General features: G+C 61.7%; 58 protein-coding genes (2 of these 58 running past the window's edge). 27 read left to right on the top strand and 31 right to left on the bottom strand.

Translation table 11 applies throughout. From position 1 onward, the window contains the following. On the top strand, positions 1–3,009 hold the 3' portion of the coding sequence (locus tag GJ699_RS02900) for a response regulator (RefSeq protein ID WP_195763445.1). It extends 1,764 nt beyond the left edge of the window; the window shows 3,009 of its 4,773 coding nt (coding positions 1,765–4,773); the start codon falls outside the window, past its left edge; it ends in the stop codon at positions 3,007–3,009. Here the strand turns inward: GJ699_RS02900 and GJ699_RS02895 are convergent. Continuing rightward, entirely contained in the window at positions 2,985–4,145 is a 1,161-nt protein-coding gene (locus tag GJ699_RS02895) for a putative peptide maturation dehydrogenase (RefSeq protein ID WP_154372896.1), read from the bottom strand. The two genes, GJ699_RS02900 and GJ699_RS02895, sit on opposite strands and share 25 nt — an antisense overlap. 171 nt (positions 4,146–4,316) lie before the next feature. Here GJ699_RS02895 and GJ699_RS02890 point away from each other — a divergent pair, with 171 nt between their 5' ends. Then, the gene (locus GJ699_RS02890) at positions 4,317–4,574 is read left to right on the top strand and encodes an NHLP-related RiPP peptide (protein ID WP_195763444.1); all 258 of its coding nucleotides are present in this window, start codon (positions 4,317–4,319) and stop codon (positions 4,572–4,574) included. Between the two features lie 13 nt (positions 4,575–4,587). Here GJ699_RS02890 and GJ699_RS02885 read toward each other — a convergent pair whose 3' ends face one another. After that, positions 4,588–6,735, bottom strand: coding sequence for a gluconolaconase (locus tag GJ699_RS02885; RefSeq protein WP_371867438.1), 2,148 nt, complete (start codon positions 6,733–6,735; stop codon positions 4,588–4,590). A gap of 261 nt (positions 6,736–6,996) precedes the next feature. Beyond that, positions 6,997–9,252 (bottom strand): carboxy terminal-processing peptidase, encoded by a 2,256-nt coding sequence (locus GJ699_RS02880; RefSeq protein WP_154372892.1) that lies wholly within the window; start codon positions 9,250–9,252, stop codon positions 6,997–6,999. Between the two features lie 385 nt (positions 9,253–9,637). Between GJ699_RS02880 and GJ699_RS02875 the strand changes: the two genes are divergently transcribed. From GJ699_RS02875 to GJ699_RS02860, 4 genes are all read left to right on the top strand, one after another. Beyond that, a complete protein-coding gene (locus GJ699_RS02875) occupies positions 9,638–11,668 on the top strand; it encodes a methyl-accepting chemotaxis protein (protein ID WP_154372890.1) in 2,031 nt (676 codons plus the stop codon). Positions 11,669–11,737: 69 nt separating this feature from the next. Next, the gene (locus GJ699_RS02870) at positions 11,738–12,100 is read left to right on the top strand and encodes a DUF2946 family protein (RefSeq protein ID WP_154372889.1); all 363 of its coding nucleotides are present in this window, start codon (positions 11,738–11,740) and stop codon (positions 12,098–12,100) included. A 67-nt stretch (positions 12,101–12,167) separates the two neighbouring features. After that, positions 12,168–12,770: an SCO family protein gene (locus GJ699_RS02865; protein WP_154372887.1), complete on the top strand. Its 603-nt coding sequence runs from the start codon at positions 12,168–12,170 to the stop codon at positions 12,768–12,770. After that, positions 12,767–13,195 (top strand): copper chaperone PCu(A)C, encoded by a 429-nt coding sequence (locus GJ699_RS02860; protein WP_154372886.1) that lies wholly within the window; start codon positions 12,767–12,769, stop codon positions 13,193–13,195. Before GJ699_RS02865 ends, GJ699_RS02860 begins: the two co-directional genes overlap by 4 nt. Here GJ699_RS02860 and GJ699_RS02855 read toward each other — a convergent pair. Beyond that, positions 13,179–13,712 carry a hypothetical protein gene (locus GJ699_RS02855; RefSeq protein WP_154372884.1) on the bottom strand — a complete coding sequence of 178 codons (534 nt, stop codon included), beginning with the start codon at positions 13,710–13,712 and terminating at the stop codon, positions 13,179–13,181. The two genes, GJ699_RS02860 and GJ699_RS02855, sit on opposite strands and share 17 nt — an antisense overlap. A 111-nt stretch (positions 13,713–13,823) precedes the next feature. On the opposite strand from GJ699_RS02855, the gene GJ699_RS02850 reads away from it, so the two are divergent. Next, positions 13,824–14,444 (top strand): isochorismatase family protein, encoded by a 621-nt coding sequence (locus GJ699_RS02850; RefSeq protein WP_154372882.1) that lies wholly within the window; start codon positions 13,824–13,826, stop codon positions 14,442–14,444. 93 nt (positions 14,445–14,537) lie between these two features. On the opposite strand, the gene GJ699_RS02845 is transcribed toward GJ699_RS02850, so the two are convergent. Beyond that, on the bottom strand, positions 14,538–16,769 hold the full coding sequence (locus tag GJ699_RS02845; protein ID WP_154372880.1) for an NADP-dependent isocitrate dehydrogenase: 2,232 nt from the start codon (positions 16,767–16,769) through the stop codon (positions 14,538–14,540). A gap of 255 nt (positions 16,770–17,024) precedes the next feature. Between GJ699_RS02845 and GJ699_RS02840 the strand changes: the two genes are divergently transcribed. Beyond that, positions 17,025–18,368, top strand: coding sequence for an MFS transporter (locus GJ699_RS02840; RefSeq protein WP_154372878.1), 1,344 nt, complete (start codon positions 17,025–17,027; stop codon positions 18,366–18,368). Here GJ699_RS02840 and GJ699_RS02835 read toward each other — a convergent pair. Genes GJ699_RS02835 through GJ699_RS02825 form a run of 3 tightly spaced genes read right to left on the bottom strand, consistent with a single transcriptional unit; the run spans position 18,365 to position 21,056 of the window. Next, entirely contained in the window at positions 18,365–19,294 is a 930-nt protein-coding gene (locus tag GJ699_RS02835; RefSeq protein ID WP_154372876.1) for an alpha/beta fold hydrolase, read from the bottom strand. The two genes, GJ699_RS02840 and GJ699_RS02835, sit on opposite strands and share 4 nt — an antisense overlap. A gap of 42 nt (positions 19,295–19,336) precedes the next feature. After that, entirely contained in the window at positions 19,337–20,482 is a 1,146-nt protein-coding gene (locus tag GJ699_RS02830) for a metallopeptidase domain-containing protein (protein ID WP_154372874.1), read from the bottom strand. Between the two features lie 13 nt (positions 20,483–20,495). Next, positions 20,496–21,056, bottom strand: a complete 561-nt coding sequence (locus GJ699_RS02825) for a thymidine kinase (RefSeq protein ID WP_154372872.1) — start codon at positions 21,054–21,056, stop codon at positions 20,496–20,498. Between the two features lie 69 nt (positions 21,057–21,125). Between GJ699_RS02825 and GJ699_RS02820 the strand changes: the two genes are divergently transcribed. From GJ699_RS02820 to GJ699_RS02810, 3 genes are read left to right on the top strand one after another with little or no spacing between them, the layout of a single operon-like run. Continuing rightward, positions 21,126–22,490: a pyridoxal-phosphate dependent enzyme gene (locus GJ699_RS02820; RefSeq protein WP_154372870.1), complete on the top strand. Its 1,365-nt coding sequence runs from the start codon at positions 21,126–21,128 to the stop codon at positions 22,488–22,490. Further along, complete coding sequence (locus GJ699_RS02815; RefSeq protein WP_154372869.1) at positions 22,487–23,674, top strand: trans-sulfuration enzyme family protein; 1,188 nt, start codon at positions 22,487–22,489, stop codon at positions 23,672–23,674. The genes GJ699_RS02820 and GJ699_RS02815 overlap by 4 nt, the downstream gene beginning before the upstream one ends. Positions 23,675–23,691: 17 nt before the next feature. Further along, positions 23,692–24,078 (top strand): HNH endonuclease family protein, encoded by a 387-nt coding sequence (locus GJ699_RS02810; protein ID WP_154372867.1) that lies wholly within the window; start codon positions 23,692–23,694, stop codon positions 24,076–24,078. Here the strand turns inward: GJ699_RS02810 and GJ699_RS02805 are convergent, their stop codons facing one another. Further along, entirely contained in the window at positions 24,079–26,256 is a 2,178-nt protein-coding gene (locus GJ699_RS02805; RefSeq protein WP_229261904.1) for a penicillin acylase family protein, read from the bottom strand. A 68-nt stretch (positions 26,257–26,324) separates the two neighbouring features. Further along, positions 26,325–27,173, bottom strand: a complete 849-nt coding sequence (locus tag GJ699_RS02800; protein ID WP_154372863.1) for a hypothetical protein — start codon at positions 27,171–27,173, stop codon at positions 26,325–26,327. Positions 27,174–27,391: 218 nt separating this feature from the next. On the opposite strand from GJ699_RS02800, the gene GJ699_RS02795 reads away from it, so the two are divergent. Then, positions 27,392–27,682 carry a hypothetical protein gene (locus GJ699_RS02795; protein ID WP_154372861.1) on the top strand — a complete coding sequence of 97 codons (291 nt, stop codon included), beginning with the start codon at positions 27,392–27,394 and terminating at the stop codon, positions 27,680–27,682. Between the two features lie 30 nt (positions 27,683–27,712). Here the strand turns inward: GJ699_RS02795 and GJ699_RS02790 are convergent, their stop codons facing one another. Continuing rightward, positions 27,713–28,207: an SgcJ/EcaC family oxidoreductase gene (locus tag GJ699_RS02790; RefSeq protein ID WP_154372859.1), complete on the bottom strand. Its 495-nt coding sequence runs from the start codon at positions 28,205–28,207 to the stop codon at positions 27,713–27,715. Between the two features lie 136 nt (positions 28,208–28,343). Here GJ699_RS02790 and GJ699_RS02785 point away from each other — a divergent pair, with 136 nt between their 5' ends. From GJ699_RS02785 to GJ699_RS02775, 3 genes are read left to right on the top strand one after another with little or no spacing between them, the layout of a single operon-like run. Next, positions 28,344–29,117 carry a response regulator transcription factor gene (locus GJ699_RS02785; protein ID WP_154372857.1) on the top strand — a complete coding sequence of 258 codons (774 nt, stop codon included), beginning with the start codon at positions 28,344–28,346 and terminating at the stop codon, positions 29,115–29,117. Then, positions 29,114–30,961, top strand: a complete 1,848-nt coding sequence (locus GJ699_RS02780; protein WP_154372856.1) for a sensor histidine kinase — start codon at positions 29,114–29,116, stop codon at positions 30,959–30,961. Before GJ699_RS02785 ends, GJ699_RS02780 begins: the two co-directional genes overlap by 4 nt. Further along, positions 30,958–31,428 (top strand): response regulator, encoded by a 471-nt coding sequence (locus GJ699_RS02775; RefSeq protein ID WP_154372854.1) that lies wholly within the window; start codon positions 30,958–30,960, stop codon positions 31,426–31,428. The genes GJ699_RS02780 and GJ699_RS02775 overlap by 4 nt, the downstream gene beginning before the upstream one ends. A 5-nt stretch (positions 31,429–31,433) precedes the next feature. On the opposite strand, the gene GJ699_RS02770 is transcribed toward GJ699_RS02775, so the two are convergent. After that, a complete protein-coding gene (locus GJ699_RS02770; RefSeq protein ID WP_154372852.1) occupies positions 31,434–31,628 on the bottom strand; it encodes a hypothetical protein in 195 nt (64 codons plus the stop codon). 99 nt (positions 31,629–31,727) lie between these two features. Between GJ699_RS02770 and GJ699_RS34375 the strand changes: the two genes are divergently transcribed. The 4 genes from GJ699_RS34375 to GJ699_RS34100 all read left to right on the top strand — a co-directional run bounded on the left by GJ699_RS34375 (position 31,728) and on the right by GJ699_RS34100 (position 34,201). Then, positions 31,728–31,877, top strand: a complete 150-nt coding sequence (locus tag GJ699_RS34375; protein WP_154372850.1) for a helix-turn-helix domain-containing protein — start codon at positions 31,728–31,730, stop codon at positions 31,875–31,877. Positions 31,878–31,884: 7 nt separating this feature from the next. Next, positions 31,885–32,178 (top strand): LysR substrate-binding domain-containing protein, encoded by a 294-nt coding sequence (locus tag GJ699_RS02760; RefSeq protein ID WP_154372848.1) that lies wholly within the window; start codon positions 31,885–31,887, stop codon positions 32,176–32,178. Continuing rightward, positions 32,060–33,307: an MFS transporter gene (locus GJ699_RS02755; RefSeq protein WP_308495499.1), complete on the top strand. Its 1,248-nt coding sequence runs from the start codon at positions 32,060–32,062 to the stop codon at positions 33,305–33,307. Before GJ699_RS02760 ends, GJ699_RS02755 begins: the two co-directional genes overlap by 119 nt. A gap of 258 nt (positions 33,308–33,565) precedes the next feature. Beyond that, positions 33,566–34,201, top strand: coding sequence for an FxDxF family PEP-CTERM protein (locus GJ699_RS34100; RefSeq protein ID WP_195763443.1), 636 nt, complete (start codon positions 33,566–33,568; stop codon positions 34,199–34,201). Positions 34,202–34,263: 62 nt separating this feature from the next. Here the strand turns inward: GJ699_RS34100 and GJ699_RS34940 are convergent, their stop codons facing one another. Next, positions 34,264–34,392: a hypothetical protein gene (locus GJ699_RS34940; protein WP_267877700.1), complete on the bottom strand. Its 129-nt coding sequence runs from the start codon at positions 34,390–34,392 to the stop codon at positions 34,264–34,266. 112 nt (positions 34,393–34,504) lie between these two features. On the opposite strand from GJ699_RS34940, the gene GJ699_RS34370 reads away from it, so the two are divergent. After that, complete coding sequence (locus GJ699_RS34370; protein ID WP_229261902.1) at positions 34,505–35,200, top strand: FxDxF family PEP-CTERM protein; 696 nt, start codon at positions 34,505–34,507, stop codon at positions 35,198–35,200. Positions 35,201–35,330: 130 nt separating this feature from the next. On the opposite strand, the gene GJ699_RS02740 is transcribed toward GJ699_RS34370, so the two are convergent. Further along, positions 35,331–35,675, bottom strand: coding sequence for a hypothetical protein (locus GJ699_RS02740; RefSeq protein WP_154372844.1), 345 nt, complete (start codon positions 35,673–35,675; stop codon positions 35,331–35,333). A 12-nt stretch (positions 35,676–35,687) separates the two neighbouring features. Here GJ699_RS02740 and GJ699_RS02735 point away from each other — a divergent pair, with 12 nt between their 5' ends. The 3 genes from GJ699_RS02735 to GJ699_RS02725 all read left to right on the top strand — a co-directional run bounded on the left by GJ699_RS02735 (position 35,688) and on the right by GJ699_RS02725 (position 39,425). Then, a complete protein-coding gene (locus GJ699_RS02735) occupies positions 35,688–35,870 on the top strand; it encodes a site-specific integrase (protein WP_154372842.1) in 183 nt (60 codons plus the stop codon). Between the two features lie 342 nt (positions 35,871–36,212). Continuing rightward, positions 36,213–37,064: an FxDxF family PEP-CTERM protein gene (locus GJ699_RS34365; protein WP_229261901.1), complete on the top strand. Its 852-nt coding sequence runs from the start codon at positions 36,213–36,215 to the stop codon at positions 37,062–37,064. A gap of 276 nt (positions 37,065–37,340) precedes the next feature. Further along, complete coding sequence (locus tag GJ699_RS02725) at positions 37,341–39,425, top strand: hypothetical protein (protein ID WP_154372840.1); 2,085 nt, start codon at positions 37,341–37,343, stop codon at positions 39,423–39,425. 353 nt (positions 39,426–39,778) lie between these two features. On the opposite strand, the gene GJ699_RS35245 is transcribed toward GJ699_RS02725, so the two are convergent. After that, on the bottom strand, positions 39,779–40,387 hold the full coding sequence (locus tag GJ699_RS35245) for a DUF1353 domain-containing protein (RefSeq protein ID WP_154372838.1): 609 nt from the start codon (positions 40,385–40,387) through the stop codon (positions 39,779–39,781). Positions 40,388–40,509: 122 nt separating this feature from the next. After that, complete coding sequence (locus GJ699_RS02715) at positions 40,510–41,040, bottom strand: hypothetical protein (RefSeq protein WP_154372836.1); 531 nt, start codon at positions 41,038–41,040, stop codon at positions 40,510–40,512. Between the two features lie 110 nt (positions 41,041–41,150). Here GJ699_RS02715 and GJ699_RS02710 point away from each other — a divergent pair, with 110 nt between their 5' ends. Both GJ699_RS02710 and GJ699_RS34095 read left to right on the top strand, forming a co-directional pair. Then, positions 41,151–41,519, top strand: a complete 369-nt coding sequence (locus tag GJ699_RS02710; RefSeq protein ID WP_154372834.1) for a site-specific integrase — start codon at positions 41,151–41,153, stop codon at positions 41,517–41,519. Between the two features lie 29 nt (positions 41,520–41,548). Further along, a complete protein-coding gene (locus tag GJ699_RS34095; RefSeq protein WP_195763442.1) occupies positions 41,549–41,740 on the top strand; it encodes a site-specific integrase in 192 nt (63 codons plus the stop codon). Positions 41,741–41,914: 174 nt separating this feature from the next. Here the strand turns inward: GJ699_RS34095 and GJ699_RS02700 are convergent, their stop codons facing one another. Beyond that, positions 41,915–42,631 (bottom strand): hypothetical protein, encoded by a 717-nt coding sequence (locus GJ699_RS02700; protein ID WP_154372832.1) that lies wholly within the window; start codon positions 42,629–42,631, stop codon positions 41,915–41,917. 26 nt (positions 42,632–42,657) lie between these two features. Here GJ699_RS02700 and GJ699_RS02695 point away from each other — a divergent pair, with 26 nt between their 5' ends. Both GJ699_RS02695 and GJ699_RS02690 read left to right on the top strand, forming a co-directional pair. Beyond that, complete coding sequence (locus GJ699_RS02695; protein ID WP_154372830.1) at positions 42,658–43,362, top strand: SOS response-associated peptidase; 705 nt, start codon at positions 42,658–42,660, stop codon at positions 43,360–43,362. Beyond that, entirely contained in the window at positions 43,359–43,586 is a 228-nt protein-coding gene (locus GJ699_RS02690) for a hypothetical protein (RefSeq protein WP_154372828.1), read from the top strand. The genes GJ699_RS02695 and GJ699_RS02690 overlap by 4 nt, the downstream gene beginning before the upstream one ends. Before the next feature lie 3 nt (positions 43,587–43,589). On the opposite strand, the gene GJ699_RS02685 is transcribed toward GJ699_RS02690, so the two are convergent. The 14 genes from GJ699_RS02685 to GJ699_RS02620 form a co-directional block, all read right to left on the bottom strand. Next, complete coding sequence (locus GJ699_RS02685; RefSeq protein WP_154372826.1) at positions 43,590–44,138, bottom strand: hypothetical protein; 549 nt, start codon at positions 44,136–44,138, stop codon at positions 43,590–43,592. Then, complete coding sequence (locus GJ699_RS02680) at positions 44,135–45,088, bottom strand: lysozyme family protein (RefSeq protein ID WP_154372822.1); 954 nt, start codon at positions 45,086–45,088, stop codon at positions 44,135–44,137. The genes GJ699_RS02685 and GJ699_RS02680 overlap by 4 nt, the downstream gene beginning before the upstream one ends. Continuing rightward, the gene (locus tag GJ699_RS02675) at positions 45,085–45,273 is read right to left on the bottom strand and encodes a hypothetical protein (RefSeq protein ID WP_154372821.1); all 189 of its coding nucleotides are present in this window, start codon (positions 45,271–45,273) and stop codon (positions 45,085–45,087) included. The genes GJ699_RS02680 and GJ699_RS02675 overlap by 4 nt, the downstream gene beginning before the upstream one ends. 76 nt (positions 45,274–45,349) lie before the next feature. Further along, positions 45,350–45,526, bottom strand: a complete 177-nt coding sequence (locus GJ699_RS02670) for a hypothetical protein (protein ID WP_154372819.1) — start codon at positions 45,524–45,526, stop codon at positions 45,350–45,352. A gap of 558 nt (positions 45,527–46,084) precedes the next feature. Further along, on the bottom strand, positions 46,085–46,267 hold the full coding sequence (locus tag GJ699_RS02665; protein WP_154372817.1) for a hypothetical protein: 183 nt from the start codon (positions 46,265–46,267) through the stop codon (positions 46,085–46,087). Between the two features lie 150 nt (positions 46,268–46,417). Beyond that, positions 46,418–47,974 carry a hypothetical protein gene (locus tag GJ699_RS02660; protein WP_154372816.1) on the bottom strand — a complete coding sequence of 519 codons (1,557 nt, stop codon included), beginning with the start codon at positions 47,972–47,974 and terminating at the stop codon, positions 46,418–46,420. A gap of 7 nt (positions 47,975–47,981) precedes the next feature. Then, positions 47,982–48,569: a UCP028438 family phage-derived protein gene (locus tag GJ699_RS02655; RefSeq protein WP_154372814.1), complete on the bottom strand. Its 588-nt coding sequence runs from the start codon at positions 48,567–48,569 to the stop codon at positions 47,982–47,984. After that, positions 48,569–49,690, bottom strand: a complete 1,122-nt coding sequence (locus GJ699_RS02650) for a baseplate J/gp47 family protein (protein WP_154372812.1) — start codon at positions 49,688–49,690, stop codon at positions 48,569–48,571. Before GJ699_RS02650 ends, GJ699_RS02655 begins: the two co-directional genes overlap by 1 nt. A gap of 3 nt (positions 49,691–49,693) precedes the next feature. Beyond that, positions 49,694–50,059 (bottom strand): phage tail protein, encoded by a 366-nt coding sequence (locus GJ699_RS02645; RefSeq protein WP_154372809.1) that lies wholly within the window; start codon positions 50,057–50,059, stop codon positions 49,694–49,696. A gap of 3 nt (positions 50,060–50,062) precedes the next feature. Then, complete coding sequence (locus GJ699_RS02640; RefSeq protein WP_154372807.1) at positions 50,063–50,437, bottom strand: hypothetical protein; 375 nt, start codon at positions 50,435–50,437, stop codon at positions 50,063–50,065. 8 nt (positions 50,438–50,445) lie between these two features. Then, a complete protein-coding gene (locus tag GJ699_RS02635) occupies positions 50,446–50,988 on the bottom strand; it encodes a phage baseplate assembly protein V (RefSeq protein WP_154372803.1) in 543 nt (180 codons plus the stop codon). After that, positions 50,985–52,106 (bottom strand): phage late control D family protein, encoded by a 1,122-nt coding sequence (locus GJ699_RS02630; RefSeq protein ID WP_154372800.1) that lies wholly within the window; start codon positions 52,104–52,106, stop codon positions 50,985–50,987. Before GJ699_RS02630 ends, GJ699_RS02635 begins: the two co-directional genes overlap by 4 nt. 6 nt (positions 52,107–52,112) lie before the next feature. Continuing rightward, positions 52,113–53,075 (bottom strand): LysM peptidoglycan-binding domain-containing protein, encoded by a 963-nt coding sequence (locus GJ699_RS02625; RefSeq protein WP_154372797.1) that lies wholly within the window; start codon positions 53,073–53,075, stop codon positions 52,113–52,115. Continuing rightward, on the bottom strand, positions 53,075–55,089 hold the 3' portion of the coding sequence (locus GJ699_RS02620; protein WP_154372795.1) for a phage tail tape measure protein. The gene runs 73 nt beyond the window's last position; only the last 2,015 of its 2,088 coding nucleotides appear in the window; the start codon falls outside the window, past its right edge — the gene reads right to left on this strand; the stop codon is at positions 53,075–53,077. The genes GJ699_RS02625 and GJ699_RS02620 overlap by 1 nt, the downstream gene beginning before the upstream one ends.

Here is a 55,089-nt window from a genome sequence, read left to right as displayed (position 1 = left end):
CGCGCCGCCGGGCTGGTGTTCCAGCCCTATGTGGTGGGCGCCGGCGGCCAGACCGCGCGCGGCGAGATCGTGTTCGGCACCTCGGGCGGCTATGTGCTGGTGCAGCCGACGCCGCCGCAAGTGTGGCGCTACCAGCCGCCGCTGGCGGTCAGCGCGGTCTACCTGGACCACCGCAGCGTGGCGCCGGCGCCGCTGCTGGCGCCGGAAGCGCGGGCGCTGGCGATTCCACCCGGCACCCGCAAGGTCGAAGTCGAGATGGCGGCGCTGGACTTTTCCGCCAGCGTCAGCAACCGCTATGCGTTCCGCCTGGAAGGCTATGACAAGGACTGGATCGAGACCGACGCCAGCCACCGCGCCGTCACCTATGCCAATGTGCCGCCGGGCCGCTACCGGCTGTATATGCGTGGCAGCAACCGCGTCGGCGCCTGGAGTCCGCACGAGCTGAGCATGGAGCTGCACTTCCTGCCGGCCTGGTATCAGACCTGGTGGGCACGCTTGAGCGCGCTGCTGGCGGTGCTGGCCTGCGGCTGGGGCGCCTACCGCTGGCGGGTGCGCAATCTGCAGCAGCAGGTGTATTCGCGCACGCTGCACCTGGAGCGGGTGCACGCCATCGTCAAGTCGATCAACGAAGAGCTGGATTTCGACGCGCTGCTGCACACGATTTTGCGCGAGTCCAGCGCCATCGGCGAGGTCGGCGTGGCCTACGCGCTGATCTGCGAAGCGCCCGGCGGTCCGTTGGCGATCCGCGCCAGCTGGGGCCACGATGCGCTGCCGTCGGCGCGCGCCGGCGTCTCGCTGGCGGCGGCACAAGCGCAGTTTGTCAACGCCGCCACCGTGATCGCGTCCGATATGTTCCTCAAGCAGCGCACCATGCTGGCGGTGCGCATCTGCGTCGAGCAGCAGGTGCAGGGCTATCTGGTGTTCAAGCAGAGCACGCCGTTCGCGCGCAAGGATCTGGAGATGTTCAAGGCGCTGAAAGAACCGTTTGTGTCGGCGTTCCAGAAGGCCAGCGCGATCAGCGCGATCCAGCGCGCGCGCGCCGATGCCGAGGCCTCGACCCGCGCCAAGAGCGAGTTCCTGGCCAATATCAGCCACGAAATCCGCACCCCGATGAACGCCATCCTCGGCTTCGCCGGCCTCGGCACCCATCTCGACCTGCCGGCCAAGCCGCACGATTACTTCACCAAGATCGGCCGCGCCGGCAAGAATCTGTTGAGCATCATCGACGATGTGCTGGACTTCGCCAAGATCGAATCCGGCAAGCTGGAGCTGGAGTCGGTGCCGTTCGATCTGGCAGAAACGCTGGCGCAGATCGCCGATCTGTTCTCGTGGCGCGCGGCGGAAAAAGGACTGGAGCTGCTGGCCTGGGCCACGCCCGAGGTGCCGCTACGGTTGGTGGGCGATCCGCTGCGGCTGAATCAGGTGCTGGTCAACCTGGTCGGCAATGCGCTGAAGTTCACCGCACACGGCCACATCAGCCTGCGCGTCGAGCCCGCCGATGGCGCGGCGCCGGCCGCCGATGGCGCGCTGCGTCTGCGTTTCATCGTTGAGGATAGCGGCGTCGGCATCAGCGCCGAGCAGCAAGCGCGGCTGTTCCGCGCCTTCTCGCAAGCCGACACCAGCACCACGCGGCTGTACGGTGGCACCGGCCTGGGACTGGCGATTTCGCAGCAACTGGTGCAGGCGATGGGGGGCGCGATCGCGGTCGACAGCCAGCCCGGCCAGGGCAGCCGCTTCCATTTCGAGCTGACGCTGGGCGTTCAGGCGGACGCGCCGCAGCCAACGGCGCTGCCGCCGGGCGCCGCCGGCCAGCGCATTCTGGTGGTCGACGACAGCCCGATGCTGTGCGACATGCTGGCGCGACTGCTGCGCGCCGATGGTTATCTGGTCGACTGTGCCGGCAGCGAGGCGGCGGCGCTGGAGGCGCTGGCCAGCCAGCCGACCCAACTGGTGCTGCTGGACGAAGGACTGGCCGGCCTGATCGGCGCCCTCGCCCGCAGCCCGGCCCGGCCGCCGCTGGTGCTGATGATGAGCGAGTTTGCGCGCGGTTTGGCGACCGATCCGGTCACGCACGACGAGGCCAACGCGATTCTGGTCAAGCCGGTCACGCCGGCGCAGTTGCGTGAGACGGTGCTGGTGGCGCTGGGCCTGGCGCTGCCGTCGCGCGTGGTGGCGGCGGCGTCGCCACGGCTGTCGGAGATGGCACAACGGATCGCCGGCGCGCGCGTGCTGGTGGTGGACGACAACGCCATCAACCAGCAGGTGGCGCGCGAGGTGCTGCTGCGGGCGCAGGTGCGGGTCGACCTGGCCGATAGCGGCGCCGAGGCGCTGCAAATGGTCGACCAGCTCAACTACGATGCGGTGCTGATGGATATCCAGATGCCGGGCATGGATGGCTACGAGGCCACGGCCCGCATCCGCGCCAAGCCGCAGCACGCGCAACTGCCGCTGATCGCGATGACGGCGCACGCGGTGGCCGGCTTCCGCGAAAGCAGCCTGGGCATGGGGATGAATGATTACGTCACCAAGCCGATCGAGCCGGAGCGGCTGTTCGCGGTGCTGGCCGGGCAGATGCGGCGCACGCCGGAGCGGCCGCCGCGCGCCGTGCCGCCGCCAGCCGACGCACAGCTCGGCAGCGCCATCCCCGCCCTGCCCGGCATCGACATGGAAGCGGTGCTGGCGCGGTTAGGCGGCAATCGTCAGTTGCTGGGAGCGTTGCTGGAGCGCTTCGTGCAGGACTTCAGCCACACCCCGCCGCGCCTGCTGGCGGCGATCGAGCAAGGCGCTTTCGAGCAGGCCGCCGCGCTGGTGCACAAGGTGCGCGGCGCCGCCGGCAATCTGTCGATGTCCGAACTGCACCGCAGCGCCACCGAACTGGAGCAGCTGCTGCGCACAGCGCAGTCTCCCCTGCAGCCTGCCGCGCTGGGCGAGGCGCTGGCCAGCTTTGGCGCCGCGCTGGAGCTGGTGATCGACGGCGTGCAGGATCAGATCGCGTCGGTCTCGCCGTAACGCAGTTCGACCATGTTGCGCGGGCCGCTGGCCGCCGGCCCGCAACCGCAGATCGCCACCACCGCATGGCGCAGATGGTCGAGCTCTAGCAGGCGTTCGATATCAGCATCGTTGATGGCCGCCGTCACAAACGCCGGCAGGCCGGCCTCGGCCGCCAGCAAATAAAAGGTTTGCGACAGATGGCCGGCATCCAGCGCCAGCGCCCGATACGCCTTCTGGTGATTGCGGTACTTCCAGAAGCTGCGCTCGGCGCGCGCCACCATCAGCACCTGCAGCGGCGCGTCGGCCAGCCAATGCTGATCGGCCAATAGCTGCCGCGCCAGTGCCGCCGCCGCTTCGCTGTCCAGCGGGCGCAGCGGCCGCAACTCGTGCTCGATCGGATGATAGTGATACAGGCCGGGCGCCACGCCCTCCACCCGCTGCACCAGCACGAAGGCCTCGACCGGATGCAGGCCGCCGCCCGATGGGCTGGTCTTCTTCAGCACCGCCGCGTGCGGCCCCACCTGGCGCACTTGCTGGGCGCCGAAGGTACGTTGCAGCAGCCGCGCCGCCACCGCCAGCGGCACACTGGCTTGCAGATCGAAATTGCGGCCGGTGTAACGCCGGAACAGCGCCTCGTCCAGCGGCCCGCCGCCGGCCGGCGGCAACTTCAGCGCCTGCTCCGGCGCCAGTTCCAGCGTCGGCGCTGGCGGTTCGCCAAACTGCTCCAGCAGCGCCTCGAAGCTGGGCGCCTCCATGCCATTCTCGCTGCTGACCTCGCGCCAGCGGCCGAAGGTGTGCGCCAGTGCCGACAGCGGCCGCCAGTGGGTGGCGCGCAAGGTCTCGTCGCGTTCGCGTGCCGTCGCATGGGCCGGCGTATCGCCGATCAGCAGGCCGCGCTGTAGCAGGCCGGCGATGCACGCCTCGCCATAGCGCCGCTCGCTGGCGGCGCGCTCGCTCCACACGGTCTGGCTGATGCCACCCAACGCCGCCAGCTCGGCCGCGTCGATGTCCAGCTCCTGGTCCAGATGCGGCGCCAGCGCCACCCAGCGCGTGCTGGACGCCAGCGCGCTGCCGCCAGCCAACACGGTCGGCCAGTCTATCGATAAATGTTCACGGGATTCCAGATACAGCACTGCGCAGCGTCGTAGCTTCATGATGGCCATTTCCGCGAGTGAATGGGATGCTGTCGAGTCTATCTCACTTGCTAATAAAAAGGCAATAATTTCGATTGCCTTGGGGAGCATCGCGGCGTAGCATCGATCTCACGTGCACGACCGTGCACGATGTGTACGTGTGAACCGCATCCAACCAAGGAGAACGTGACTATGCATACCACGAGCGAACTCAGCTCCATCCTCGACCAACTGGCCAACGACGACCAATTCCGCGCCCGCCTGCTGGCCAACCCGGTCGCCGCGCTGAAGAGCATCGGCATCACCCTGCATCCGGACCAGGTGCCGGCCGAGCTCAGCCTGCCTTCCCGCGAAGACATCGCCGCCGACAAGGAAGAATTGATCAGCAGCCTGGAATCGACCGTCAGCATGCTGCCTTTCCTGCTATCCGGCGCGCTGGTCGCCGCCTGATCCTTGCTTGCCGCTAGTCGATCGTGACCAGCAGTTCGCGGTTGCGATTGGCGGCGTTGCCGGCATAGTCCTCCGCCACGATGCGGAGGATGTAATTGCCCGGCCCCAGCTCACTCACCTTCCACATCCCCGGCACCAGCTTGCCGTTGACCACCCGGTTATTGATGGCATACGCGAAGCGCGTCTCGCTGGCGCCGTGCACGGTGATGCCGCTGCTGGCCGCGTATGCAAACTTGACCGCCTCGCGGTTGCGCGGCAGGCGATCATATTGCTGGGTGATGGTGGGCTCGGTCATGCCGGGGATGAATTCGCCCTCCTCGTTCAGCAATTGATAGCCCAGCTTGTACAGGCCGAGCCGACGCCGCGCCTGGTTGCCGTTGATCTGATCGCTGGCATCGACCACGATCTGCACATCGCCCATGCTGCGGCGAATGAACAGGCGGCCATCCACCTTTTCAGTCAGCGGCTTGCCGTTTTTATCGAGCACGCTGATGTTGTGAATTTCCGGCGCGATGGTGTCTTCCAGGCCGACGAACGGCAGCAGCAGCGGATTGCGCGGGCCGCCGTTGGGCTTGTAGTCAAGATGGACGTGCGCCATGCGATTGATTGTGCCCAGCGTTTCGCCGGCCACGAAGCGGGTACCGCGCTTGACGCGCACCGACTCCGCCACGCCCTTGTCGTTGCGCGACACCAGGAAGCGCGGATCGTTGAGCGGCTTGTCGCGCGCGTCGCGGCCGACCCGCATGTGCACATACTGCATGCCGTCGAAGAACAACCCTTCCGACAATTCGCCATAACCCCAGCTGGCGCGCGGATCGGTGATCTTGCCGGCGCCGATGGCCAGCACCGGTTCGCCAATCGCGGCCTGCACGTCCATGCCGCTGTGGAAATGATCGCGGCTCTCGCCATCGAAATTACCGCGCACCTCGCCCATCAGGCCAACCACCTCATGCACCTTGTTCTGCGGCTTGACCGGCCACAGCATGGTGGCGCTGTGCGACGGCAGGCCGGGCGACGGCGCATCCGGCTCGGGCTCCTCGCTGCCGCGCATCTGGCCGATGTGCTGCAGGCGGAAGGTGGCGCCATCGGTCACGAACAGCGAACCATCCTTGTACAGCGCCATGCCACGCGGCGAATACAGGCGCACGCCGCCGTCCGAACCATAACCGGGCTGGGCCGGATGGTCGACATCCTTCAGCGCCACCACCGCGCCGGCCGGCGTGATCTGCGCCACGCGGCCGTGGGCGCTGCTGGCGATGTACAGGAAGCCGTCGCCGGTCAGCGCGATCGCCACCGGCGAGCGCAGCAGCGAATCGCGGTCGTCGTCCTTGGCGATGGCAATGGTGCTGACCTGGCCATCCTTGCTGAGCTTGCGGATGGCGTGGTTGGCGGTGTCCGCGATGTAGAGATCGCCGGCGGCGCTGATCGCCAGTCCGGTCGGGGTATCGAACAGCGCCTGCGCGGCGGCGCCGTCGGCGTGACCGGCGCGCTTGCCGCCAGCAATGGTGGTGACCGTGCCGTCCGGCGCGATGCGGCGGATGCGGTCGTTATAGGTGTCGGCCACGTAGACCACGCCGGCGGCGTCCACCGCCACCCCGATCGGACCGTTGAACTGGGCGCCGGCGCCCTTGCCATCCTTGTCCCCGGCCAGGCCATCGCCGGCCAGCGTGCTGACCACACCCGCCGGCGTCACCTTGCGGATCGCGTTATTGCCGGTATCGGCCACGTACAGATTGCCGGCGGCGTCGATCGCCAGCCCGGACGGCGTGTTGAAGGCGGCGGCGGTGCCCGTGCCTTCCGCATAACCTTCGGTGCCGCCGGCCAGCGTCGAGCCGATGCCGGCCAGATCGATCTTGCGGATGCTGTTATTGTCGCCGCCGTCGGCCACGTACAGATTGCCATCCTGGTCCAGCACTACGCCAAACGGATCGGCAAAACGCGTGCGGCGGCCATTGTTCACGCCCGGCAGACCGTCGCCAGCCACATTGCTGACGCGCGCAAACCAGCCGTTGGGCGTACCCTTGGCCGCGCTCGGCAGCGCCACCGCGCCCGGCTGCCCGGCTGGCGCGCTGGGCTTGAGCAAATACACCACGCCGCCGCCCACGACCGCGCTGCCCAACAGCAGGCCCAGCAAAGCAAGTTTGAATTGATTAGGAGACACGGTGCCGCCAGCTAATAGTTGATTTACAGCAATCTTACCAAAAAATCAGCGCTTGCAGCAAAAAAAAGGCCCGCTCTGGGAGCGGGCCAAATTCTATTTCCTTGGAGGAGAATAGAGGAGACAGGAAGAATTATGCCGCGCCGCATCATCTTAATCCAATTTATCTTTCCAATAGCCAAGATTCACCAAACGCATAATAAGGGCGTAGCGCAAAAAAAAAGGGCCGCCAAAAAGGCGGCCCAGGGCTGATACCGGTAAAACTTATTTGCCGTCGGCGGCGTAAGGCAGCACGCGCGAGGCCATGCGGGTGTCGGTTTTCAGCAGGCCGACTTCATCCGACATGATGTGCACCGCTTCGTTCAGCAGCACGTCCTTGGCGGCCTTGGCCTGTTTCTCCGCTTCCAGCTCGGCCGCCAGCGAACGCTCGGCGCCTTGCAGGCCATCGTCGCTGCGCAGCGCGCCCTTGACGCCCGCCACTTTCGGCGTTGGCGCGGCTTTGCCGCTGGCCGGCTTGGCCGCGATTGCCTTGTTCAGCGCATCTTTCGGGTCAGGAACCAAAATCGGATCATCGGCGCCCGGCGTTGGCGACAGCAGACGGGCTTCACGCAGCTTGGAACGGGCTTCCTGCTGGTCGCGCTCCTTGCGGCGCGCCACTTCGTTCAGCGAGATCAGGTTGTCCTTGCGCTGCTTCTTCACCAGCGCGATGTCTTCGGCCAGGTACTGGAAGTCCTTGTCCTTGGCAACGCGCGCTTCGTGCTTTTTATCCAGCAGCGGCACGATCTCTTTCATGTCGCCGGTCGGAATGTAGACCGCTGGCTTGATCTGGGTCCATGGCAGCGCGTTGTCATAGCTGGACTCGCCAAAGGTGTCGGAATCGCCCATGGTCGGCAGCTTGATGTCCGGCGTCACGCCGCGCAGCTGGGTGGTGCCGCCGTTGATGCGGAAGAATTGCGCGATGGTGAACTTCAGCTCGCCATAATGCACCTTGTCGCTCTGCGCGAACTTGTCCAGGCCGAACAGGGTCTGCACCGTGCCTTTGCCGAAGCTCGGCTCGCCGATGATGATGCCACGGCCGTAATCCTGGATCGCCGCCGCGAAAATCTCCGACGCCGAAGCCGAGCCACGGTTGATCAGCACGCCCAGCGGGCCATCCCAGGCCATGCCCGGATCGGTATCGCTTTCCACTTCGACCTTGTTGTCGCCGCTGCGCTGCATGACCACCGGGCCTTTGTCGATGAACAGGCCGGTCAGCTCCACCGCCTCGGTCAGCGAACCGCCGCCGTTGTTGCGCAGGTCGATCAGCACGTTGTCGACCTTGTCCTTCTTCAGCTCGACCAGCAGACGCTTGACGTCGCGGGTGGCGCTCTTGAAGTCCTTGTCGCCCTTGCGGCGCGCCTCGAAGTCCATATAGAAGGTCGGCAGCGAGATCACGCCGACGCGGCGCTTGGTGTTGCCATCCTTGACTTCATACACGGATTTCTTGGCCGACTGCTCTTCCATGCTGATCTTCTGGCGCACCAGCGAGATGAACTGGTGCTTGCCGTCCGGGCCGGCGTCGGCCGGGATGATTTCCAGCTTGACGGTCGAATCTTTCGGACCGCGGATCAGCGCCACCACGTCGTCCAGGCGCCAGCCCAGTACTTCGGTGATCGGGGTTTTCTCGTCCTTGGCCACGCCAACGATCTTGTCGCCGACCTTGATCTTGCCGGACAGGCCGGCCGGGCTGCCGGTCACCACTTCGCGCACCACGGTGTAATCGTCGCGCGACTGCAGCACGCAGCCAATGCCTTCCAGCGACAACCGCATCGCGATGTCGAAGTTTTCAGCGGCGCGCGGGCCCAGGTAGTTGGTGTGCGGCTCGATCGACATCGCATAAGCGTTCATGAAGATCTGGAACACGTCTTCATTGGTCAGCTTGCGCGACGGGCTGAGGTAGCCTTCATAGCGCTTGTCCAGCGTTTCCTTGATCGACTTGTCGTCCTTGCCGGCCAGTTTCAGGCGCAGCCATTCATTCTTGACGCGCTTGCGCCACAGTTCCTTGACCTCGGCGTCGCTCTTGGCCCACTCGGCCTTTTCGCGGTCGTACTGATAGCTCTCGTCGCTGGTGAAATCGAACTTGCCCTGTTTGACCAGTTCACGCGCATAGGCGATGCGCTCGTTGAAGCGTTGCTGGTACAGATTGAAGATGGCAAACGGCACGCTCAGGTTTTCGCCGGTAATGGCATCATCCATGCGGGTGCGCACGATGGCGTACTGGTCGAGGTCGGCCTGGGTGAAGAACATCTTTTCGCCGTCCAGCGACTTGAAGTAGCGGTCGAAGATTTTCTCCGACATCGCATCGTCCAGTGGCATCGGCTTGTAATGCAGTTTGGTGAGTACCCGCGAGGCCCACACGGCGGCCTGAGTCTGGCCGGGCTGGGGTTTGAGAGGGGCGTCTGCCGCTTTATCTGGCACGGCGGCGCCGGCCTGCACTGACAGGGCCGCAACGATGGCCACCAACAGCATTTGCTTCTTCATCGGCTTACTCCGGAACATGTAAAAAAGGTGTTGTTTCATTCTACAGGATAGCAGCCGCAACACGGGGCTGGATTTTCAGAGTTTCTCTGCATAAGCTTAAGGGCACCTGAAACTTCGCCACCATCGTATCGCGCGCGATAAGTATTTATACGTATTTGATAACGACTGTTATTTAAGTCATTGTTTTGCAAAACAAAACTATTTGAATAATTATTCCAATTTGTTGCTCAATGGCAAAAATCTGCTATCATTCAAGTCTTGATGTAGTTTCATGTTTTGAGGCTCTAGCTCGCAGGACTGCGGCAGTGCCCCATGCCTGCAGTCGCTCCCGAACACCCGGAGCCAGCTCGACTCCGAGCTCTCAACCACAACTTTGTAGAGATCAATGAAAACAATAACGATCAATCCCCGTAATTGGGGTGTCGGTACGAAAATTACCGTTTTTACGTTTGGCCTGATGACCGTCATCATGGCCATCCTGCTCACGCTCATCAATATGAGCACCTCGGCCATGCTGAAGGAGCGCGCGCGCGCCAACGTCGCCTATAACCTGAGCGGCATCAGCAATACCGTCGAAGTGTTCAACACCGCCATGATGAACGACGCTTCCAGCTTCGCGCGCCTGTTCGCGGCCGAGTTCAACAGCGCCCGCTTCGAGCTGGACCCGGCCACCACCGTCGACATCGGCGGCAAGCCGACGCCGTCGCTGAAGTATGCCGGCAAGACGCTGAACATGGATTTCAGCATCCCCGACAAGTTCACCAACGACACCGGTGTGGTCGCCACCATCTTTGCCGCCAGCGGCGAGGAATTCGTGCGCGTCACCACGTCGCTGAAGAAGGAAAATGGCGAGCGCGCGGTCGGCACCCAGCTCGACCATGCGCACCCGAGCTATCCATTGCTGCGCGCCGGTAACAGCTACATCGGCTTCGCCAATCTGTTCGGCAAGCCCTACATCACCCAGTACGACCCGATCAAGGATGCCGGCGGCAAGGTCATCGGTGTGCTGTTCATCGGCATGGACATCAGCAAGAACATGGATGTGCTGAAGCAGAAAATCAAAGCCATCACCATCGGCGAAACCGGCTACATCTACGTGATCAACGCCGCCGCCAAGGACCAGGGCAAGGCGCTGATCCACCCAAGCAAGGAAGGCGAGAACCTGATCGAAGCCAAGAGCAGCGATGGCCGTCAGTTCCTGAAGGAGATGCTGGAAGCCAAAGAAGGCGGCATGACCTATGACTGGACCGAAAAGGAAGGCGCGGCGCCGCGCGAGAAGATGGTGGAATTCCACACCTTCAAGCCGTGGAACTGGCTGATCGTCGGCGGCACCTACACCGAGGAAATCACCCGCGAAGCCGGCCAGCTGCGCAACCGTTATGCGCTGATCGGCCTGGTATCGCTGGCGGTGTTCGCGGTGGCGCTGTTCCTGCTGGTGCGGGCGGTGGTGTCGCGTCCGCTGGCACGTGCCGAGGAAGCCGCCGAGCGCATCGCCGACGGCGACCTCGACGTGCATCTGGTGATCGACAACAAGGATGAAATCGGCCTGGTGCTGCGCTCGCTGAACAACATCAGCAAGAGCTTGTCCGGCGTGGTCGGCCAGGTGCGTGCCGGCGCCGAGCAAATCACCACGGCGTCGAGCGAAATCGCCCAGGGCAATCTGGACCTGTCGCAGCGCACCGAGGAACAGGCCTCCAGCCTGGAGGAAACCGCGGCCTCGATGGAAGAACTGAGCAGCGCCGTGACCCAGAATGCCGAGAACGCCTCGCAAGCCAACCAGATGGCGCTGGCCGCCTCCGGCGTCGCCACCCGTGGCGGCGAAGTGGTGGCGCAGGTGGTGGAAACCATGGGCTCGATCAACGAATCGTCGCGCAAAATCGTCGACATCATTTCGGTGATTGACGGCATCGCGTTCCAGACCAATATTCTGGCGCTGAACGCCGCCGTGGAAGCGGCCCGTGCCGGCGAACAGGGTCGCGGCTTTGCCGTGGTGGCGTCGGAAGTGCGCAATCTGGCGCAACGCTCGGCCACCGCCGCCAAGGAAATCAAGGCGCTGATCGACGACTCCGTCAACAAGGTCGAGACCGGCAGCAAACAGGTTGAACAGGCCGGCACCACCATGCGTGAAGTGGTGGACAGCGTGCGCCGCGTGACCGACATCATGGCCGAAATCAGCCACGCCAGCGAAGAGCAGCGCGCCGGCATCAGCCAGGTGCACGAAGCCATCACCCAGATGGACCAGGTGACGCAGCAGAACGCCGCGCTGGTCGAGGAAGCCGCCGCCGCCGCACAAGCGCTGCAGGATCAGGCGCATGAGCTGGAAGACGTGGTCCGCACCTTCAAACTGGGTAGCCATGCCGAGCACAGCGGCCAGCCAGCGCTGCGCGCGCCACAGCAACGCCTGGCGCTGAAATAAGCCCCGCCGACACCGGCCAAAGCCGCCCCCGTGAAAACGGCGGCGGCTTTTTTCTTTTATAATGCCCGCATGCCTATTTTCCTCCAGCAGCGCCGCCTGACCAGCCTGATCGTCTCCCTGGCGATCCTGCTGAACCTGTGCGCGCCGTCGCTGAGCCAGGCCGTCACGCTGTTGACGCTGGATCCGCTGACGATGGACATCTGCAGCGCCAGCGCCGACCGACATGCGCCGGCCAAGCTGCCGTTGCACGGCACCCAGCATTGCGCGCTGTGCGCCGCTCACACTGGTGGCGCGGCGCCGCCACCGGCCGCCGCCAGCCTGATGACCGTGCTGCGCGGCCACGATGCTTATCCCGCCGCAGCCACCGCCACGCCGCCGCACAGCGCCACCTGGCCCGCCGCCCAGCCGCGCGGCCCGCCGGCCATCGCCTGAATCGCTGAGCCGCGCGCGACCGCCTGAAACGGCGCGCGCCATCGTCATTCCGCTACCCAGGATCTCTATGCAACGCCGTTTATTCATCTCGTCGTTGGCCGCCCTGCCGCTTGCCGCCCATGCCGCCAGCTTTACCGCTGTCGACATCACCGGCAGCGCCATCGGACCCGACTATCAGCTGTCCTACACCGACGGCAAACCCGCCGCACTGCGCGACTTCAAAGGCAAGGTCGTGATGCTGTTCTTCGGCTTCACCCAATGCCCGGACGTGTGCCCGACCGCGCTGGCGCGCGCGGTGGAAATCAAGCGCCTGCTGGGCGCCGACGCCGACAAGCTGCAAGTCATTTTCGCCACCGTCGATCCCGAGCGCGACACCGCGCCGCTGCTGGCCGAGTACATGCGCGCCTTCGATCCCAGCTTCGTCGCCGTGCGGGGCAGCCTGGCGCAGACCGCCAAGACCGCCAAGGACTTCAAGATCTTTTACCGCAAGGTGCCGAGTGGCAGCTCCTACACCATGGACCACACCGCCCTCACCTACGTGTTCGACGCCAGCGGCAAAATCCGCCTGGCGGTCAAGCACGACGAAACCGCCCAGCAGGTCGCCGACGACCTGCGCCAACTGATGAACCCGAAAAAAGAAACCGGCTTCCTGAAAGGATTATTCCAATGAAAAAACTGTTCGCCCTGTTGATGATGGCATCGCTGCCGGCACTGGCCCAGGTCACCGTCGCTGAGCCGTGGGTACGCGCCACCGTCGCCGCACAAAAAGCCACCGGCGCCTTCATGACACTGACCTCGGCCCAGCCGGCCAAACTGGTGGGCGTCAGCTCACCGGCCGCCGGCGCGGTTGAAGTGCACGAAATGAAGATGGAAAACGATATGATGAAAATGCGCCAGATGCAGGCGCTGGAACTGCCAGCCGGCCAGACCGTCAAACTGGCGCCGGGCGGTTACCACCTGATGCTGCTGGACTTGAAACAGCCGTTGAAGGATGGCGACAAAGTGCCGCTAACGCTGGAAATCGAAGACGCGAAAAAAGTGCGCAGCAAGATTACCGTCGAAGCGCCGGTCAAGCCGCTCACCGCCACGCACTGATCACCCACCATAACAGGCAGGCGATCAGCAAATAGGGCCAGGAGCGCAGCGACAGCTTCCAGTCGGTGGATGACGGCCAGCAAGCCAGGAATTGTGGCGCCACGGCAAACGCCAGCGCCACATCTATCCATTGAAAGTTCAGACCGCTGCGGGTGCGCCACCAGGCCACCGCCAGCGGCACCAGCACCACTAGAAACGGCGCCAGCGCCGACGGTGCCGCGTTATACCAGCGCACATTGGTCAAGCGCACCGAACCCAGCTCCCAACCACGCACGATGCGGCGCGGAATTACCGTAAACGTTGCCGGCCGCGCGCCGGTCAGCGTGCCGGCCACAAAGTGCGCCAGCTCGTGGCAGATGGTACCAGCCAGACGAAACAGCAAAAAGAAGGGATGCCGCACCGCCAGGGCGCGGATCAGCAGCGCCAGCATCAGGGATGGCGCCAGATATATCAGCATGTCGCGATGGTCGCAAAACCAGGCCGGCGCAAGCACGCTACATTCGAACAGGCTGTTCATGCGGCATCCTCGCACGGCCGCCGCGCCTAGTCAATTCTGCGACCTAAGAGAGAGGCGCCGCGCCCGCCAGCTTCCTACAATCGGCAGCATCCCCAACTATGAGAGGCTCTCATGCAAGATTTACTGACTCCCCAAAACTGCGCCCTGGTACTGCTCGATCAACAGGCCGGCCTGCAATTCGGCGTGCAATCGATGGAGCGCCAGACGTTGCTCAATAACTCGGTGGCGCTGCTGGAGGCCGCGCTGGCGTTTGCGCTGCCGGTGGTGATCAGCACCTCGGCCAGCAAGGTCTACAGCGGTCCGCTGCTGCCGGACCTGCACGCGCTGGTACCGGAGCATCCGGTGCTGGAACGGCGCAATATGAACGCGTGGGAAGACGATGCGGTGCGCGCGGCGATTGAAGCCACCGGCCGCAAGAAGCTGATTTTCTCCGGCATGCTGACCGAAGCCTGCATCAGCTTTGCGGTGCTGAGCGCGCTGGAAGCCGGCTACGAATGCTATGTGGTGGGCGACGCCTGCGGCGGCCTGACACTGGCCGGCCACGATCTGGCGCTGCAACGCATGACCGCCAAAGGCGCGCAGCCGACCAGCTGGCTGCAAGTGCTGCTGGAACTGCAGCGCGACTGGACCCGCCACGATACCTACGACGCCGCCCGCGCGGTGGTTGAAAAGAACGGCGGCGGTTACGGCGTCGGCCTGCGCTACGCGCGTCAGATGCTGACGCCGCAATAAAAAAACCCCGCACAGTGGTTCCCGCGCAAGCGGAAACCCCAGGCGGGGCATGCGTTCCATGGGCTCCCGCCTGCGCGGGAGCAACATCATGGTTTAAGCAGCGTCGATGGCGGCGTTGAAGGTCGCGCTTGGACGCATCACAGTCGCGGTCTTGGCTGGATCTGGGTAGTAGTAACCACCGATCTCCTGCGCCTTGCCCTGCACGCTGTTCAGTTCCTCAACGATCTTGGTCTCGTTTTCCGCCAGCTGTTTGGCCAGTGGTGCGAACTGGGCTTGCAGTTCCTTGTCTTCGCTCTGCGCGGCCAGGGCCTGGGCCCAGTACAGCGACAGGTAGAAGTGGCTGCCACGGTTGTCCAGCTCACCGGTGCGCGACGATGGCGACTTGCTGTTGTCCAGCAGTTTGCCGGTGGCTTCGTCCAGGGTCTTGGCCAGGATTTGCGCCTTGGTGTTGCCTTCCTTGATGCCCAGCTCTTCCAGCGACACCGCCAGCGCCAGGAATTCGCCCAGCGAGTCCCAACGCAGGTGGTTTTCTTCCACCAGCTGCTTGACGTGTTTCGGAGCCGAACCGCCGGCGCCGGTTTCGTACATGCCGCCACCGGCCATCAGCGGCACGATCGACAGCATCTTGGCCGAGGTGCCCAGTTCCAGAATCGGGAACAGGTCGGTCAGGTAGTCGCGCAGGATGTTGCCGGTCACCGAGATGGTGTCCAGGCCGCGCGATACGCGCTCCAGGGTGTAACGCATGGCGCGGGTCTGCGACATGATGTGGATTTCCAGGCCGCTGGTGTCGTGATCTTTCAGGTAAGCCTGTACTTTCTTGATCACTTCGGCTTCGTGCGGACGGTAGGTGTCCAGCCAGAACACGGCAGGCATGCCGGACTGACGGGCGCGGGTGACGGCCAGCTTGACCCAGTCACGGATCGGCGCGTCTTTGACCTGGCACATACGCCAGATGTCGCCCTCTTCCACGGTCTGGGTCAGCAGCACTTCGCCGGTTTCCAGATCGGTGATGTTGGCGATGCCGCCTTCCGGTACTTCGAAGGTCTTGTCGTGCGAGCCGTATTCTTCGGCTTGCTGCGCCATCAGACCGACGTTAGGCACGGTGCCCATGGTGGTCGGGTCGAAGTTGCCGTGCCATTTGCAGAAGTTGATCATCTCCTGGTAGATACGGGCGAAGGTCGATTCCGGCATCACGGCTTTAACATCGGCGGTGCGGCCATCGGCACCCCACATTTTGCCGCCGATACGGATCATGGCCGGCATCGACGCGTCAACGATCACGTCGTTCGGCGAGTGGAAGTTGGTGATGCCTTTGGCCGAATCCACCATCGCCAGTTTTGGACGGTGTTCGTGGCAGGCGTGCAGGTCTTTCAGGATCTCGTCCTTCTGCGACGCTGGCAGCTTCTCGATTTTCTCGTACAGGTTGACCATGCCGTTGTTGACGTTCACGCCCAGCTGTTCGAAGGTCTTGGCGTGCTTCTCGAACGCGTCCTTGTAGAAGATACGCACGCAGTGACCGAACACGATCGGGTGCGACACCTTCATCATGGTGGCTTTAACGTGCAGCGAGAACATCACGCCGGTTTTGTAGGCGTCGTCGATTTCTTTCTCGTAGAACTCCAGCAGCGCTTTTTTGCTCATGAACATGGAGTCGATGATTTCGCCGGCTTTCAGCGAGACCTTCGGTTTCAGCACGATGGTCTTGCCGGAGGCGGTGATCAGCTCCATCTTGACGTCACGGGCTTTTTCCAGCGTGATCGATTTTTCGCCGTGGTAGAAGTCGCCGGCGTGCATGTGCGACACGTGGGTGCGCGATGCCTGGCTCCATTCGCCCATCGAGTGCGGGTGCTTGCGGGCGTATTCTTTGACCGCTTTTGGCGCGCGGCGATCCGAGTTACCTTCGCGCAGCACTGGATTCACGGCCGAGCCGGTGCACTTGCTGAAGCGCGCCTTCAGGGCTTTGTCTTCGTCGGTTTTCGGATCTTCCGGGTAGTCAGGGATCTTGTAACCCTTGCCTTGCAGTTCGCGGATGGCCGCTTGCAGCTGGGCTACCGAGGCCGAGATGTTCGGCAGTTTGATGATGTTGGCTTCCGGCTTCAGCGTCAGCGCGCCCAGTTCAGCCAGGTTGTTCGGGACTTTTTGTTCGTCGGTCAGGAATTCAGGGAACTCGGCCAGCACGCGCGCGGCGACCGAAATATCGCTCGAAACGACGTCCACGCCAGCAGGTGCGGTGAACTTCTTGATGATTGGCAGCAGGGAATACGTTGCCAGCAGCGGGGCCTCGTCGGTCAGCGTGTAAATAATTTTTGGATTTTGTGATGCCATGTTCATTCCCTCGTAAGTTCGGTGCTTGGAGTTAATTGCGCCCGTTATTTTAAACCCTAGCACAAGACTTTGTACAAAAGTTGCCATAGTGGCGGTAGGGTCTCTCGTCATCAGACAACTGAAGCCTGCACCGCCCTGGTGCATGTGTATTAAAATCAACAAGTTAAACGTTTACTAGCAAAGCAGTAGCAGATATTTAGTTGTATGATGTCTGATATCTGGGCTATGATCTTCGCACCATAGTAAGGAGACCGTATGACCACGCAACACACCCAGGCCACCCGCGTCCGGTGGACGATACTCGCTATTCTGTTTGCTGTAACCACGATCAACTACGCCGACCGCGCCACCATCGCGATCGCCGGCCCCGAGCTCAAAAAGCTGCTGGGCTTGTCCCCGTCACAAATGGGCTTTGTGTTTTCCGCTTTTGCCTGGTCTTATGTGTTGGCGCAATTGCCAGGCGGCTGGTTGTTGGACCGCTTCGGTTCCAAAATTACTTACTTCTTCAGTATTTTCCTGTGGTCGCTGTTTACCATGTTGATGGGCGGTGTCGGCTTCTTCACCGGCGCAGCGGCGGTCACCGTGCTGTTCCTGCTGCGGCTGCTGATCGGCGCGGCCGAAGCGCCCTCCTTCCCCGGCAACTCGCGCATCACCTCGGCCTGGTTCCCGACCAAGGAACGCGGCACCGCGGCGGCCATCTTCAATTCGGCGCAGTATTTCGCCACCGTGCTGTTCGCGCCTATCATGGGCTGGCTGGTGCACAGCTTCGGCTGGGAGAGCGTGTTCTTCGTCATGGGCGCGCTGGGCGTGTTCATGTCCTTCATCTGGCTGAAAACCATTTACGGTCCGAAAGACCATCCGAAGGTCAACGCCGCCGAGCTGGCCTATATCGAAGCTGGTGGTGCGCTGATCGACCTGGAAAGCAAGAACAAGGTGGTCGCCACCACCAAGATCGACACCTGGGCCTGCATCAAACAGCTGCTGGGCAACCGCATGCTGCTGGGCGTCTACATCGCGCAGTACTGCCTGAACACGCTGACCTATTTCTTCCTGACCTGGTTCCCGATCTACCTGGTGAACGAGCGCCACATGACCATCCTGAAAGCTGGCTTCGTGGCCGCGCTGCCAGCGGTGGCGGGATTCCTCGGCGGCGTGCTGGGCGGCGTGATTTCGGACCGTCTGATCAAGGCCGGCAAGTCGCTGTCGACCGCGCGTAAACTGCCTATCGTCGGCGGCATGCTGCTGTCGACAACCATGATCGTGTGTAACTATGTGGACTCGGACTGGATTGTGATCCTGGTGATGTCGCTGGCCTTCTTCGGCAAGGGCATCGGCGCGCTGGGCTGGGCGGTGGTGGCGGACACCTCGCCGAAAGAAGCCGGCGGCATGAGCGGTGCGCTGTTCAACACCTTCGGCAACACCGCCGGCATCACCACCCCGATCGTGATCGGCTACATCCTGGAAGCCACCGGTTCCTTCGCCGGCGCGCTGGTGTTCGTCGGCGCCAACGCGGTGGTCAACATCTGTTGCTACCTGTTCCTGGTGGGCGACATCAAGCGCTTTGAATTCAAAACGCCGGTGGTCCACAACATCGGCTAAGACTGGGCTTGCGCCTGGGCCACGGCGGCACTGCTGCTGCCATGGCTGAAGCCATGCTGCTTCAATATCTCCACCAATTCCTCTGCCGCGCCACCCAGGCGCAGGTTCTCGGCGATCCAGCCATGCCAGTCGGGCGTCACTGCCATCCCCTCCTCTTGCAGCTCCAGCCCCAGCACTATCCTGGCCAGCAAGGCATTGATACGCTGGGTGTCGATCAGATGCTGCACCACCGGATGGCCTGAAAACGGATACGGGTACAACGTGCAGTTGCCCAGTGCGGCCAGCCGATGCGCGTGCATAGCGTCCAGATTGACCGACTCGGTGCTCTTGTCAGCATCTGGCCTGGTGCCGAAGATGAGGTGCATGTCCGGTAGTTTGCCGACCTTGTCGCGGCCCAGCGCCAGCAAATCGTTATATGAAGATGCCGGCGGCCGCGCCGCCAGATCGCGCATCACCGATAGCCAGCGCCGCTCGTGATACAGCAAGGCGTGCTGTGGTTCGAGCATGGACAACGGCCCGAACGCAACCACCTGCTGCACCTCCAGCAGCATGCCGTACATCAGCGCGGCATACGCGCCCATCGACTGGCCGATGGTGACCACCTTGCGCGGCTGAATCGCCTGTATCAGCTGGCGCAGACCGTCGGCAGTCTGGTCCGGATGCTGGCCCAGACCGTCGATCTTGCGGTGATACCAGCTGTTGCCGGAGTCGCGCACCAGGATTTTGTTGATGTGGCGGCCGCCAAACTGTTCCAGCTTTTTCAGCCGGCCGTAAAAATCGAAATCCGGCCGTTTGTCCCAAGAGACAAAACCGAAGGAAATCACCAGCAATTCGCCGGGAATGACATGATCGACCAGCACATCCTCGGTGCTGGTCTTGACGTGGCGGTTGTCTAAAGGCGGCAGATCGCTGATCGATATGGGCATGCTGATAAGCCTACCCTACTGCAAGCGCGGCGTCTATCCGGTTCAGTTGGCTGGCCCGCGCGTGACTTCCACGGTGTCGCCACCGGCGTCGCTGGCCGTCACGCGCACCAGCAGCCCGCCAACGCGCACTGACTTTCCGGCGGACAGCAAGGCGCGCCAGTGCTGCTCGTCCTGATCGTCGACCGGCTGCACGCGGATGGCGCCGTCATGGGAGGTCAGCGCGGTATCGATGGTGTAGACCAGCACGCCGCTGCGCGGCATGGCGCTATCCTCAGCTTCGGCGCGGCGGCTTTCCAGCGCCAGCGCCGTATGCGGCCCGGTCGGCACCATTGCCAGCTTGACGCCGCCGGCGCGCTCGATCGGCGTCAGCCGCGCTGTCGTCGCACGGGCGGCGCTACCGCAGACGATTTGAGCATCGTCCAGCCAGCCCAGTTGCCAGCGCTCCCAGCCAAGATAGCCAGGCGCCAGTCCTTGCGGCTCGCCCATCGCGCTGAACTGGCCGACATAGGTGTGCCAGCGCTGGTTGGCCGGCAGCGGTCCGGCCAGATCGACCAGTGACAGCGCGTGGCCGATTTCATGCACAAACCAGCCGCCACGCAGTATCGGCAGATCGCTGCCGGAGGTGGCGCCATTGAGGAACTCGCGCCCGCCCGCCATCACGCCAAAACCGGGCGAGGCGGTGAACGCCGGCCCCCAGTCGATGGCGCCAGCCGCCGGATTGGCCACCACAAGGATGGCGTCATTACGGGCATAGTCGACGCCGGGACCGGCCAGATCGATCGCTTCCTGCAGATAGGCGCGGTGCGTTTCGAACCCGGCGCCACGGCTGAAGTGATAATCAGCCACCGGCTTGCGCATGCGTATCCACTGCGGCTGCGCATCGAATACCAGCTTCAACCGGCCGTAGGATACCGAACTATAGAACTGCTCGGCGCGCGGCGAGATGATGTCCAGCACCCGCTGTGGCGCCATCGTGGCCGGGGCGTCGCGGAAGTCGACAAACAGCACGCGGAAGCGCAGTTCGCCCACCGTTTTCAGCCGCCAGGGCTTGCGCGGAAAACCTAGCCCGACATCGCTACGCAAGCCCATCTCGGGCAGGCGGCACGCGGCCAGCGCATCGCTGGCGTAGGCGGCCGGCTGCTGCGCGCAGCAGCACGCCACCACGGCCGCCGTCACAAGCGCGCGCAAGCTGGCCAAGCGTTTAGTGGACTTCGCTATAGAAGCAACGGCCGCAAGCCTGACGGTAACTCTCGTTGCCGCCAATACTGATTTGCTCGCCGTCCTTGATGCGCTTGCCGTTTTCGTCGACGCGGATATTCATCGTGGCTTTCTTGCCGCACGAGCAAATATTCTTGATTTCCTCGATATCGTCGGCCAGCGCCAGCAGATAGGCCGAGCCGGGGAAAGGTTCGCCACGGAAGTCCGAGCGCAGGCCGTAAGTAATCACCGGGATGCCGCGCACCTGGGCCAGTTGATGCAACTGCTTGACCTGCTCGCGGCTGAGGAACTGCGCCTCGTCAACCAGCAGGCAGGCGATTTTGTGTTCTATCGTCAGCAGGAAATCGGTGTTGGCATCAAACACCTCGGTCTCGCGCTGCGGCCCCAGGCGCGAGGTGACCCGGCCAACGCCATAGCGGTTGTCGATGGCGGCCGTGAACAGCCGCACCTGCTGGCCCTGTTCTTCATAGTTATGGGCCACCTGCAGCATGGCGGTGGACTTGCCTGCGTTCATCGCAGAATATCGGAAGTAGAGTTTTGCCATGGGGCGGAATTATACAACCGCCGAATCCGAAAAAGCGCATACTTGCCCCACATCCCACAAGGAGAACACATGCGTACCCCTGCACTGTTTACTCTGATTGGCAACACGCCGCTGGCCGAAGTTACCCGCCTCGATACCGGCCCGTGCCAACTCTTCCTCAAACTGGAATCGCAAAACCCCGGCGGCTCGATCAAGGACCGCATCGGCCTGGCCATGATCGAAGCGGCCGAGGCGCAAGGCTTGCTCAAGCCCGGCGGCACCATCATCGAAGCCACCGCCGGCAATACCGGCCTTGGCCTGGCACTGGTCGGCCGCCTCAAAGGCTACCGCGTGCTGCTGGTGGTGCCGGACAAGATGTCGACCGAAAAAGTACTGCACCTGAAAGCGCTCGGCGCCGACGTGCGCACCACCCGTTCCGATGTCGGCAAGGGCCATCCCGAGTACTACCAGGATTACGCCGCCCGCCTGGCCGCCGAACTGCCCGGCGCCTGGTATTCGGACCAGTTCAACAACCCGGCCAATCCACTGGCGCACGAAACCACCACCGGTCCCGAGATCTGGGAGCAGATGGGTCATGACGTCGACACCATCGTGGTCGGCGTCGGCTCGTCCGGCACGCTGACCGGGCTGACACGCTACTTCCGCAAGGTGGCGCCGCAGGTCGAATTCGTGCTGGCCGATCCAGCCGGCTCCATCCTGGCCGAATACATCCACACCGGCCGCGTGTCCGAGACCAGCGGCTCGTGGGCGGTGGAAGGCATCGGCGAAGACTTCATCCCGGCGATTGCCGACATGCGCGCCGTCAAGCACGCCTACACCATCGCCGACGTTGAAAGCTTCGCCACCGCGCGCCTGCTGCTGAAGGAAGAAGGCATCCCGGGCGGCTCCTCGACCGGCACCCTGCTGGCCGCCGCGCTGCGCTACTGCCGCGTCCAGAGCACGCCCAAGCGCGTGGTCAGCTTCGTCTGCGACACCGGCACGCGTTACCTGTCCAAAGTCTATAACGATGGCTGGATGCGCGACCAGGGCTTGCTGGCGCGCCCGCAGGAACACGATCTGCGCGATTTGATCGGCCGCCGCTACGATGCCGGAGAAGTCATCAGCGTCACGCCGGAAGACACGCTGATGATCGCCTTCAACCGCATGCGCGCGGCCGACGTGGCGCAGTTGCCGGTGCTGTCCAAGGGTCACCTGGTCGGCATTCTCGACGAATCCGACCTGCTGATGACGGTGGGCGCCGAGCCGGAACGCTTCAACCAGCCGGTTGGCGCCACCATGACCAAGCGCCTGGACATACTGCCGCCGTCGGCCGACATGCAGGCGCTGCGCGAAGTGCTGGACCGCGGCCTGACCGCCGTGGTGGCCGAACACGACACCTTCTACGGCCTGATTACCCGCTACGACCTGCTCAACCATCTGCGAAGGACGCTATGAGTACCGACGATAAAGCCGACCACAAAGCCGCCCTGGCCACACGTGTGATTCACGCCGGCCAATCGCCCGATCCCTCGACCGGCGCCATCATGCCGCCGATTTACGCCACCTCCACCTACGTGCAGGACAGCCCCGGCGTGCACAAAGGGCTGGACTACGGCCGCTCGCACAATCCCACCCGCTGGGCGCTGGAGCGCTGCGTGGCCGATCTGGAAAGCGGTGCCCAGGGCTTTGCCTTCGCCTCCGGCCTGGCGGCGATATCGACCGTGCTGGAACTGGCCGATGCTGGCGCCCACATCATCGCCGGTGACGATATGTATGGCGGCACCTACCGCCTGTTCGAGCGCGTGCGCCGCCGCAGCGCCGGCCACGATTTCAGCTACGTCGACCTGACCAATCCTGAAAACCTGCTGGCCGCGCTCCGGCCCGACACCAAAATGGTATGGGTCGAAACGCCCACCAATCCCATGCTCAAGCTGGCCGACCTGCAAGCGATCGCGCAGATCTGCCGCAAGCACGGCGTGATCGCGGTGGCCGACAACACCTTCGCCAGCCCGATCGTGCAACGACCGCTGGAGCATGGCTTCGACATCGTGGTGCACTCGGCCACCAAATATTTGAACGGCCACTCCGACATCATCGGCGGCATTGCCGTGGTGGGCGGCGAGGAACGGCAAAAAGCGTGGGCCGAACAGCTGGCGTTCTTGCAAAATTCAGTCGGCGCCATCGCCGGCCCGTTCGACAGTTTCCTGGCGCTGCGCGGTGTGAAGACACTGGCCATCCGCATGGAACGCCACTGCACCAGCGCACTGGCACTGGCGCAGTGGCTGGAACAGCAAAAGGAGGTGCGCAAGGTTTACTACCCCGGCCTGCCATCACACCCGCAGCACGCGCTGGCGCAACGGCAGATGCAGGGCTACGGCGGCATCATCTCGATCGACCTGAATACCGACCTGCCGGGTGCGCGCCGCTTCCTCGAAGCGTGCCAGCTGTTTGCACTGGCGGAGAGCCTGGGCGGGGTCGAAAGCCTGATCGAACATCCGGCGCTGATGACCCACGCCACCATCCCGCCGGCGCAGCGGGCCGCGCTGGGCATCGGCGATGGCCTGATACGGCTGTCGGTCGGAATTGAAGATTTAGAGGATTTAAAGGCCGATATTCGCCGTTCGCTGGATGCTATTTAACTGCTAATATTCTGCCCATGATCTATTTATTTCTCATCGTCGCCGTGCTGGGGCTCGGCTTTGCGTATTCGATATTGGTGGCCGGCGCCAAGCCGGTGCTGGGCAGCGACTATTACAAGGTCTCGAAAGATGGCCGCGTGATGCTGTCGGCCGGCTCCAAGGTGACTGTGCTGAAGCCGACGCTGTACCCGGAAGGCTTGAAAGTGAAGCTGCGCGGCGGCAGCCGCGAGGGCGAGTTCTACGTCCACGACCTGGTGGCCGAGGTATTCCTGCCGAATCCGAATCGGCTGCCGGGCGTGCGTCACCGCGACGGCAACGTCCGCAACAACAAGGTCGAGAACCTGCAGTGGGCCCGGCTCGAAGACATCGAACGTCCCGAGCCGGTGGTCTATCCGCAGCCCTGATTATTCGCCGGGGTGGTAGCGGCGCTCCAGGTTCTTCTCCACGTCCGATTTGTAGAACAACACGTCCTTGAATTCGCCGCGCGCGTACATCGCCGCCTGGTCGTTGAAGTGCGGCGAAGCCGGATTGCCACTCTCGCCGCCGGCCAGAATGCTACGCGCCCTGATGCGCGGCCCGAACTCCACCGCCGCCACAAAGCTGTTGCCGCGCTCACCGTAGATACGCTTGGTCTTCGTTTTCGACGTCATGCCAAACGCCGCCAGCGAGCCCCAGTTGGCCGAAGCGAAAGCCACCGGCAGGCTAGGCTTGCTGTCATCGAACGGCTGCACGACATCGCCGGTCAGACGCTGGAAGCGATTGATCTCACCCCACGGCGTTTGCCAGTTGCCGAAATCGGCACTCAGCTTGGCCACCGCGTGCTCCAGCGCCTGCAAGCGCTGTTCCGGCGTCAGCGCGGCCTGGATGTATTCCAGTACCGGCACTTCCTTGGCCTTGGCGGCAGGCTGGTACTGGTCCCACATGTCCTGCGCCCAGAAGATCGCCAGCGAAGTGGCGGTCGACTCCAGCGAATAGCGCATGTCCCAGCCGCGCAGCGCGGCGATCTGCGGCGCCAGCGCGGCTTTGCGCGCATCGCTGTCCTGCAGCGCATCGTAAGCCGAGAACAGCTGCGGCAGCAGCGGTTCGAAGGCTGGCAGTTGGTTGTCGTAGGCGGCTGCGATCAGGCTGTCGACGGTGAAGTCCTTTTTGTTTTCCAGCACGCGCACGGCGTGGATGCCGCGCGGGTTTTCCGGATACACCGACATATAGGCCGGATAGTCCTTCACCTTCGGGCTATAGGCGCCAGCGGCAGTGAACGGCCAGTTGTTGGTGTTCTGGATCCAGCCGTTCTTCGGATTGAACAGCGTGATGGTTTCCTTGATCTCGTGCAGACCTTGCCATTCGGTGGCCGGGGTGCTGCCATCCACCGGATGCTTCCAATCGAACTGCGGATCGCGGCGCGGGATGAAATTACCGTGGAAGTAGGCGATATTCCCGTCCGCATCCGCATACACGGTGTTGTTGGACGAATTGGTGCGCAACTCCATCGACTTGTAGAACGCCTTGTAGCTGCGCGCCTTGGTGCGGGTGTAGGACTGGGTCAGCGCCTTCAGCGGCTCGTTCATCAGCCGCACCGACACCCACTTGCCGTCCTTGGCGCGCACGATCGGGCCATGGTGGCTGTAGTAGACGCGCACCGTCTTGCTGGCCATGCCGTCCTTGGTTTTGTATGGCAGCGCGATGTCGACCGCTTTCAGCGCGCGCTGTTCGCCGCCGTACTGGTAGAAGAACTGGCCGTCCTTTTCGCTGATGGTTTCCAGGTACTCGTCAATGACGTCGCCGCCACCTGAGGTATGCATCCAGCCGATGCGGTCATTGAAGCCCTGATAGACGAAGAACTGGCCCCAGGTCACGGCGCCGTAGGCGTTCAATCCCTGCTCGCTATGCACCGCCACTTCGGGACGGAAGTAGAACGAGGTATGCGGATTAATCATCAGCAGCGCGTGCTTGTTTTTGGTCAGCTGCGGCGCGATGGCGAAGCCGTTGGAGCCGCTCGGCTCCTTGTCCATGTCGATGCCATCTGCGGACGACATCAGCACCGGCGGCATCAGCGGCAGCTTGGCGCCATCCTGATACAGCGCTTGCAGCTGCTTCAGATCCACCGATTCGATATCGCCACCGATGCTGCCCTCGCTGAAGCTGAGCGCCATCCATGGCTCGAAGTGAGTCAGCAGCGCCGGCTTCACCTCGGGATGCGTTTGCAGATAATAGTTGAGACCATCGGCCCAGGCCACCATCAGCTTTTGCAGCCATGCGGGCGCGATGGCGTACTGGCGCTGCAGCTCTTCCGGCGTGATGAACAGTTTCATGCGCAGGTCGCGATACAGCTCGGCCTCGCCCTCCACTTCCGCCAGCCGGCCCATGGCGTTGATGAAGTTGAGCTCCACGCGGTGGAAATCATCCTCCGCCTGCGCGTACATCAGACCAAACACCGCGTCGGCGTCGGTCTTGCCGTAGACGTGAGGGATGCCCCACTTGTCGCGGAGGATGGTCACGCGCTGGGCGGCGGCCTTCAGGCGCACCGCTTCGGAAGCCGGCGCCTTGGGCGCGGCGGCTACCGGCGCAGCGATCGCCGCACCCATGGAAACACAAAACATCAAAGCTAAGGGGGCGTGCAGTCGCTGCATCGGATCAAGCTCCAGTAAAAAAATCAGGCGGCGGCCGCCAGTTCGGAAATGCGGCGCTGCAGGACGGTGATCTCTTCCAGCAGGTCGGCGTTCTTCTTGCGCAGGGCGGCGTTTTCTTCACGCAGCTCCTGCACGTCCATCGGAATGTCGCCATAGTCGACCGCCGGCGCGGCCGCTTTGCCTTCCTTCGGTTCCTTGGCCGGACGCGTGGCGGCGCGCAGCTCGCGCACTTCCTTGGCCGCCTTCTGCAACTCCTTCTTGCCGCCGGCGACCGCCGCCAGTTGCTGCTCCGGCGACAGCGAAGCCACATTGGCAGCGGCATTGATCGAGATGGTGCCGGCGCGGACCGCCTCCACCAACTCCGGCGCGGCGGTTTTCTGGATCTTTTCGATCTGGCCGATGGTGGCCGTGCTCAAACGCGCGGCGCGGGCGATGTCCTCGCGCGACGCCAGCGGCATCGCGGCCGGTTTCTTGGATGGCGCATCGTCGCCTTCCGGCGGCGCGATCTTGGCATCTTCGGCGGCGGCTTCGGCGGCCAGCTCCAGCGCGCGCGCAGTCATGATTTCCTTCTTGCGCAGCGCCAGTACGCCGCGCTGGTAGTCCGAAATGCTGCGGCGACCCAGATTGTTATCGATCATCCACAGCTTGACGTCTTCCATGCTCTTGAAGCTGGTGTTTTCGGTCACCTTGAACGGCACGCCGTGTTGCTGGCAGATTTGATAACGGTTATGGCCGTCCACCAGCACGTCTTCCCACAATACCAGCGCGTCACGGCAACCTTCCGTCAGAATGCTGCGCTCCAGCGCCTGATATTCACTTTCGGTCAGCGGCTCGATATACGCCCGCAGTACGTCATTAATTTTGATTTGCATAGCTATCCTTCCTCGCGACCCAGCATGCTACACCATCCGGCGGCCGGCTTAAAGCGGCAGCTTGCAAGATAGCTACTAAGGCAATTTTAAGAAAGCTATATTAATATCTCTTCCGTCAACGTGCTTTCTCCGCCCACTTGACTGAAGCCCCGGCAGCTTGCGCTGTCCGGGGCTTTGCTTTTATGCCATGATGTGGCTTCCGACAAGAAGGAGACGCCATGCTCAACTACATCATCCGCGTTGCCTACGCCGCGCCCCAAGCCGACACCCACGACCGCCTGAAGCTGGAACTGGCCAAATTCAACGTCGCCGGCGCCATCAAGGCCGACGACGGCAAGGGCTACTTCCTGCCGGAAGGGGAATTTTGCTATAGCGGCAACGAGACCATCAACGACGTGCGCGATGCCGTGTTCCGCCTGGCCAGCACCATCCAGCCCGAGCCCTCGATCCTGGTGGTGGAAGTGACCACCCTGTCGTGGGCCGGCCTGAAGCTGATCGAAACGGCGTAACAGCAAACCCCGCAGCTTTACTACGCAGGATTAGCGTGCTGCCACTTCCGGCATCGCCGACGAGTGGTGATTCAGGATTTTCCAGCCACCGTTAACCTTTTTATACACATAGGTGTAGCGCGCCTGCACGTTCTGGGTCTGGCCGTCCTTGCTCAGCTTGAACGTGTAGACACCGGTATCCAGCGCCGAATCCGCGCCCAGCAGGCGGATTTCGCGGTAGTTAATGGTGCCCACCGGTTTCATCTTCAGGAACTTGACGAAATAGTCGGTGATGCCGGCCGGCGTGTTACGCACTTCGTTCGACACGGTCGGCTCCAGCACACCATCTGTTGCGTACAGTGCGGCTACCTTGGCGGCATCACCGGTGGCCAGCGCCGCGTTCCAGCGGTCGAACAGCGCGGCGATTTCCGCCTCGCGCGCATCAGCCGGGGCGTGCGCGACTTCCTTGTACACCTTGGGCGCGCCATCTGCGTGGGCGAAGGTGGTGGTGGCGGCCAGTGCCAGGGTAATCAGGATACGTTTCATGCTGTGCTCCATTCAGTGGGTTTCATTAGCTCGGCGTACAAGGTGCCGCCGATGAAGCCAGTATGCGACGCCGGCAGCGGCAAAAAATCTGCCGCTCGGGGACATCGGCATATGCCGAATGGCATATAATTTGCGCATGACTAATGCAACCAGTTTCACCTCCGACAGCGCGCGCGCCGCGCGCAGCCGTTACCGGCAAATCGAAAGCAGCGCGGCCCGCTGGCGTTTGCTGGCCGACGCCGCCCTGATCGCCGCCGAACAAGGCCAGCGTCCCGCCGCGCTGGCCGCCATGCTGGCCAAGGCGCTGGCCTTCCTGTCGCTGGAAGACGGCCTGCTGATGGTGCTGCAGGACGACGCGCTGCAAGTGCTGGCCAGCCAGGGACCGGTACCGCCGGTCGGCGCGCGCCTGGCCTACGCCGCCGCCATGCAGGCCGCGCTGCAACCAGGGCCGCAAGCGCCGCTGGTGCGGCAGGACATCGTCAGCCCGCTGCGGATCGGACGCGAACAGCGCGTCGGCCTGGAAGTGTTGGTGCCGCTCTGCCTGGACGGCAAACATCGTGGCATGCTCGCGCTGCTCAGCGCCCATCCCGCCCCGCCGCCAAGCGCCGACGACCTGACCACACTGCAGGCGCTGGGCGCGTTGCTGGCCTCCCTGCTGGCGACGCCACGCCAGGCCAGCGCGCGCGCCGCCGCGCCGGAAGCCGCCGCCATGCTCAAGCTGCTGACGCCACGGGAACTGCAAGTGTTTGCGCTGCTGCCCAGCGGCGACACCAACGCCGACATCGGCGAGCAGTTGGGCATCGCCGGCGGCACGGTCAAGGTCCACATCGAACGCATCCTGCACAAGCTGGACCTGCGTGACCGTACTCAGGCCGCCGTGCGCGCCGCAGACTATGGATTGAGCACATGAAGGACGCCGTCAGCTCGCTGCATCCGCGCCACTGGTCGCTGGGCGTCAAAGTCGGCATGATCGTCGCCGCGTCACTAGTGCTGTTGCTGGGTTCCGCCGCCACCAGCTACACGCTGGAGCGCAACACTGCCGCCGCCACCGCCGAAATGCTGCGCACCATGCAAACCCAGGCCGACATCCAGCGCCTGCACACGCAGATTGCCGAAGCGGCAACCGGTGTGCGCGGCTACCTGCTGACCGGGCGCGATGACTTCCTCACGCCCTACCGCGCCGCCGCGCTGCAGTTGCCGGCCACGCTGGCCAGCCTGGAAGACAAAGTCAGCGACGCCGAACAGCGCGCCAGTCTGCGGCGCATCCGCCCTCTGCTGGAGAGCAAGCTGGCCAGCCTGGAGGTAATGCGCGGCCAGCGCAACGCCAGCGCGGTCGAGCTGCAGCAGCATCTGTTGAGCAGCAAAGAGATTCTCGACCAGCTGCGCGCCGAAATCGCCGTCATGAACACGCGCGAGGCCGAACTGGTGGCGCAGCGCACCGCCGCGCTGCAAGGCGCGTCCAACCGCAACCTGTGGATGACGATCGCGATCGTGGCGGCCGGCCTGGCCGGCACCTTGGCCACGCTGGCCTTTACCATTGGGCTAGTGCGACGGGTACGGCTGGCAGTGGAAAACGCCGAACGCCTGACCAGCGATCAGCCGCTGAAGCCGACGCCGGCCAACACCGATGAACTGGGCCAACTGGCCGAGCGGCTGCACCAGGCATCGGTGCTGCTGGCAGGACGCGCCACAGCGGCGCAGGCGGCCAATCAGGCCAAGACCGCGTTCCTGGCGCGCACCAGCCACGAGCTGCGCACGCCGCTCAACGCTATTCTCGGCTACGCCCAGTTGCTGGAAGCGGGACTGAACGCACCGCGCGACCGCGAACACGCGGAACACATCCGCCAGGCCGGCCAGCATCTGCTGTCGCTGATCGATGAAGTGCTGGACATCGGCCGCATCGAAGCCGGCAAACTGACCTTACATTGCGAGGCGGTGGCGCTGGCGCCGCTGGTGGCCGAGGCATTGACGCTGATGGCGCCCATGGCGCAGCAGCGCGGCGTGCAGCTGCGCCATGCCGCGATCGCCGATAGCGTGGCGGTGATGGCCGACCGTCAGCGCTTGCTGCAAGTGATGTTGAATCTGCTGTCCAACGCGATCAAATACGGCGGCGGCGCCGACATCGGCTGCACGCTGGACGGCGACGTGGTCAGCCTGCACATCGACGACGACGGCCCTGGCATCGCGCCCGAGATGCAAGCGCGCCTGTTCACGCCCTTCGACCGGCTGGGCGCGGAGCGCGGCAAAGCCGAGGGCGCGGGGCTCGGCCTGACCGTATCGAAAGCGCTGATCCAGGCCATGCAGGGCGACCTTGAATACGCCGACAAGCCGACACGCGGCAGCCGCTTCACGTTGACGCTGGCGGTGGCCGATGCGCGCGCCATCGCCAGCACGCCGGATCAGGCGGAGGGCCAGCGCGCGCCCGCCGCCGCCACTCCGGAAACCAGCGCCATCACGCATCACCTGCTGTGCATCGATGGCGACGCCGCCACCCGCATCCTGATCGCCACACTGATGCGACGCCGTCCGCACTGGCGGTTGAACAGCGCCGAAGACCGCGACGACGGTCTGACACAGGCGCGCGCGCAGCGCCCCGACCTGCTGCTGGTAGCGGCCGAACTGGCCGACGCCGAATTGCGCGCCACCGCCCCGCTCACCATCCTGCTTGGATCGGACGTCGCCGGACAACTGAGCAAACCATTGAACGTCCCCGCATTCTTCGCGCTGCTGGACCACACGGAGCAAACACCATGATGGAAAATGAAGTACTGGCCTCGCGCATCCTGATCATCGACGACCAACCAGCCAATCTGCGGCTGCTGGAAGACCTGTTCATCGGCGAGGGGCTGACCCACGTGGTTGGCACCACCGACGCCAAGACCGCGCTGGACCTGTACACCGCCTTCGATCCCGATCTGATCGTGCTGGATTTGATGATGCCGGACCTGGACGGCTACGCCGTGCTGGAGCGCCTGAAGCGGCGCGGCGATCCCTACGATTTTCGGCCGGTGCTGGTGATCACCGCCGACGCCACGGCCGAAGCCAAGCGCCGCTCGCTGGCGCTGGGCGCGAAAGACTTCCTCACCAAACCGTTCGATACGCTGGAAGCGATGCTGCGGGTATGGAATCTGCTGGAGACACGGGTGCTGTACAAACGGCTGCAAGCGCTGGCGCCGAAGGAAGACCTGGCGCCGCAGAGCTATCGCAGCCGCCAGGGCTGAGAGAATTAATTACGCCGCGCCTTGGCGGCTTCCTTGATTTCAGCGCAGGACATCGGCTTGCCATTCTTGGCAGCCTCGGCCTCCAGCTGCTGGCAACCGGTGTAGTTATGATAAAACACCACCACATAACCCAACACGCCCAACACCACCGCCACCATCGCGGCAACCAGGATGAACTTGCTTGCTTTTTCCGATGCCATATCCGACCATCCAATACAAAAACGGAATGGTAACATTTTCGCGTACTGGACACGAATAGAACCCATGTACATTCACTAGCCATTAAAAAAAGATTCCACATGCTTGATTGGGATAGCCTCCGATACTTTTCTGCCTTTGCGCGCGAAGGCTCGCTGGCCGCCGCCGCGCGCTATCTCGGCGTCGAACACGCGACCGTGGTCCGCAGAATCGCCGCATTGGAAGCATCTCTGAACATGAATCGGATATGACGCCAGCATGGCCGATTCAGTGCAGCAGCAATGGCTGGTGCACCAGCTCCAAGGCCGGCCGATCGCAATCTCCAGCAACGACCTCCGCATCCAGGCAATGGCAGCCATGGGTGGGGCCGGTCTGGTTGTGCTACCAGACTCTCTGGGCAAGGAATACGGCCTGATAAAGGTGCCGACTGACGATGCACCACTTGAGCTGCCGATCTGGCTGGCATTTCATGAAGATTTGCGCAGCAGCCCGAAAATCCGGGTCGTGCTCGATTTCATTCTCGAAGGGCTGGTGCAAGTACAGCAAATGTGAATTTTTTCATATCCGATGTGCGCGTCTGTCGAACGCCGCGACGCCGCTGTACGGCTTCTGGCAGCAGTCGATGGGATTCGCCTCCGCAACGCTGACCGTGGTGTTCGCCTGTTACATCGTCGGTCTGCTGCTGACGCTGACCATCGCCGGCCAACTTTCCGATCACTACGGGCGCAAAGCGCTACTGCTGCCATGCGTGGGCCTGGCGATCGTCGCGGCGATTCTATTTGACCATGCGAACAGTATCGGCATGCTGATGCTGGCACGTTTCCTCACCGGCATTTCAGTGGGACTGGTGGTATCCGGCGGGATGGCCAACGTGGTGGAGCACGCACAGTCGAATCGAAAGCATTTTGCTTCCCTCATGGCGTCGGTAGCGATGGTTGCCGGGGCCGGTAGTGGACCGCTGTTGGCAGGTATCGTGGCCCATTATGTTCATTCGCCAGTTCACACGGTATTCCGGATTGAAATAGCGGTGCTGTGCCTGGCGCTGCTCGCTTTACTCAATCAAAAAAATCAGCGACTCGGTGTGGGCGCGTTCAAACCACGCTTGCCAGCTGTCTCCGCTGACAAGTTGAGCATTGTTTTGCTGGGGATCGCGTTCTTCGGTCCGGGATTGACGTCGACCTCCTTCATCCTATCGCTGGGCCCCAAACTGATCGCCAGTTTTCTCGGCGTGAATAGCCCCTTGATCACTGGCTGTGTGGCGTTTGCCATGTTTATCGTCGCCGTCGGCGTGCAGTTGGTGGCGAAGCGATGCAGCGGCCGCGGCGTGTTCCTGTTGAGTGGCCTGTCAACCGCGTGTGCAATGGTTTGTGTTTGGGTTGCAATGGCGACGAACGGCGTGCCATGGCTGATTGCTTCCGCGCTGTTGGCGGGGAGCGGCCAGGGCTTGGGACAACTTGGCGGGCTAACCCTCATTGCCAGCAATATTCCAGCCGAGCGGCGCGCCGAGGCCAATGCCGTATTCAACATGGGCGGCTATATCCCGGCCGGCGCCATTCCTGTGGTCACCGGCCACCTTATCGATGCCAAGGGACTGACGGTTGGTGTTACCTCGTTGGCACTCATCATCGGCAGTCTCGCGTGTCTGGCGCTGATCGTGTTATGGCGGCAACGTCTGAAATAAATGACGGCAAAACCTTCGGCTCCATGGACGGAGCCACGCAACGGCCTATGGTGGGAGCGTTTAGGTCAGGTACTTTCGACGACATCAAGGTTACATGCAATGCAATAGTTGTGGCTTTTAAGCACTATTCCATAAGCGAATTTTCATGATATATTTGCATGGCTTTTTTGACAATCTAACGAATCTGTTATCGGAAGTGGCAATCAAGCAAATGATATATTTGACATTTCAAAATACCAACCTCCCAAAGGATATGAAATGATGAAAAAATGTTTCACTGCCGGACTCTTTGCTTTCGCTACACTACTGGCACCGGCCGCATCCAGCGCCGCAGACATCGGTTTTGAAGACATCACCGATTTCACGCATGCCTCCTCCCCGTACGACAGCTACCATCACTTGCTCGACACCGCATATGGCGTGCGCTGGACTGGTGGCCGCTACGACCAACGGTTGTGGTCTGTGTACGCACCGGGTCCCAGCCCTTGGTTTCCATATGACTCAGCCAATTATGCGCACTCTGGCAACAATTACTTGTCCGCCCAAATGATTGAGGGTTTGTATATTCGAGGCACCGACATCACCCTGACCAGCATGTGGGCGCGGCTCGGGGGGACGGTGACTGACTACAGCAACATTACCGTGGCCGCGTACAAGGATGGCCTGCAGATTGGGAGCAAGAGTTTTACTTTGAGCGATACCTATCAGTTTTTAGACATCAACTTCTCCGGCGCAGACACGATTGCTATAAACGGTCCGTACGGCAACCTCATTGTTGATGACATGGTTTTGACTAACGTAGGGCCTGTTCCAGAACCAGGAACCTATGCCATGTTGTTGGCCGGGCTGGGCCTGGTCGGCTTCGCAGCGCGCCGCAAACGCACTGCTGCGTGATCTACCGCCGGCGCCTGCATGGTGCCGGCTCCGGCGATCAATTCCATAACCCGCTGCTCATGTCACTCACGATGATATGCCAGCGCCGCCCAGGCGGCATTGGCCAGCCCGGCGTTATATGCGTTGGCGTCGGCCGCGCTGATGTAGCTCTCGACGTTCTGCAGGCCGGCGCCAGTTTCTGTAGTGAGCATTAAATTTACTTTCAAAATTTCCAAAATGCCATTAGAATTGATTTTCAGTCATTAATATATTGCCATTCTTTAGTGGCAACAACTCGCCAATTGGCGTCAATGGAAGGGAACTATGCTTAAGAAATCTCTTGCTACAATCGCAGCTATTGTACTAATCGGGGTAGCCGTGCAGGCTGAAGCCGCCACCTGGACAGTTTCCGCAACTGGTGTCATTACTGAAGGCGTGGATATTTACGGTTACTTTGGTGTTGCCGGGCAGGATCTAACAGGCTTTACCTTTACCCAAACGATCAGCGCCACCGTCATTCCCTCAAGCGAAACCACTACCCTGACCACGCCATACAGCACGACAATATATGGTGACGGGCAAGCATGGCGAGACGAAATCACAATCAATGGCGTATCACATGTGTGGGAAGGTGTGCGGCACCTTGCAAACCAAACTATTTCGGACGCAGTCAGCGTTAGCGGGCCGAGCTACCTGACCGATGCGATTAGTACCTCGGTGGCGGCTTGGATCAACGGTGGCTGGTCCTCTCTTACTTCGAACATAGCTGTTCAGAGCTCAACGGTAGGATTTGTGCCATCGTTGGATTTCAATCAACAATTGTCCATGTCGACTAGCAGTGGCCTATGGGCTACAAGCCAAACCTACATAGATAATATTCTTTGGTTCAACGGTAGCGTGGATCAATTCTCGGTAAATATTCCGATTGCTCCCGTTCCTGAGCCAGAAACTTATGCCATGCTCCTCGCCGGCCTGGGCCTAGTCGGCTTCGCAGCTCGTCGCAAACGCACTGCTGCGTGATACACCGCCGGCGCCTGCGTGGTGCCGGCCAGCCCTTTCTCAAATGGCTTCAACAGGCGAATGGTCGCTTGCCTCAAGTGTCACATTTAATATTGACAACAGAAATTGATGAAATTTGGCAAGAGATTTGTTACCATGGACACAACTTCATGGGGTAAATATAAAAATGAAAAAAATTCTTGTCCAAACTCTCTACTTGCTGGTGTTGATTGGCGTTTTCGTAATAGCAATGATTTTCGACATAGATCACTACGAAAGCTATTTGGGCCAATTCCCGAAAAAATAAGCCCGGTATCAGTGCTTTGTCGGCCGCGCTGTAGCCATCTACCGGCGGTGACGTTAACAAGACAGGCTTGATGCCCATAGCAATCGCTGCATCCCCCGTCTGCATCGTGTCTCGCCACATCTGCTCGGCCAGCTGGTGCTTCGCGAACTCGCCGGCCACCCAGTGCACGCCCTTGGTGGTGAAGCGCATACTGTTGAAAGCGTGGACATCGCTTACCTGTCGGCGCAGCGCAAAGGCGACCTACTGGACTTCAACCGATCGGACCTCAAAGATGGGCATCTGCCGGTCGAGCAAAACAAAACCTGCAAGAAGATCCGCATTGCGGTGGAGGGGCAACTGGAGGCCGTGGCCACCGAATCAACGGCCGCAAGGTGGCCGGGATAGCACTGATCCCCGCGCCAAGCAGGGACCGCTGGGCGTACTGCATTGCACAGCAGCCAGAAACACCTCTTGGCCTCGTCTTCGTCGGTGATCTGCGCCGCTTTTCAACGCCCGCCCGCTGAGCGCTTTGGACGGTCCGCACGTGAATTCAGTTTGAATCTGGCACCTGCGCTGCGGTGGCGCTGACTAACATGCCAGTAGTGCCGTAGCGCCCCCTGTCAGAGCAGTGCATTAGGGTATATCCAGATAAACAGAAATATTTGCAACTAATTACAATGTGTGAGAATTCTGCCAATAACAACATGATAATCTTTGTTACTCGATTAGCAACCAAAGAGGGGTCTCATGAAGAAGATGATTGTAGGCAAAATATTGGCAATGTTGTTAGGCAGCCTGGTGATCAATGTCGCATCCGCCTCTAGCAGCGTTTCGGCAACCCTCGGCAATCTGCATTACACCCTGATCGACCTTGATCCGAACGACGGCATTACGCCCTCTATAGTTTTCGGCAACGTTGGTTATACTGATCGATCTTCCCAAACAAGCACTTACGCTTATGATGATGCAAACGGCGTACACTCCAAGTTCAACAGAGCAGTTGCTCCATCAATAACGTCTAGCGTCACGCAATCGAGTCCTCAATACAGCATGTCGGCCTCCGCAAGCGGTACAAGTATGCTAAACAGCGGGGTGCTTTCAGCTTATTTACAGACTAGCGGTGACAACAAGGTAAGCTTCGATTACGACTCCACTGCAGACTTCGGCGTATTGCAGTTCACCTTATCAGCACACACTGCCATCACCTTCTATGCAGATGCGAGTGTCTCGGCCGCCAGCTCGGGATTGCCATCCGGAGGATATAGGAATTCAGCATTGGGCATTGCCACTCTGTCAGGCTCATTTGGCGGCAACGGCACAGCACTGTCATTTTTCAACGAAGATGCGCGCGCCAGTTTGGATCAGATCGTCGGTAGCGCAGGCGCAGATCTGCCAGTTACCGACGCCAAGAATCAGACCTTGGAGTTCACCTACAACAATCTTTTAGATATTGGCATCCGGGGTTACGTGACCTCAAGTGTCGGCACGTACGCAACCCTGGCGGTTTTAGCCGTTCCCGAACCCGAAACCTACGCAATGCTCCTCGCAGGCTTAGGACTCATCGGCGCTATTGCACGCCGCCGCAAAAACCTCGCATAGCGAGATATAGCCGATTTGCTCTACCGGGGGGCGAACGCATCCCCTCAATTATTCGGTTTGCCGCCTGCGTTCTCATCCTCTGCCGTGGCCTCGGGATTACCGCAGCTACTGCAACCACACGACTGCCAGCTACTTCTCATACCCTCTCGGGCTATCCCATGCACAGAATCATGGGGACCGCTGTGCTACGGCGAGCAAGCATGCGTGTGGTCACCGGTTGCGCCGGTGAGGCGTTACTGATCGCAGTCGTCGCTTCCTGATCTCAAGAAAAATTTCTTGATTGTCAATATTGAAATTGCATTAAAATCGCTGAGCATTGTCCATCGATCACAGTTTACTTTTCTTTTGGAGAAGTCTCAGATGCAATACAAAAAACGCAAACTTTTGCTTGGCATGGGTGCCGCAATTACTGGCACGCTCCTCCCGGCAGCTAAACTTTTCGCTCTACCAATTCTTACCGCAACCGATGTTGACCCGGCCCTTATCGCCGAACCAGATCCGGTAAATTTCACCGGCGCGCTGGTATCCGTGAGTCAGTTCGGGATCTACGCGCAAGCCGCCGACGATGCTTCCGTTACGAACGACTATTACTCCAAAATGCTTGACGCAATAGCCTATGCGAAAGCCAATAACGTATCGCTGCAGTTCGATGCAGGCCGCTACAACTTTGCTGGCCCGGCCAGCGCGACCGACACGGGAGGCATGTTCGGTGGCCTAACGTTCAGCATTATCGGTGTACCAGCTCAAACCCAAATCTATCTGATGAACAGTGGTGGGGCAAATGTCCGCTGGGACTGGCAAGCCAACTCGAAAAATATCGTTGTTTCGGGCCTTACATTCAATGTCCTCGGCACCCCTACCAGTGCTACCAACGACGCCAAGGAGAACAGCACCGTTTTGCGCTTCACCAACGCTGACAACGTTCGTCTCGATCAGCTTACCTTCAACGATCCGTACGGTGGCGCGGTGCTCTTCCGCAACGTCACCAACAGTGCCATCACAAACTGCTCCGCCATCGGCTGCTACAAGGATAGCTTCCATTGCACAGGTACTAGCCAGAACATCATCTACTACAAGTGCACGGTGAAGGACGGCGGTGACGATGGATTTGCCGTGGTGGGCTACGCCACTGGGACTGGCGGCCTTGGACAACCAACCAATATCCGTCATGTCTTCTGCGAAGTCTACGGTGTCAAATTTGCCCGTTGCGTAAGCTACGTCGGCTCGCTGAATTGCATAAACGTCGGCGCCATCATTGATGGGCAGATTCCAACTGACCGCGCTTCTAGTGCACTGTATCCGTTTGGCAGCGGAGGCAATCAGCATAACCAAGCCGGCATATATATTGCTGCGGAATCGGTGGTGAATAGCGCGGTGCCCGCGAGTAGCTACACATGCTACGGCAATCAGAATCTAATTATCCGCGACTTTCAGATGAAAAATTGCGGCAATGGGGGTTTGTTCGCAATCCAGATTTATAACAAATCGCCTATGACCTCTGACAATATCCAACTCGTCAATGGCGCCATCAGCAAAAGCGGCAAGACCGCAATCACATGCGGCGGCGGAAATGCGTATTGCACTAACGTGCTATTTGAGAATCTGGAGATCAATGACACAACCAGTCCCAATGGCGCTTCGATCCCCTACACTGATAGCAATGGAAATATCGCGTTTACTCAAGTTGCGCCAGGCGAAGGAGCCAATGGCGCGTTCGACTTGGGTTATTTACGCGACTTTGTAATCCGGAACTGCACTGCCATCAATACAGGCAACAACCACGTAATTAACATCAAGTATACGTGCCAAGGTGCAGCCGACATCGATCTCATCACATCGGACATCAACAAGAAAGGCTACAACGGTCCGTGCATCCTGAATTATGACTCTGCCGCCACCACTCAGATGAGTGAAGTCAACTTCAAATTATTCATAAAATCACAAGGCGGTGGCAGCGTACCGAATTCCGTAGGCAGCCCGTACTTTTTCGCACGGGTGATCAATACAAACGGAAAGTCAGCCAACACGTTGTCAGTGGACGTAACCCACTACATGAGCATGTCGAGGAATCCGATATTCAATGTTGCTGGCCAAGCTCCTGAACAGGCAGATACAGGCTCGCCACGCATAATCACCAATACCAGCAATGTGCGCCGTCTTTACAACGTGTACGGCAATGGTGTCTCTGCAGGCGCCAACGCACCACAGCACATCAAGACAGACGCTAACGGCAACACCGTTGTAACTGTAGAATCGGCTAATAAGGGGCCTGGTATGTACTTCCTGGACCCAGGGGAGTCGCTCAAAGTTTATTACACCGCCGCGATCAGTATCCTTTGGTGGCCGGTTACAGGTCTGTAAGGATTTCCTCCCGCGCCGCCGCGAAGGCTGGCGGCGCGTGCGTGTGCGGCTCCAGCAATTAGCGCACCGATTCATTCGGCTGCCTCGCCACTTCCGTCATGGCGGCCTCGCGTTCCGGCTGCGGAAATGAAAAAGCCACAGCAAGGGTGGCTTCGCTGTTTGCCCCAGCGCTATCTGCGAAGTGAGCGGTTTGTACACGCGAGCGAAAGCATCAACGGAGTGGGTGCTATCCTCGAATCACTGCTAGCGGTGAGGCTCGAAGCCTGCATTACGACACGCAGTGAGTGTGTAGGACTCGACGTTAACTTAAGGTGCCGAGAAAGTCAACGATCAAGCGAATATTGCTAAGAAAATCAATCAACCGGGTCTGTGGCCTCACCCGTGACTACAGGTAGGGTAATCGAGCTTCCCAAGGAGCAGTAGCCCGGCGCGGAGCCAGCAGCATCCGTATCAGCAGGGTCAAAGGCAGTGAATGTTTTACGGTATTTGTTGAAGTCATTCACCTCCGCCGCAGCTCGTATATTATCCGGAGGTACTACCTTCGGCAAATGACTCGCGCGCTCCTTCCTGTTAGTTTTCCACGCCCACCAGCCTCCGAGCCGAACCCCTCCGTAAACAGCATCGGCAACCAATGCATCAACGCCACTTTCACGCATACCTCGCAACAAAATTGCATCTGCTTGTTTGCGCGTGCAAGCTTGCGTCCAATAAAGGTAGTCATGAACTATGGCCGCCCTGCTATATCGCCCTTGACTTGGTAGTAGCATTTTAAAAGGGAATGGCACACTAGCATAATCGGTGTAGAAGCCGCGAGGAACTACGATAGTTTCGCCGCCAGTACTCCATACAAGTGGCGAATTTAATATCGCACTTTTCCCGTCCGGGAGCGTCGAAACACTAGGCGACGGAATTGACGCACAAGCCGAAATAAATGCAACGACTGCCGCCGCAATTAAGCGCATGATGAGATCCCTTATTTGTTATTAGGAACCACGACCGTAGCACAATAATTGCTAATTTAACACTAATAAATGACAATTGTTGCAAAACCAACTTACCGTTCCGTAGGAGCAGAGCTTTACCGCTAACGAAGACTTGTCGCCGCCCGCGCGTTGTGCGCTTGAATGAGCCCTTCCAGCTCACTGACCATATCCAGCACACGCTCACGTTCGAAGCCTTGGCCGCCCACCTCGCCGCGCCCGGTGCCTTTGCAGGGAGTGCAAATGCGGCGATCCTTGTTACCGGTGCCGGCGCACGTCGGGCATTTTCCATCCAGCCAGTGCGCGAGCGAACGCTCCGCGACGCGACGATACAAAGCCTCGGCCGCCTGGCCATCCCAAGCATTGCCGATCTTCACCCACTTCCGCTCGCGGCCCTTCTCGATCACACGCGCAGTCCAGATGCGCAGCAGACCGGCCAAGTTGGCACTGCCCGATTCGAACAGCTTGTGCTGCGTGCCATCGGCGTACTTGACGCGAGATAGCAGCGCACCGAAGCCAGCGCCGGCCGTGTCCGCGACCGCCGCCGCGCACAGTGCATCGGTCGCGTGGTGGTGCTCGTCGTCCAGCAGATTGCTCAAATTGACGGAGTGAAGGTATCGGTCAGCAAAGCCCATGTGGTGCTCTCCGATGGAGGACCGCCGTTCAGCGGCGCAAAGACGAAAACGCAGCACGGCAGGCGAACGGCAAGCCGCTGCAGAAATTCACAGGGAAGGAAGGCCAGGTGGTGGCAAACCGCAAAAAGGCGCTGCTCTCGCACATCTGGAATTTTACCCGCAACAAGGGGCTGACGAAGCTGCCAAACCCCTGCGCTGGCATTAAGGGATTTCAGGAGGAAGGCCGTGACGTCTACATCGAGGACCACATCTACAACGCCGTCTGGGCAGTGGCCGACCAGGGACTGCAAGACGCTATGGACATCGCTTACCTGTCGGCACAGCGCAAAGGCGACCTACTGGACTTCAACCGATCGGACCTCAAAGATGGGCATCTGCCGGTCGAGCAAAACAAAACCGGCAAGAAGATCCGCATTGCGGTGGAGGGGCAACTGGAGGCCGTGGTCACCGAATCAACGGCCGCAAGGTGGCCGGGATAGCACTGATCTGCAACGACAAAGGCCAGCGGATGACGGAGTTCATGTTGCGGGGCGCATTCGATCGCGCGCGGGCGGCCGCAATTGTCGCGCACCCCGAGCTGGGGCAGGAGATTAAAAACTTCCAATTCCGCGATCTGCGCGCGAAGGCAACAACGGATAAAGACGATGCCGAGGGATTGGGCGCTGCGCAAGATCAGCTAGGCCATACCACCCCGCGATGACGTTGTAGATTGGGTGGTGCCTCGAGCCGGAATCGTGATTTCTTTAAATTCAACAACTTAAAAACACGATTGGCAAATTTTCGCCACAAAATTTATGCTGGCGAATAATTTGGAGCGCCACATGAACGCCTTTGATCATACCACGGCACAATAGAACGATATGCCAGCGCAAGGCTACCGCAGCGCCCGATACTCGGCCTTCGTCAGCTCGCGCTCTTTGATGTCGATCTCGCACAGCCAGCCGCCACGCTCCAGCTGCTCCGGCTCATCTCCATGCGCCGGCTTGATGTGCAGGCCGACCAGCTCAAAAGTGGTGTCCGACATCCACACCAGGTCACAGTCTATCAGGCGCTTCTGCGGGAAAGTGGATATCTCGTAGCGGTGCAACTCTGCGCAAGTGGTGTGGCGCTGGAGCGCGTTGGAGTGCTCGCCGCCCACCACCAGCGGGCCGCGTGAGCCGGAGCCCTCCCGGACGCCACTCTTCGGCACGGCGATGCCGCCGACGTACATATCTCGCACTCGCCAGCCGACGGCGTTCGCAGGCACATGGAACTTGCACACCCAGGTCTGCGCCGTGCCGCGCACGTTCCGGTAATCGTCGCGGTGCTCCTCTATCCCGCTGATGACGATGCCCCAGCCCTTGAGCTGGACCAACTTCGGCATGGCCAGTTGCGCAAGGATTCGCTGCTCGCCGATCGGCTGCAGCCGGGCGACCTTTGATGGCCGGCGGTTACCCGCCAGCGTGACGTCGACCACCAGTAGCTCCAGCAGCGACGCGCCCTCGACCACCGGCAGCGCGCCGGCCAGCGCCGCGCCGTCTTCCCGCCGCCGTTGTGCCCAGACTTTCATTTTTCCCTCGATCAAATACTGTATATAAAAACAGTATATCACCGGCAAAACTAGGTTACTATTTTTCAATGTGCGGACGACTTGACCAAAACGACGTCGGAAGGTTCCTTGCGGATTTCAGCTGGGCGGATGAGGTATTGCGCCGAGGATCGACCGCGCCAACGTTTGACGCCAGGCCGGGTACGCAGCGACCAATTCTCTATATAGAAGATTCGCAGCTGGTGTTGGACACACGTTTCTGGGGCTACCTTGGCCGCAACGCACCGCCAGGCGCAAACCGTCCAGTGCCCAACGCTCGGCTCGACAAACTGCTCGGACGCTACTGGGGGAGACTGGCTCGCAGCCGGCGGGTAATTGTGCCAGCGAATGCTTGGTATGAATGGGTGCCCGAGCCGGACAATCCAAAGAAAAAGCACCGCTGGCATATACACCGCGCCGACGGCGAATTGCTCTACATGGCCGGCATCACGCAGTGGGAGGTGACCGAGAAGGCGCATGAGAGCGGCTTCGTGATCGTCACATCGGAGGCCGAGGGCAGCATGGTCGACATGCACTCGCGCGCGCCGATCGTATTTACTGCGGCCGATGCGGCGACATGGTTAGATCCGGAGCTGTCGGGTGAAATGGCCGCCGAGCTGGCGCGCAACATGGCACTTGGCCCTGATACTTTTGCCTGGTTTGAAGTCAGCAGCGCGGTGAAGGATGGGCCAGAACTGGCCCGGCCATTGCCGCCACAGGTACCCACAGTTGATGCGCAGATGGGGCTTCTATGAAATTCGAACTGGAGAACGGCCGTCCACGGGACGGCGATTTGGTACGCATGAACGGCAAGCCAGATGGCCCGATCATGGAAGTTTTGGCAGCCGAGCTCGGTGAGGAGCATGACTGGGAGGGCGTGCGTAACGGAATTTACTGCACGTGGGAAGTGGAAGGTGAGTCGATATTTGAGGTGTTTCGGCCCGGCCAACTGGTAATTGTCGACCGGCCAGGCGACTAATCTTTACTCGCCATTGCAGACGGCGCGCGCGGCGTCGAATCGCTCGACGACGGCGTTATAGTCCCGCACAAGTTGTCCGTAATCGCCGGCGAAGCCGAGAACAGCTGCAGCAACTTCCGGCAGGACGTCGGCTCGCGCTTCTCGCGCAGCGCCGGCTCCAGATCCGGCACCTTGGCCTTCTCCGCCTTCAGGTACCGCGTGGGCTGGATCTGGGGCAATGGCGATTGACAGGCGCTCAGTGCCAGCAAGAGCGGCAGCAACAGCGATTTTCGTAGCGATTTCATGGTCCACCCGGTCTTTCTGCTGGCGCCCGGCCAGCTGATTGAACTTCGATTGCAGCGCGGCGGTTTCTGCGCGAGCGCGTGCGGTATCGGCGGCGGCCATGCGTTCGGCGTCCGCCTTGATCGTCGCCTCTCGCTTCTCCCACCGCCCCTGCACGCGGGCGGCGCCGGCCGTGTCGCCCTTGGCGATCAGGTGCGCTTCGTACGCCTGCTCGGCCGCGAACAGCGCGCCGGCGGCCAGCACGGCCGCGACGATGCCGCCCCAGCTCACAGCGCCGCCCAGGCGGTGATGTACTTCGCCGGCCGCACCTGGAAGACGTTGCGCACGTGCTCGCGGTTGATGTCGCAAGCCGAACGGCCGCCGTACAGCGGCTGGCGCGACTTCAGACAGTGCCGCTCCACGTGACCAAACCACAGGCCCGGGTCGCAGCCTTGCGTCATGGCGCAGGCGCGGCGCTCACGCTGCACGCCGGCCGGGCCGCCGTTGTAGCCGGCATCGCCGAATTCCAGCATCGCCGGCGCGCCACGGAACTGCCGCGCCGAGTCGCGCGACATCAGCACCACGGCGCGCAGCTGCAGGTCGGGCCGCTGGTAGACGTTCGACCAACTCAGCGCGCCCAGCTCGGCACCGTACTGCTCACGCAGGTCGGCCAGCGCATCGAAGCGGACCGCGCCGCCGGCGGCGTATGCCCGGGTGATCTGGCCGACGCCGGCGCCCTCTTCCCGCGCCGTCTTCAGTTTGGCGCCAGGGTTCCAGCAGCCGGCCGAACGCAGCGAGATGCACGATTCCTGTTCGACCAGGCTGGCCAGCAGCACCGGGCGCGGATGATCTGGCCACAGGCGCACCTGCTCGGCCTTCAGCACAGGCATGTATTTCACGGCGCCGGCCGGCAGCTCGCCCGCGTGCGCGCGCGGCGAGAAAACGCCCAGCAGCCCGTACAGCACGATCGAAACCGCAACCAGCGCCAGGCCGGCGCCGACTGGGTTTTCGCTAGCGCGCGCGAACAGCTTGCGCATGTCCGCCTCCGGATAGTCCATCAGCGCTTTACGCGCCCAGTGCGACGCGGCCACGGCCCAGATGCCCTGCAGGATGGCCAGGCCACTCAGCGCAGTTCCCCAGCCGTGGTCTGGGTCCGAGTACAGCGAAAGTGCTGCGGCGATCAGTGCGCCACCGACCAAGAACAGCGACCGGTGCCGCGAAATCGAGTTGATGATGTTCATTTCGAAATACCTTTCAAAGAACCGTAGGCAGCGACGCCCACGATAGCCACAACAATGGCCTTCCAGACCAAGCCCATCACACCGCGACCGAGGTCGCTGTAGAAACGCTCGGTCACCTTTTTGTCCAGCAACTGCACGATGGCCTCGACATCGGCATCGGTCAGCTTGCGATCCTCTTCTGGCATTTGCGCCCTTTCATTTGCAGTTGGGATTTTTGATATTTCTCGCGCGGGCACGCCGCGCGGCCAGGTGGGCCACCAATCACGCGTCAGGCTTTGGCGCCTTGATGAACTGCGTTGGGTCCAGCGGCTCGTCGCGCGGCGTGTCGTCCGGAACGATGTAGAACTCGGCCGCCACCAGCGGATGGAAGATCAGGTGGGGATCGGTCGTGGTCACGTCCGTGGCCAGACCGCCCGCGATGCGTGCATAAGTAGTCATATGTTCACCATTCGATTACAACAAAACCAGCGCCACCAGCGCCACCAAGATTGCCGCCACCACCACCCCCGCCGCCGTAGGAGCCATTGCCCCCGGTGCCGGTGCCTACGGCATTCCCGCCTCCACCACCGCCGCCACCGTTTCCATTACCGCCATTACCGGCATTCGCACCGCTGCCTCCGCCTCCGTAACCGCCGTCGTAGCCAGAGCTGGCACTTGCCACCCCGCCGCCTCCGACAAAACCATCGCCAGGGAAGCGAATCTGCGCATTTGTCGGGTTTAGCGTCGCGTTGGCGGTACCGGCTGCGCGACCAAGCAGTAAATCGCGCCCGTCCGTCGAAAATGGCGAGCCGCCGTTGCCGCCGCTGCCAACCCCTGCGCCTCCGCCCACACCGCCACCACCGCCGTTCGACGCACCGCCGGCACCGCCGACTCCGACCTGTGAGCCCGCACCTCCCCCGCCGCCACGTGTAGCGCCTCCCGCGCCGCCCGCAGCTTGGAACGAGCCGCCGGTGCCCGTACCGCCAGCACCGGTAGCCAGGCCGCCAGTTGCAGAGATCAAAGCCGCAACAGACGACGAGCCACCATTGCCACCTGCGACACCAGCAGCGCCACCAGTACCGGAAAGCGTGGTGCCTGGCGTAACGCTGAATTCGCCCATAGCGAAGCCGCCACCGCCACCACCATTCCCATTGCTGCCGTTACCGCCAGCCCCGCCGCCGCCAGTCCGGATGCGGGCACGCGTCACTCCTACCGGCACGGTCCAACTAAAAGAGCCAGGGCCGAAAACCTGAACGGCACCGCTACCGTAGTAGCCCAGGAATCCATACGGAGGATTCGTATTGAGTACGTTGGACAGGCGAGACTGGCCAAGGAAATTACTGATGAGCATTAGATGAGCCTCCAGGTCGTACCGTTCCATTCAATGCGAAACACCAGTCCGGCCACGTTGAAGACAAAGTCTTCAGATAGGCCTTCGATCGTGTTGCCATTGCGGCCGAGGGTGAAATAGTTCGTGTTCCAAGATCCGGACACGTCGGTGAAATCCAGCGCAGCGCCGATCGCTGGCGCCGCCGGAAGCAGCACGGTGAAGGCGCCGCCATTTGCTGGTAGCGTGTCGGCGTTGTATGCGCCCGGGCCCAGCACCGTGTTATTCGCGTTGGCGTAATTCAGATAGGTCGGCGCGGCGGCCACGCCAGCAATACCGCCGTCCTGAAGCGACCCGTTCGCGTCGAACACGGCCATGTGGCCAATAGTTGGGCTCCCTTGCACGGCCGCCAGCTTGCCGGTGTTGGCGGTCACCGCGCGGCCGGCGCCCACCGTGCCGGCCGTGTCGGTAAACGTCGGGACTTGCCCAACTGTGGCCACGCCGTTGACTGCTGCGACGACGCCAGTGTTCGACGATGCATTCGCCAGCGCGGCGGTACCCAGCTCGGTGCTGGACAACTGCAGGATTGTGCCGTCAAAGCGCGCGTTCGCTACCTGTCCGGCGACCAGCTCGCCGCCGGTGAGCGGGATAGGGCCAGTCGGGCCGTCCTTGAGGACACTGCAGGTGCCGAAGCCGCCAACGGTGACCGTCAACGCGCTGGTGTTGGTGAGGCCGGCGCCTACCTTCCATGCGATGCCGGTGCCGGTCGGGAACGTAGTCATCCCGGTTGGCACCGCAACCACTTGCGCATTCGCGGCGCCGGTCGAGGTGCCGCACCAGATCGTCAGCCCAGTCGGCAAGTTCGACAGGGGCAGCGTGCCAGTTGTTTCGGTCGCGAGGTCGACCTTTGGCGCCTGGCCAGCGCCACCACCGTGGTGCGAGTTCAGCAGGCCCGCGAGGAATGGCGCACCAGATGCCACGGTGATGTTGGCCTGCGGGATGGCGGCCATGCCGTAATCCACCTGCACCACGTAGGCCGCGACGAAGCCGCTGTCCGCCGCCGGCGTCGTCTGGGAGCCGGTGTTGGCGGCGGCGCCGGCCTTTACCTGCACGAGGCACTGCGCCGCGCGAACGGTCGAGACGGCCGCGCCGCTGCCGCCCGGGCCGGTGAATGGAATCGCCGGGTTACTGGCGTTATAAAACGGCAGCACCGTGCCGCCGGTGTCGGTGTCGGCGTACCCGATCTGCACCAGGTAGTTGATCGACTTCCCGGCCGTGGTCGGCGCCGGACAGCTCAGCGCCGTCGCGTCCAGCACCAGCCCTTGCTTCAGGATCGTGTGCGAGTCGGCGCCCAGCGACGAATACGCAGTGGCGTCGATCGCGCCCGTCTTGAGGATCTGGCCAGCGGCAACGGAAACCGTCAGCCCAGCGCCTGGCGTGCAGGCCAGGCCGTGCAGGTGCGGGCCGGTACCCAAAATAGCCACTGCGAGCTTGGCCAGGGCGATCATCGCGAACTTGTTGGTGTTCAGCAGATCGGTTTCGGTCGTCTCCTCCAGTGGGTAGACAATTGTGCGGTCCATATTTCTCCTAATTGAGCAGTTGCGCCCAGATCGTCACGTCGATCGGGCGAACTGAATCGAGCGCGGCGTAGATATCCGCGTCTGAAATTCCGTCCCACTGCGACCCGGGTAGCGGCCGATACACCTTCACGAAGCACTGATATTTCGTGGTCAGCAGTTGACTGCCGTAGCGCGCCGTGGCGCCGTAGAACGACGTCGGCCCGCTGTAAATGCCGAAGTCCAGAATGCGCGACTGCTCGATTACGATCGGCGTGCGGCCGGTGATGTCTTCGCAGATGCGCGTGATCGCGTTGCGCGTGGCGCGCTCGCGGAAGATATTGCTGATAATCGCGATGCGGTAGCTGGTATCGCTCTGCCCAGTCTTGCGCGGAAGGCCGGCACCGAAGAAGTCGCCGGCGATCAGGTCGAGCCAGCCGTCGGTCGCCGTCAAGATACGCGTCTGCAGCTTCACATAGGCCAGCAGCTGGTAGATGTAGGCCCACACAGCGGCCCAGCCGTACAGCACTGCGTCGAGCACCGGCGAATCATCAGGGAACCAGGGCGGGAGTGTGAACTTCAGCCGCTCCAGCATGTCGTTTTGGTCGCCGGTCGCCATCAGGACACCACCACGGTCGAATGCTTGATCACCTGCTGCGCAGTGGCGGTCAGGTCGGCGGTGCCGGCATTCAGCGTGACGCCGCTGACATTGGCCACGCCGGCCGACGCACCGTAGGCGATCGCCGCCAAGCGCGTGTATTGGAGCGTCTGCCCCAGCGCCAGCGAGTTGATGTAGGTTTGCAGCGCTGTTACCACCAGCGCCCGGGTCGCCGCCGCATCGTAGCCGCTGGCCACCGTCACGGTCATCGCCACTGCGGCGGTGATCACGTTGGGCGTGTAGATCCCGAAGCGCGTGGTGATGGGGCGGACAGCGTCGACCGCATTCGTTACCGTGGTGATGAACGCGGCCGGCGGCGAACCGGAGCCGTCATCCACAACGATATAGAAGTAGCCCAGATCAGCCGAGCCGTCGTACTTCTTGTTTTCCACGATCGAGTAGTAGGCACCCAGCTCGGCCGCCGCGATTGCATATCCGATGGCGGTCACGGTCGCTTTGGACAGGGACGCGATGTATGCGACGAAGCGCGCCCGCAGTGCCGTGTCGCTTTCGGCGTCGGCGCCACCGGAAAACGCGGCCGCGTTGGTGACCGTATCGACGTACAGGATCGTCTGCGCCAGCGCCGTCACCAGGTTGGCGGCGGCGTTCCCCGATGCGCCGGCGACGAGCGCTTGAACTGGGACGGTCACGCTAGCGGTACCGGCCGCGATCACATAGCCAGCGGTCGTATAGGACGGATTCGACAGGTCGACCGTGACGGCGTACTGCAGCGAGCCGTCCGCCGTCTGCACGATGGAGCCAATCGGCACAATCGCCTGCGTCGTCGGGGTGAACCGGGAGAATGTCACCTGACCCACGGCAGCCGTGGCCGCGATGCGAGTCACGCCGTAGTCCGCCATCCACGAGTCGAGGTCGGAATCGCTGGACGTCGAAGCGCGCGTGACGCCAAGCACCTGGATGATCATGCTCTGCAACCACAGGCCCAGCGCCGCGTTCGTCTCCACTAGCGCGCGCAGCACCGAGCCGATCGTGAAGTTGATCAGCTGCGACGCTTTGGACTGTATGGACGTGACTTGGTCGCTCACCATGGTGGCGAACGTTTTTGTATTCAGTGCTGTCATGGACTACCTGTCGATGTCGAAAGCGATTGAAGCCGGCTCGCCGGTCGTCGAGTCCGTATATTGAATCTGCGCGCTCACGCCGGTCTTTACCGCGGCAACGGCGATCACTGGGTCCGGCGTCTGGGAGACTGCCGCCTCATTGAAGATTTGCGCCCGGATGACGCCCTGAATGCGCAGCTGGTCGCCATCGGCGCCAACCTCGGCCGGCACCGCCGCGCCGTACTCCGGATGCCAGATGTAGTCGGTCGGGTTGGTCAGCAGCCGGCGCAGCACCCGCTGCTGCCCCTCCAGCGTGCCCGACGCGAAGTCCAGGTCGCCGGTGTTCGATACGGTCAGGTCGTTGCCTATGTAGTGATTCAGATCTGACATGGCTTAAATCGAGCAGTTCGGGAAACGCACAGAGGCGGACTGGATAGCCGCCGTCAACTCCGCGATTTGCGCCGCGATTTGTGTCAGTTGCGCCGCAAAGGTGATGTTCGGCTTCACCAGCGGAGTCAGCACGTGCGAAATGTAGTTCGTCAGCCAGGTGACGATGGCACCGAGATTGGCCCCGGGTGGCTGGAGCAGCGCCAGGATCGGAGCGATAGCCGCGAGCTCAGCCTGGATGCCGGCCTCGACCGCTGCAATAGATGCCAACGCATCAGCAGCCAGCACGCGGAGCTCATCGCAACTTGCCACGGCATTGATCGATTTGGTCAGGTTGGTGAAGTGGTCGAGATTCAGTAATGCGGAGCCTTGTGGGACCATGACTACTCCTAGAAAATGTTGGTGACAATGCCGTCCTGAACGGTCACCGTATCGCCCATTGGCGTGGTAAAAGAGCCGGTTGCGCCGCTACCGACCGACATGTTCCCGCTGACAGACGCATTGCCATCGATGCCGACTTGTCCATCTACGGTGATCTGCACGTTCGCCGCCTTGATGACGACATTGCCGTTGTTGAGGAACTTGAAGAAGCCACCGTCCTTGCGCACGATCCAGAACTCACCGGCCGGCACCTCTGGCGACCTGGCGCCGTCGTGGTTGAAGAAGCCGGTGATCATGCCGGCGCTGCTGTCACCCTCTTGAAACTCGATCTTGGCCACGTCCCCGATGCTGGGGGCAGCCACGATGCCCCAGCCGGCGCCTACCTGCAGCGCCTGGATCGGCAGCCAGCCGGTGTCGACGCCCTCCGGCTCCAGTCGCACGGTGGCGCAGCTAAAGCCGTCGTAGCCGGTTACGGTACCGAAGCGCGGCCGAGCGCCGCCCTGGCCCGCCAGTTCGGCTGCCATCCGGAATTGATTCTGCAGATGCATCATGTCGGATTGTTTGGCGTCTGGTTTTTGCCCTGCACGGTCATCGTGAAGCCCTCGGCCAGCGAATAGTTCCGGGTGACCGTGGAGGCGAAATAGTTTTGATCGAAGGCACTGCCGGTACCGGTAACCTGAATCAGGTGGCGCGGCGTCAGCACCACGTCGGCCGGCATCCTGGCGCTCATGTTCATCTCGTGCCGGCTCAGTTCGAGCAGCTTGGCGTTCGCGATTTCCTGCACCTGCGCCTGCGTCTTGTTGGCGACGGCGAAGGTGTAGACCTGCTCCTCACCAAACGGCGTCGCCTTGCCGCTGCCGGCGCGCGCGCGCGTTGCGGTGGCGGTGAAGGTCTTATTCTTCTTCGGGTTGTAGGACATCACCACGACCTTCAAGTCCTTCGCCACCGACAGGTTACGCTGGAAAGTCAGGTCGATCACATTCAGCGATGGCGCGCCGCCGGAGCTTGGCGCCGTCCACTGGATCACATAAGGGTCCGAATCTGCCGCAGTTCGTGGCTCGAAGTGGAGCTCGTGGCCCAACACGTACGCTTGATAGCCCTCCACCTGCGCCAACTTGGTCACGATGTCCCAGTACGAGCAATGCGCCTTCAGAAGGGAATCGATGATCTGGTAGTACGTGCTGCCCGGGGAGGATCCTGAAGTGGCTGTAACTACGGGTGTCAACCCGGCCTGTTTCGCGATCGCCGTAACGATGGTCGATGACGTCATCGGGTGCATCGCCTTCTGGAACAGCGTGTTCTTCGTGTCGATCAGTTTCGACGTCAAGTCGCGGCCGGTGAAGGTCATCTGGTCCGCAACTGGATCGAACTGCAGGTCATCCACGTAGCCGACGAGGAAGCTGGTCAAGTCCGCCTTCTCGAAATTACCCGGGTCCGGCGGGAAGCCGCCCAGCAGCTCGATCTCCAGCATCTCTTGCCGCGACCACCAGTCGAAGTTGGTGGCCGCCGATTGAGCCGACATCGACAAAGTGAAGCTGAAGCTGTCCGCATGGAAGAAATTATTATTCGTCACGCTGAACGACAACAGCCCGGACAGGCGCACGCCGTTCGCCAGCACCATCCCGCGCGGGCTCTGCGGCACGCTGCCGCGATTCGGATTGTTTATCATGCGGACCTACGTGTTTGGCAGCCCGCCGTTGTCCGGAGGGTTCGATGGGATGCTGACCGTGGTGAGTCCGGTCAGCACCGGGTCGCTGATCTTGTTGGCCTGGGAGATGCTGATCCACTTCGTTGCGTCGCCGTATGCCTTCTGCGCGAGCGAGAACAAATTGCCGCCGGCCGTCGTGACTGTCTGGCCACTGCCCGACGGGCTGAGCTGGTTCAGATTCGCAGTCAGCCGCCCGAGCGCCGCTTGCGCGCTGTACAGATTGGCCATCTGCCCGGTGGCGTCGGCCTGCGCCTTGAACGCCGCAGCTGACGCCGAAGCAGAGGCGCCAGCGCTCACGCCGCCCAGCACCGCGACAGAGTCGACCACCGTGTTTGCGCTGTTCAGCAGCTGCGCCACGCGCGTTGCCGCGCTGGTCGCTGGGTTGCGCACCACGTTGAGCATTGACGCTGTCGCTGCCTTGAAATTGTTCACACCGGCGACGGCCGTGGTCAGGCTCGCCAGCGAGCTGGTCAGTGACGAATCACCGATCAGCCCACCCAGCGTCGACGCCGCCGAGGTGTCGCTCCGGATCGCGCTGTCGATGCTGGTGGTGCCGGCCTGCTGCTGGGCCTGAGTCTTATCGACCACCACCACGACCTCGATGGTGTACTGCACCCGGTAAGACCGCTCGACCCTCGGCAAGAAGCTCTTGATCACCACCAGGTAGCTCAGCCCCATGAACGTCAGGTTCAACGGCTCGCCCTTCGTGCGCATCAGGTCCAGCTGGCGCATGCGGTCCAGGGCGTCCTGGCTGTACATCGAACCGCTCCAGCCTATCGGCGCATCGTCGCGCCCCATCGACTGTACGACCCGGGTGCCGCCCGGCAACCGATGAATCACCAGCACCTGCTCGCCACCGAGCGAGATACTGGCGGGGATTTCGAAGTTCTGGAACGTGAAATCCCCGAGTTTCAGCGTCGTATCTGCCATCAGAAAGTCCCTGCGTAGGAAACTGGCGCGAGCGCCATCGAAGTATCGGCGCCCGATGGGCCGGTCGGCGGACGCGCAAAAGTCCGCGCCTGCTGTTCCGACACCTCTTGCGCGATGATGCGGCCATTCAGGTGCGTATTCGATATCACCTGGACCTTCAGCGCTTGAGGTGGCGGCACCATCGACTTAGTCGAAGACTGGACCGCGCTTTCCACCAGCGACGTACCATTTGCGGCAGGTGGCAAGACAGGGGAATAGGAGCGCGGCGCAGTATTGGCCAGCGCGGCGCTTGGCTGATGCCCTGCAGCTTCGCGTAGCGACTGGAGCATCGGTTTCTGAATTCCAGCCTGGTAGGCTGCATCAGCCCTGTCCTGCTGGCGTTTCGCCCACGCCTCGGCAGTGCGCTGCCCTGGCGACTTGTTGCCCTCGATGGCCTCTTTCGCTTCTTTGTTTCCGAAGAAGCTGAGTACCCGGGCAATGAGGCCGCCGAGCCAATCGCTGAACTTTGTGCCTTTGATCGCGGCGTCGTACAGCAGTGTCCCGACCGTCCACCCGACCCCGAAGGCCATACCTATGGCGCCTAGGCGCCCCAAAAATACACCAGCATATCGCGCGCCGCGCGCAACAAGTGCCATGCCGCCATCGGTTGCGCCAAGTACTCGCAACGCCAAGCCGAGACCACGCACGCCGGTCGCGGCGAGCGTGACAACACCACCAAACGCCAGAGCGGCAGCCAAACCTACGAATGCATAAGTCAGCGCACGCACGGTACCCGGGTGCTCCTTTGCGAACTCACTGAATCGCTTCAGCGCTCCCGTCAGCCCGTCCAGTACGCGGATGGCTAGCGGCAGCACCGCGTCACCGAAATCCTGCTTTGCATTCGTCCAGCGGGTACGCAGGTCCAACTCTTTACCGGCCACAGTTTGCTTGGCGACATCGACGGACTTGTCGACACCCAGCGCTTTCGCTTGCGCCTCGGCCGAATGCCGCAGCGTCTCCATTTGCCGATCAATCAGCGAGAACATCATGCCGCCGGTTCGGCCGAAGATCAGCGTGTTTTCTCGCGCACGCTCAACAGCATTCAGGCCGGCGCCATGGTTCATCTTGGCGTACATCGGCAGGATCTGTTTCTCGTAGAACACCGTTGGATCGGTGCTGAACGTCTCCATATCCTTCAACGGGTTGCCGTTGAACCGCTTGATGCCACCCTGCGAGTTCCATTCGATGCGTTTTGCGTCCCAGATCCCGTTATCAGCCAGCAAGTGGGCGACCTGGTTGGGGATTTTGACACCGCCGACGAGGCGATTGTACGCCGTCATCCACGCATTGCCGGCCGTGCTGCCTTTCAGCTCGCCGATAATCGGCTCCATGTGGCCGAACAGTGCCGTATCGGTGAGCCCCTGCGCCGCTACCCCGCCGCGCGCGAGGAACTGACGCATCTGCTCCCAGTTGATGTTGCCGCCAGAGCTCTGGACGGCCTTCCAGCCCGAGTCAGCGATGCGGTTGAACGTGTCCGCATCCTTTAGGCCGCCGCGCATCTCGACGAAGCGCAGCATCGCCATGCTCTGCGTGCGCATTTTCGCCTTCGATTCCTCGTCCAGACTCTCGGTAGCGAAGTTAATTTTTGCCAACATCGGCGCGGCGAGCTTGGAGCCCTCCAACGCCGCCGGTCCGGCAATGCCCGACTCGCGGAATACGCCTTGCGCCTCCGTCAGCAGCTTCATGTTCTCGGTGTAGCTCGAGCCGATGACATTCATACCACGTGCGAACTTGACCGCCTCGGCGTTCACCTGTTCACTCATGCCAAACAGTTTGAATTTGCCCACGGCTTGGTCGAACTTTGCCGCCTCTTCCAGTGGCGCCTTCATCATGGCGAGCATGCCGAAACCAAGGCCAGCCATCGCGCCGCCAATCATACCGGCGCGCTTGATCGCCAGCATTTGGCGCTCGACGCCCGACAGGGCGTTCTGTGCGCCGCCGGCGGCGCCGTGCACAGTGTGGAGTTGGCCCGCAA

The sequence above is a fragment of the Duganella guangzhouensis genome, from assembly GCF_009674535.1.
Classification (GTDB): domain Bacteria; phylum Pseudomonadota; class Gammaproteobacteria; order Burkholderiales; family Burkholderiaceae_D; genus Rugamonas; species Rugamonas guangzhouensis.
The sequence above is the reverse complement of the archived record's forward strand: the minus strand, read 5'-3'. Positions and strand labels throughout refer to the sequence as shown.

What these genes read in the sequence shown, in the direction of transcription:
- GJ699_RS02895 (WP_154372896.1), bottom strand. Translation starts at nt 4,145, where the DNA reads ATGAAGCTACGACGCTGCGCAGTGCTGTATCTGGAATCCCGTGAACAT.
- GJ699_RS02890 (WP_195763444.1), top strand. Translation starts at nt 4,317, where the DNA reads ATGCATACCACGAGCGAACTCAGCTCCATCCTCGACCAACTGGCCAAC.
- GJ699_RS02880 (WP_154372892.1), bottom strand. Translation starts at nt 9,252, where the DNA reads ATGAAGAAGCAAATGCTGTTGGTGGCCATCGTTGCGGCCCTGTCAGTG.
- GJ699_RS02875 (WP_154372890.1), top strand. Translation starts at nt 9,638, where the DNA reads ATGAAAACAATAACGATCAATCCCCGTAATTGGGGTGTCGGTACGAAA.
- GJ699_RS02870 (WP_154372889.1), top strand. Translation starts at nt 11,738, where the DNA reads ATGCCTATTTTCCTCCAGCAGCGCCGCCTGACCAGCCTGATCGTCTCC.
- GJ699_RS02865 (WP_154372887.1), top strand. Translation starts at nt 12,168, where the DNA reads ATGCAACGCCGTTTATTCATCTCGTCGTTGGCCGCCCTGCCGCTTGCC.
- GJ699_RS02860 (WP_154372886.1), top strand. Translation starts at nt 12,767, where the DNA reads ATGAAAAAACTGTTCGCCCTGTTGATGATGGCATCGCTGCCGGCACTG.
- GJ699_RS02855 (WP_154372884.1), bottom strand. Translation starts at nt 13,712, where the DNA reads ATGAACAGCCTGTTCGAATGTAGCGTGCTTGCGCCGGCCTGGTTTTGC.
- GJ699_RS02850 (WP_154372882.1), top strand. Translation starts at nt 13,824, where the DNA reads ATGCAAGATTTACTGACTCCCCAAAACTGCGCCCTGGTACTGCTCGAT.
- GJ699_RS02845 (WP_154372880.1), bottom strand. Translation starts at nt 16,769, where the DNA reads ATGGCATCACAAAATCCAAAAATTATTTACACGCTGACCGACGAGGCC.
- GJ699_RS02840 (WP_154372878.1), top strand. Translation starts at nt 17,025, where the DNA reads ATGACCACGCAACACACCCAGGCCACCCGCGTCCGGTGGACGATACTC.
- GJ699_RS02835 (WP_154372876.1), bottom strand. Translation starts at nt 19,294, where the DNA reads ATGCCCATATCGATCAGCGATCTGCCGCCTTTAGACAACCGCCACGTC.
- GJ699_RS02825 (WP_154372872.1), bottom strand. Translation starts at nt 21,056, where the DNA reads ATGGCAAAACTCTACTTCCGATATTCTGCGATGAACGCAGGCAAGTCC.
- GJ699_RS02820 (WP_154372870.1), top strand. Translation starts at nt 21,126, where the DNA reads ATGCGTACCCCTGCACTGTTTACTCTGATTGGCAACACGCCGCTGGCC.
- GJ699_RS02815 (WP_154372869.1), top strand. Translation starts at nt 22,487, where the DNA reads ATGAGTACCGACGATAAAGCCGACCACAAAGCCGCCCTGGCCACACGT.
- GJ699_RS02810 (WP_154372867.1), top strand. Translation starts at nt 23,692, where the DNA reads ATGATCTATTTATTTCTCATCGTCGCCGTGCTGGGGCTCGGCTTTGCG.
- GJ699_RS02805 (WP_229261904.1), bottom strand. Translation starts at nt 26,256, where the DNA reads ATGGGTGCGGCGATCGCTGCGCCGGTAGCCGCCGCGCCCAAGGCGCCG.
- GJ699_RS02800 (WP_154372863.1), bottom strand. Translation starts at nt 27,173, where the DNA reads ATGCAAATCAAAATTAATGACGTACTGCGGGCGTATATCGAGCCGCTG.
- GJ699_RS02795 (WP_154372861.1), top strand. Translation starts at nt 27,392, where the DNA reads ATGCTCAACTACATCATCCGCGTTGCCTACGCCGCGCCCCAAGCCGAC.
- GJ699_RS02790 (WP_154372859.1), bottom strand. Translation starts at nt 28,207, where the DNA reads ATGAAACGTATCCTGATTACCCTGGCACTGGCCGCCACCACCACCTTC.
- GJ699_RS02785 (WP_154372857.1), top strand. Translation starts at nt 28,344, where the DNA reads ATGACTAATGCAACCAGTTTCACCTCCGACAGCGCGCGCGCCGCGCGC.
- GJ699_RS02780 (WP_154372856.1), top strand. Translation starts at nt 29,114, where the DNA reads ATGAAGGACGCCGTCAGCTCGCTGCATCCGCGCCACTGGTCGCTGGGC.
- GJ699_RS02775 (WP_154372854.1), top strand. Translation starts at nt 30,958, where the DNA reads ATGATGGAAAATGAAGTACTGGCCTCGCGCATCCTGATCATCGACGAC.
- GJ699_RS02770 (WP_154372852.1), bottom strand. Translation starts at nt 31,628, where the DNA reads ATGGCATCGGAAAAAGCAAGCAAGTTCATCCTGGTTGCCGCGATGGTG.
- GJ699_RS34375 (WP_154372850.1), top strand. Translation starts at nt 31,728, where the DNA reads ATGCTTGATTGGGATAGCCTCCGATACTTTTCTGCCTTTGCGCGCGAA.
- GJ699_RS02760 (WP_154372848.1), top strand. Translation starts at nt 31,885, where the DNA reads ATGGCCGATTCAGTGCAGCAGCAATGGCTGGTGCACCAGCTCCAAGGC.
- GJ699_RS02755 (WP_308495499.1), top strand. Translation starts at nt 32,060, where the DNA reads ATGCACCACTTGAGCTGCCGATCTGGCTGGCATTTCATGAAGATTTGC.
- GJ699_RS34100 (WP_195763443.1), top strand. Translation starts at nt 33,566, where the DNA reads ATGATGAAAAAATGTTTCACTGCCGGACTCTTTGCTTTCGCTACACTA.
- GJ699_RS34940 (WP_267877700.1), bottom strand. Translation starts at nt 34,392, where the DNA reads ATGCTCACTACAGAAACTGGCGCCGGCCTGCAGAACGTCGAGAGCTAC.
- GJ699_RS34370 (WP_229261902.1), top strand. Translation starts at nt 34,505, where the DNA reads ATGCTTAAGAAATCTCTTGCTACAATCGCAGCTATTGTACTAATCGGG.
- GJ699_RS02740 (WP_154372844.1), bottom strand. Translation starts at nt 35,675, where the DNA reads ATGCGCTTCACCACCAAGGGCGTGCACTGGGTGGCCGGCGAGTTCGCG.
- GJ699_RS34365 (WP_229261901.1), top strand. Translation starts at nt 36,213, where the DNA reads ATGAAGAAGATGATTGTAGGCAAAATATTGGCAATGTTGTTAGGCAGC.
- GJ699_RS35245 (WP_154372838.1), bottom strand. Translation starts at nt 40,387, where the DNA reads ATGCGCTTAATTGCGGCGGCAGTCGTTGCATTTATTTCGGCTTGTGCG.
- GJ699_RS02715 (WP_154372836.1), bottom strand. Translation starts at nt 41,040, where the DNA reads ATGGGCTTTGCTGACCGATACCTTCACTCCGTCAATTTGAGCAATCTG.
- GJ699_RS34095 (WP_195763442.1), top strand. Translation starts at nt 41,549, where the DNA reads ATGACGGAGTTCATGTTGCGGGGCGCATTCGATCGCGCGCGGGCGGCC.
- GJ699_RS02695 (WP_154372830.1), top strand. Translation starts at nt 42,658, where the DNA reads ATGTGCGGACGACTTGACCAAAACGACGTCGGAAGGTTCCTTGCGGAT.
- GJ699_RS02690 (WP_154372828.1), top strand. Translation starts at nt 43,359, where the DNA reads ATGAAATTCGAACTGGAGAACGGCCGTCCACGGGACGGCGATTTGGTA.
- GJ699_RS02680 (WP_154372822.1), bottom strand. Translation starts at nt 45,088, where the DNA reads ATGAACATCATCAACTCGATTTCGCGGCACCGGTCGCTGTTCTTGGTC.
- GJ699_RS02675 (WP_154372821.1), bottom strand. Translation starts at nt 45,273, where the DNA reads ATGCCAGAAGAGGATCGCAAGCTGACCGATGCCGATGTCGAGGCCATC.
- GJ699_RS02670 (WP_154372819.1), bottom strand. Translation starts at nt 45,526, where the DNA reads ATGACTACTTATGCACGCATCGCGGGCGGTCTGGCCACGGACGTGACC.
- GJ699_RS02660 (WP_154372816.1), bottom strand. Translation starts at nt 47,974, where the DNA reads ATGGACCGCACAATTGTCTACCCACTGGAGGAGACGACCGAAACCGAT.
- GJ699_RS02655 (WP_154372814.1), bottom strand. Translation starts at nt 48,569, where the DNA reads ATGGCGACCGGCGACCAAAACGACATGCTGGAGCGGCTGAAGTTCACA.
- GJ699_RS02650 (WP_154372812.1), bottom strand. Translation starts at nt 49,690, where the DNA reads ATGACAGCACTGAATACAAAAACGTTCGCCACCATGGTGAGCGACCAA.
- GJ699_RS02645 (WP_154372809.1), bottom strand. Translation starts at nt 50,059, where the DNA reads ATGTCAGATCTGAATCACTACATAGGCAACGACCTGACCGTATCGAAC.
- GJ699_RS02640 (WP_154372807.1), bottom strand. Translation starts at nt 50,437, where the DNA reads ATGGTCCCACAAGGCTCCGCATTACTGAATCTCGACCACTTCACCAAC.
- GJ699_RS02635 (WP_154372803.1), bottom strand. Translation starts at nt 50,988, where the DNA reads ATGATGCATCTGCAGAATCAATTCCGGATGGCAGCCGAACTGGCGGGC.
- GJ699_RS02630 (WP_154372800.1), bottom strand. Translation starts at nt 52,106, where the DNA reads ATGATAAACAATCCGAATCGCGGCAGCGTGCCGCAGAGCCCGCGCGGG.
- GJ699_RS02625 (WP_154372797.1), bottom strand. Translation starts at nt 53,075, where the DNA reads ATGGCAGATACGACGCTGAAACTCGGGGATTTCACGTTCCAGAACTTC.